Origin of the sequence: Janthinobacterium sp. SUN073, from assembly GCF_030397665.1 — a bacterium.
GTDB lineage: Bacteria > Pseudomonadota > Gammaproteobacteria > Burkholderiales > Burkholderiaceae_D > Janthinobacterium.
Genome location: NZ_JAPUBT010000007.1, coordinates 229,936 through 284,441, shown reverse-complemented (window position 1 = coordinate 284,441; position 54,506 = coordinate 229,936). Strand labels below are relative to the sequence as shown.

Here is a 54,506-nt window from a genome sequence, read left to right as displayed (position 1 = left end):
AGCACGAGCACAGCGACGCCTGCGCCACCGATTGCGGCCACGCGGACCACCACCATGCGCAGCACAGCGACGATATCGCCGCCTTTGTTTTCAAGAGCACACAACCGTTCGACAGCGCCAAACTCGACGAGTTCCTCGGCGGCCTGGTGCAAGTGTATGGCCCGCGCATGTTGCGCTACAAGGGCGTGCTGCTGATGCAGGGCGCCGAACGCAAGGTGGTCTTCCAGGGCGTGCACCAGCTGATGGGCAGCGACCTGGGCGCCAAATGGGGCGAAAACGAAGTGCGCGGCAGCAAAATGGTGTTTATTGGCAAGAATCTACCAAAAGACATTTTTATTCGCGGACTCGAACAATGTTTGGTATAAACTAGCCGGGTTTTGCAAAATACCCGTTGCAAAGCAGAAACAAAAGGGGAAGTTAAGCACGCTTTCCCGCTGTCCGACACCCGTCTTGCTGGTATAAACCAACAAGTGGCCGCCTCTGATCGGCTAGGCAACAAATCGGGATGGCAATATAAGGCAAAGCGTGCCAAAATCAGCGACGAAAACGGCCCATGTCGTTCGCCTGTCATGAAATGCTGGCAAACTGCCGCTGGCCGCATGCCAGGCATGCAAGCGATCCACCCAACACGCCCGTTGTCGCGCGCATAGCGCGACTGGCATAGAGCGGTAAAAAGTTATCAACATGGCACCATAGCCTGCCGGTAGTCCTGGCTTTCGCCGGCAAGCCAAGGTCGCACGCAGTACAGCGGGACAGCAATGCCAAGCGGAACCTGTACAGTTGCTCGGTATCGCCGCATCAACTGATCAATTTGAAAACTCTGTCGTATCGAAGGTAAGCGAAGTTATGACCAAAACTAATAAATCGACCCCGGCCGCCAGCCAAGACATCCCTCTCATCAGCGAAGATCAAATTCGCGCCATGAGTGAAGATGACTACATGAATCCGGCACAACTGGCATTCTTCAAGGCACGCCTGCAGCAGCTCGAAAAAGACTTGCTGAAAAACGCCGGCGAAACCACGGAACACTTGCGTGAAACCGTGCTCGTACCGGACCCTGCCGACCGCGCCACCATCGAGGAAGAGCATGCGCTGGAACTGCGCACGCGCGACCGCGAGCGCAAATTGCTGAAGAAAGTGCAGCAATCGATCGCCAGCATCGACGCCGGCGACTATGGCTGGTGCGAAGAAACGGGCGAGCCTATCGGCATCCCGCGCCTGATCGCCCGTCCGACCGCCACCCTGTCGCTGGAAGCCCAGCAACGGCGCGAATTGAAGCAAAAACTCTACGGCGACTGATCGCCCTTCTCCTTGCGTCGCCGCCCCGGCGGCTGCGTGGCGGCAGCAAAAAAAGCACACAACCTGCGTTGCGTGCTTTTTTTTCGTCCAGCGCCGACTACACTGAAGCAAGCACTGCTGCTTGCAATTGCCTTTTCCATCCCCACTTTTGAGCCATGGGCGCGCAACCGCATGACCTTGCACGCATCGGCACGAATCTTTTGAGGTCACTATGGAACAATTTCACGGCACCACCATCCTCTGCGTACGGCGCGGCAAGCAAGTCGCCCTGGGCGGCGACGGCCAGGTCACGCTCGGCAACATCGTCATGAAGGGCACGGCCCGCAAAGTGCGTAAGTTGTATCAGGGCAAAGTCCTGGTCGGCTTTGCCGGCGGCACCGCCGACGCCTTCACCCTGCTCGACCGTTTTGAGGGCAAGCTGGAAAAGCACCAGGGCAATTTGCTGCGCGCCTCCGTCGAACTGGCCAAGGACTGGCGCACCGACCGCGTGCTGCGCCGCCTGGAAGCGATGCTGCTGGTGGCCGACAGCGAGTCGACCCTGGTCATCACGGGCAATGGCGACGTGCTGGAACCGGAAGACGGCATCGGCGCCATCGGCTCGGGTGGCACCTATGCCCAGTCCGCCGCCAAGGCGCTGCAGGAAAACACGGACTTGTCGCCGGCCGAAGTGGTCAAGAAATCGCTGACCATCGCCGCCGAGCTGTGCATTTATACCAATATGTCGCACATCATCGAGACCTTGGACTGAGTCCAAGCCCCCGAGCAAAGAATAGAAAGCCAACTATGATCATGAACATGACCCCGGCGGAAATCGTCACCGAACTCGACAAGCACGTGGTGGGCCAGGCCAAGGCCAAGCGCGCCGTCGCCATCGCCCTGCGCAACCGCTGGCGCCGCCAGCAGGTGGCCGAGCCCCTGCGCCATGAAATCACGCCCAAGAACATCCTCATGATCGGCCCCACGGGCGTCGGCAAGACGGAAATCGCGCGCCGCCTGGCCAAGCTGGCCGAGGCGCCGTTTATTAAAATCGAAGCGACCAAGTTCACCGAAGTGGGTTATGTAGGCCGCGACGTCGACACCATTATCCGCGACCTGATCGACATCGGCATCAAGCAGACGCGCGCGCTGGAAATGAAGAAAGTGCGCGCACGCGCCGAAGATGCGGCCGAAGACCGCGTCATCGACATCCTCGTGCCGCCCGCACGCGACTTCGGCTTCACGCCGAATACGGCCGCGGCCGTGGACAGCGGCAGCGGCGACACCACGCGCCAGACATTCCGCAAGCGCTTGCGCCAGGGCGAGCTCGATGACAAGGAAATCGAGATCGAGCTGGCCGAGGCAGGCCCGCAGATGGAAATCATGGCGCCACCCGGCATGGAAGAAATGACGGAGCAGATCAAATCCATGTTCTCGGGCGTGGGCGGGCAGCGCAAGAAGGCGCGCAAGGTCAAGATCCGCGAAGCATTGAAACTGCTGGTCGAGGAAGAAGCGGCCAAGCTGGTCAACGAGGATGAACTGAAACAGAAGGCCATCCAGAACGTCGAGCAGAACGGCATCGTCTTCCTCGATGAGATCGACAAGATCGCCTCGCGTTCGGAGTCCGGCGGCGCCGACGTCTCGCGCGCGGGCGTGCAGCGCGACCTGCTGCCGCTGGTCGAGGGCACCACCGTCAACACCAAGTACGGCATGATCCGCACGGACCACATCCTGTTCATCGCCTCGGGCGCCTTCCACCTGGCTAAGCCGTCGGACCTGATCCCGGAACTGCAGGGGCGTTTCCCCATCCGCGTGGAACTGGAATCGCTGTCGATCTCCGACTTCGAACGCATTTTGACGAGCACCGACGCCTGCCTGACGATGCAGTACGAAGCCTTGCTGGCGACGGAAAACCTGACCTTGAAATTCGCCCCGGAAGGCATCACGCGCCTGGCGGAAATCGCCTATGCAGTCAACGAGCGCACGGAAAACATCGGCGCGCGCCGTCTGCACACGGTGATGGAAAAACTGCTGGAAGAAGTGTCATTTACGGCCAGCGAAGGCAGCAGCAGCACGGAAAACCTGCTGGTGATCGATGCCGCGTATGTCAACGAACGCCTGGAAGCGCTGTCGGTCAACGAAGACCTGTCGCGCTACGTGCTGTAATCAGGGAGGGGAAAACCGATGGCAAACAAGGCATTGGCGACGCGGCAGAAAATGCAGTTCCGCGTCGAACCCTCGCAAAAACCGCGCAACCCCGTCGCCACCGCCGCCTTGCAGCGCGCCGCTGGCGCGCACGTGAAAACCGTCTCAGGCCAGCGCCAGCAGGAAAAACGCCTGCTGGCGAAATTGCTGCTGAAGGTGGAAACGGATAAATAAGCCGCCTGCGGACACCCCCATCGGGGCGTCCGCCATCAGGCCATCGTCTGCTGAACGTCCCCCTTAGAAGCGGTAGGACGCGCCCAGCGAAAACATGTCGACCTTGCTCGTTTGCTTGTCGTTGTACTTGACCGGCACGCGATCCCAGTCGAGGTGCAGCGACCAGTTCTGGTTCAGCGCATATGCCGTGCCGATGCCGTAGGTCAGGCCGGCCTTGTTCTTCTTGTCCGAACCGCCGCCCAGATAGTCGACCTTGCCCTGCGTGTACGCCACGCCGGCGCGCCCGCTCAGGGTGAAGGCATCGAACTGGTAGCCGAGCACGCCCTGCACGCCGAGGCCGGAGAATTTGCCGCGACCGGCAACCTTGCCGGCGCCCGTGTCGAAGCCGGACTTGACCTCGCCGCCTGTGTACCCCACCAGTTCAACCGAAGGCAGGGCCACGCCGCCCTGAAACGGCAGCGCGTCGAAACTGTAACCCAGGTAGGCCTTGCCATTGCGCTTGCTGCTTTTGTCGCAATCGGCTTGTCCTGGCAGGCAATCGAGGCCGCTATTGGCGCGAAAGCCATAGCTGGCGCCCGCGTAGACGGGACCCGATGCAGGCTCGGCAGCGGCGGCATGCAGGGGGGCGATGGTGGCCAGCGCCAGCAGCGCTGCGGGAAAACGGAAAGATGGGAACATGGATAACCTCTACAAGTGGATGGATTGCCTGGTTGTAGCGCGCTGCGCGAGCCACAAGCGGGAGTGTCATCGCTTTTGCCGAAAAGTACTATCACCTTGTGCAAAGTGTCATTAAGGGCTACATTCGGTACCGTCATCCGCCACCAAACTTGTAAAAAAAGGATATCTCGTGAGTTCACCTGAACTGGTTTTGCGCGTGCTGCGCACCCAATTGCGTGCCGCCGGCATCACGTACAAGGTATTGGCCGAGCGCATCGCCATGAGCGAATCGAGCGTCAAGCGCATGTTTGGCCAGCACGACATGTCGCTGTCGCGCCTGGCCCTGATCTGCAAGGCCTCGGGCATCGCCATGGAAGACGTGCTGCGCGGCGCGGCCGACATCACGCCGCATGCCGACACGCTCACGCTGGTGCAGGAAAAGTCGCTGGTGGCGCATCCGCGCCTGCTGCTGGTGGCGATCTGCTGCCTGGGCCACTGGAGCCTGGAGCAGGTGGTGGAAACGTATGCGCTGACGCAGGCCGAATGCATCGGCTGCCTGGCCGAGCTGGACCGCCTGGGCTTGATCGAACTCAAGCCGCTGAACCGCTACAGCCTGCGCGTCTCGAACGCCTTCCACTGGCTGGCCGACGGCCCGGTGCAGCAGTACTTCCGCGAACACGTGGTGGCCGATTATTTCAGCGGGCATTTTGACGGCGCCGGCGAAACCCTGATGTGCATTCCGGCGCGCCTGTCGCTGTCGAGCGCGCAGGAGCTGGTGCAAAAGATCCGCCAGCTGGCCGAGGAACTGGCGCGGCTGCACCAGAACGACCGCCGCCTCGCGCCCGCCGAGCGCGACGGCTTTACCCTGCTGCTGGGATTTCGCTCATGGGAATTTGCCGCCTTCACGGCCCTGCGCCGCAGCGCGGCCCCCGCCAGCTACCAAACGGGCCCCAGGAACAGATAAAAGGTGCTCTCGCCGCCCTTCGATGCGCCCGAGGCCACGTACACGGGGCCGAAACGCGTATCGACGGAGATGAAGGCGCTGCTGGCCTGCGTGAACTTGCTGGCTTTCCAGCGCTCGTTCTGGTCGAAGCCACCGCCCATTTCCAGCGAAAAGCCGGCCCGCACGGCGCCGCCCAGGGTACTGGGCAGGGAAGCGATGCGGCGCGCCATCACCACGCGCGCCAGGGCGATGCTGCGCCCGCTCACCGATTGAAAATCCGTGCCGGACAGGCGCAGGAAGCCGCCCAGGCTGAGCGGCGCCTCGCCGCGCTGCGCGCGCGCCCATTCGCCATACACGTGGCCGGCCCAGTTGCCGTAACCGAACGCCTTCAATGCCGTCAGCGAAGAGCGGCCCAGCGGCGCTTCGCCCGAACCCGTGGTCGAGGCGCGCGTCCAGGTAGCGTCGAGCAGCGCGCCGCGCGTGGGGAAGCCCGGCGAATCGAGTGTATCGACGCGGAACTGGACAAACTGGGTGGTGCCCAGCCCACGCGACTCGGGCTGCGTGGGATCGGCCGGTATCGCCAGCTTGCTCTTGATCTCCGTGCGCGTGACACCGAACTGCAAATCGCCCCAGGTACCGAACTCGCGTCCCAGCACCAGCGCCGCCGTCTGGCCGCTATACGCCACGCGCGCGCCGCGTCGGCCCTGGTCGAAGACATCCATCGCCGACGAGGTGTACTGCAGTTGCGGTGCGATATACCAAGGGTTGCCTGCGCCCAGCGGCTGCCAGAACTGCACGCCATAGCCGCGCGCATTGCCGATCTGCGCCATGCTGCGCAACTCGCCGCCCCAGCTGTTCAGGTTCGAACGCACGTGCAGCAGCTTCAGGGCGAAGCTGTTGCTGTCTCTGAAATCGCTGGACAGCTCCAGGCCTACGCGCAGGCGGTTGCTGGCCCATGGGGCTTCGACCGCCTTGATGGTGACCGTGCGCTGGTCACCGGCATCGACCACGTCCGTCTCCACGCGCGCCACGTCGCCGCGGCCATACAGCTTGGCCGCCGCCTTGAGCACATCTTCCTGGCTGACGGCCTGCCCTTCCACCAGGCCCGATTGCGCCTGCAAGATGCGCGGATTGATGTCGCCTTCACTCTCCACGGCCAGGCGCGTGAGGGGCAAGGCCACGTCCAGCAAGGCCGGCGCCGCCAGGCGCAGCTGCTCGCGCGCCGCATACTGTTCCGGCGGCAGGGCCAGCGGCGCCAGGCGGGCGGCCAGCGCCTGCGCCGCCTGTTCGCCGGCGCGCATGGCGCGCGCATAGTTTTCGAAGTCGAGGAAACTGACGCCCGTCAGATCCGGCGCCACCAGGATATCCTGCGGACGCAATTCCTTGAGCGAGCGCTGCACGTTCTGCTCCGTGAGAATCTGCAGCATCTGCTGCGCCACGCCGATGGCGCTGCCCAGGTCTTTTTCCGGCGCCAGCGGCGTGCCCACGTTGACGGCGATGATGATGTCGGCACCCATGGCGCGCGCCATGTCGACGGGCAGGTTGCGCACCAGCCCCCCGTCCACGACCAGGCGATTATTCACGCGCACGGGGGCAAACACGCCAGGCACGGCCAGCGAGGCGCGCATCGACAGGAACAGCGGCGTGTCGACCAGCTCCACCAGCTCGCCATTGACCAGGTCGGACGCCACCGAGCGGAAGGGCAGCGGCAGCTGGCTGGCGGGGCGGTCGCGCATGCCGGCCGGCAGCAGCCGGTTCAGCGCCATTTCCAGCGCCGCATTGCTGGCCGCGGCCGGCGGCGTGGAAATGCCGTTGCGGCTGATGCCAAACTCGATGCGCGACGGCAGCAATAAATCTTCCTCACGGCGGCGGAACGCCAGTTCGTCGCGCGGCGGCCGGTCGGCCACCACGCGTGCCCAATTGGTCTCGCGCGCCATCTTTTCCAGGTCCGCCACGGAAGCGCCGGCCGCATACGCACCGCCCACCACGCCACCCATGCTGGTGCCGACCACCATGTCGATCGGCACATGCAGCTCCTGCAGCACTTTCAATACACCGATATGCGCGAGACCGCGCGCACCGCCGCCCGACAGCACCAGCGCGATGCGCGGGCGCGCCGCCACGGGCGCAGGAGCGGCCAGGGCGGGAGCGGAGGCAACGGTGGCGGCGGGAACGTCAGCGGCGGCACCGGCTTGCGGCAAGGCGCACAGCGCCGCCACGCAGCCTGCTGCCAGGACGGCACGGATCGAAAACATGAGGACTCCTGTCGCGATGGCGGCACGGCGCCATCAGCATGGTGGTAATGGGGTGATTCCGAAAATCAGCTCAATTCGACGGCGGCGTGCTGGTGGGGCTCACCTGCGGCGGCGCCGGCATCATGGTTGCCGGACGCTGCTGCTCCATCGGCAACGGCGGCGGCACCAGATTCGTTGCCGACGCCGGTGCCGGGCTGGCAGACACCTGCGCCGGCAAGGCCAGCGCCTTGTCGTCGGCCACCAGGTCGATGCGCTTGCTCACGCCGCCATCGCGCAGCAGCACATGGCGCGCATGCACTTCCAGCACCGTCACGCCGGGCACCACCTCGGCGCCCTCGGGCAGGGCCACGGACGGCTTGCCGTCGGTGGCGATGATGGCCACGCTGCCACGGCCATTGCCGGCCGCGACCACGCCCTTGAGCTGGTAGTTGCTGGCCGTGGCCACGCTGACCTGGCCGCCGAACAGCGAAGCGCCCGCCTCCACGCTGGCATCCTGCACCACCGGCACGGCGGGTGGATTGATGGGGCGCTGCGGCGCCTTGAACAGCTGCATGGCCCAGTAGGCCAGCGACACGGACAGCGCCACGACGGCGAGCAAACTTGTAAATTGAGGCAAACGCTTCATGGCTTCCTTGAGTTTCTTATCTGACGAGCTGATTGATTTCGATAATCGGCATCAGCACGGCCAGCACGATCAGCAGCACCACCACGCCCATGGCCAGGATCAGGGCCGGTTCCAGCAGGCCCGCGATGGTCAGGGTGCGGCGTTCCAGGTCCTGCTCCTGCGCGCTGGCGGCGCGTTCCAGCATGGCCGGCAGCTCGCCCGTGATTTCGCCCGCGCGTATCATGTGGATCAGCATGGGCGGAAAATGCTTTTGCGCCGACAGCGCGCGCGCCAGGCTGACGCCCTCGCGCACGGCGCCGCTGGCCTCGGCCACCAATTCCTGCATCGCCACATTGGTCAAGGTATCGCGGCTGGTGTCGAGCGCACGCAGGATCGGCACGCCGGAGCCCGTGGTGATGGCCAGGGTGCTGGCGAAACGCGCCGTATTCAGGCTGCGCTCGAACTTGCCGTACAAGGGCGCCGTCAGCAGCCAGGTATGCCAGCGCCGCTTCAAGGCCGGCTGCTGCAGCGCGCGGCGCCAGGCGAACCAGGCGCCAATCAGGACGATGCCCACCACGATGCCATAGTGGCGCACGAAGTCCGACAGCGCCAGCATGATCACCGTCAGCATGGGCAGCTTCTGCTTGGTATTGGCAAACACGGAAACGATCTGCGGCACCACGTAGGTAAGCAGGAAGATCACGATGGAGAACGCCACCACCGTGACGATGGCCGGATAGGTAAAGGCCAGCTTGACCTTCTGCACCAGCGCATTGCGCCGCTCGATGTAGTCGGCCAGGCGCGACAGCACGCGCGACAAATGGCCAATCTGCTCGCCGGACGCCACCAGCGCCCGGTAGATTTCCGCGAAATCGCGCGGATGGCGCGCCAGCACGTCGGAAAACGCGGCGCCGCCGATCACTTCCGAGCGGATCGAGGCGATCAGGTCGCGCAGATACGGCCGCTCGGCCTGTTCCAGCAGCGCGGAAAACGCCTGCTCCAGCGGCAGGCCCGCTTCCAGCAGACTGGCCAGCTGGCGCGTAAACAGGGCCAGCTCGGTGCTCGACAGGCGCTCGCCGAAGCCGCGCCGCTTGGTGACACCGGCGGCGTCGACTTGTGCCGCGATCGGTTCGACGGCCAGCGGCACCAGGCCTTGCACGCGCAGTTCGGCGCGCGCGGAACGGGGACTGTCGGCATTGAGCACGCCCTTGCGGGTGGCGCCCTGGGCGTCGACGGCTTCATAACGGAATGCGGGCATGGTGGCGGGCCTAGTCTTTGGTCACGCGCAGCAATTCAGCCTGCGTGGTGGTGCCGTCGCGCAGCCAGCGTTCGCCGTCGTCGCGCATGCTCGTCATACCGTCTTGCAGGGCGACCGTGCGCACGTCCGCTTCCGAAGCGCGGTTGTGGATCTGCGCGCGGATCTGTTCCGTCGTACGCAGCAGCTCGTATACGCCCACGCGGCCCTGATAGCCCGTCTGGCCGCACTGCTCACAGCCGACTGCCTGCCAGTATTGTCCATCGAAGGTTTTACACGCGCCGCACAATTTGCGCACCAGCCGCTGCGCCAGCACGCCCAGCAAGGACGACGACAGCAGGAACGGTTCGATGCCCATGTCCAGCAAGCGCGTGACGGCCGCCGACGCGTCATTCGTGTGCAGGGTCGCCAGCACCAGATGGCCCGTCAAGGATGCCTGTACGGCGATCTGCGCCGTTTCCAGGTCGCGGATCTCGCCGATCATGATCACGTCGGGGTCTTGCCGCAAAATCGCCCGCAGCGCCTTGGCAAAGGTCATGTCGATGCGCGGATTGACCTGCGTCTGGCCCACGCCGGCCAGGTCGTACTCGATCGGATCTTCCACCGTCAGGATGTTCGTGGTGGTGGCGTTGAGCATCGACAGCGCCGCGTACAGGGTCGTCGTCTTGCCCGAACCGGTGGGACCGGTGACGAGCACGATGCCGTGCGGCTGCGTGATCAGGCCATCGAACTGTTTCAGCATGGGCGCGCTCATGCCCAGGTGCTGCAGGTCGAGGCGGCCCGCTTCCTTGTCCAGCAAGCGCAACACGGCCCGTTCGCCATGCCCGGTGGGCAGGGTCGAGACGCGCACGTCGACGGGCTTGCCTCCCACGCGCAGGGTGATGCGGCCGTCCTGCGGCAAGCGCTTTTCGGCGATGTCGAGCTGCGCCATGATCTTGATGCGCGAAATGAGCGAACCGTGGATGGCCTTGCGTGGGCGCACCACGTCGCGCAGGCTGCCATCGATGCGAAAGCGCACGACGGAGGTCTGCTCGAACGGCTCGATGTGGATATCGGACGCGCCTTCGCGCAGCGCCTGCGTGAGCAGCGCGTTGATCATGCGGATGACGGGCGCGTCGTCGGACGATTCGAGCAAATCCTCGATGGCCGGCACGTCCTGCAGCAGCTTGGTGAGATCGAGGTCGGCGTCGAATTCATCGGCCATCTGCGAGGCGTCGCCGCCACCGCCCGCGTAGGCGCCGGCGATGGCCGCATCGAGTTCGCCGCGCGGCAGCACCGTCAACTGGATCTGGCCGAAACGGCGCGACACTTCGGCAATGGCCGCCGGCGCCGTGGATGCCGCCACCAGCACTTCGACCGGGGCGCCATCGACGGCGCCGGGCCGGGCCAGCAAGCCGAAATCGCGCGCGTAGGCGTAGGGAAGCAGATTGCTCATGGCTGTCCCATCACTTCTGTGGCTGTTGCTGCTGATACTGCTGCAGCAGCGGCTGCGGCGGCGTGGCCGCGTTGGCCGGCGCGCCTGGCGGCGGCGTCGGTGCCGGCGGCACGGGACGCGTCACCATGCTGCCACCCACCGGCTGGCCATCCTGCAAGGCCGGCAAGACGGGCGTGCCCAGGTCTTTCAGCATCAGGTTGCCCGTGGCCGGCACGGCGGCCGTCTCGGCCGAGCGCATGTAGTCGTAGCGGTCGGCCGCCAGGCTGCCGCTCTGCTCCTTGTTGCGCACGATGACAGGGCGCAGGAAGATCATCAGGTTGGTTTTCTTGCGCTCGCGCGTCTGGTACTTGAACAGGTTGCCGATCAGGGGAATGTCGCCCAGGCCGCGCACTTTTTCCGCGTTGTCGCCCGTGCTGTCCTCGATCAGGCCACCGAGCACGATGATCTGGCCATCGTCGGCCAGCACATTGTTTTCGATCACGCGGTTGTTGATGGTGATGCCGCTGACGGCCGTCGACGTGGATTTGTCCACGCTCGACGTCTCGTGATAGATGCCCAGCTTGATCGTGCCGCCCTCGGAAATCTGCGGGCGCACCTTCAGGGTCAGGCCCACTTCCTTGCGGTCGATGGTCTGGAACGGGTTCGTATTGGTGCCGGCCGTGCTGGTGTACTGGCCCGTCAGGATAGGCACGTTCTGGCCCACCTTGATGGTCGCCAGTTCATTGTCCAGGGTGATCAGGTTCGGCGTCGACAGGATATTCGCATTGCCGTCCGATTCCAGCGCATGCGCCACGGCGCCCAGGCCCAGCGCGCCGTTGATCTGCTTGAAGATGCCCAGGGTCAGGCCGCCCGTGGGCAGGGTCTTGCCACCACCCGTGGCGATGGCGGCGATGTTGTTGTTGGTGCCGCCGGCGAACGACTGCAGCGCCCCCACGCGGTAGTTGCTGCCGCTGTCGCCCGACAAACCCAGCCACTGCACGCCGAATTCGGACGCCTTGGCCGACGTCACTTCGACGATCAGCGCCTCGATGTAGACCTGGGCGCGGCGCACGTCGAGCTGGTCGATCACGGCGCGCAGGTTGCGGTAGACGGCTTCGTTGCACGTCAAAATCAGGGTATTCGTCGACGCGTCGGCCTGGATGAAACCGGCCGCGCCGCCGGACGACAGCTGCTGCGGCCCGTTGTTCAGCGAAGCGCCACCCGTGCCGCCGCTTTGCGTATTGCCGCCCAGGCCAGTGCTGTTCATGCCGCTGTTGTTCTGGCTGATCTGGTTGTTCGTGTTCTGGTTGCCGACGCCCTGCTGCGCCGTGGCGGCCGTGCCGTCCGACGTCACCACCGAGCGCAGGGTCTGCGCCAGCTTGGTGGCGTCCGCATTTTTGAGGTACACCACGTGCACATTGCCCAGCTGCGTGGTGGGCTGGTCCAGCTTCGAGATCAGCGACTTGGCCAGGTTGGCGCGCGCCGCCGACGGTGCGCGCAGCACCAGCGAATTGGTGCGCGGGTCGGCCAGCACCGAGACCTTGCCAGCGTCGGCCCCTGCGGCACCGGCCGCATTCCCGCCTTCCATCAGTTTATTCACCATCGAAGCCAGGTCGGACGCGATGGCATAGCGCACGGGGATCACGTCCAGGTCCGTCGAGGCGGGCACGTCGAGCGCGGCGATGATCTTCGCCAGGCGCTTGAGGTTATCCGCGTAATCGGTGATCACCAGCGAGTTGTTGCCCGGATTGGCGTTGATCGTGTTGTTCGGCGAGATCAGGGGCCGCAGCACGGCCAGCAGGTTGGCCGACGATTCGTAGTTCAGGTAAAACACCTGGGTGGCGATCTGGTCGCCCTTCACCTGGCTGGCGCCGTTGCCCACCTGGGTCGGCACGGATTGCAGCTTGGCGTCCGCTTCCGGCACCACTTTCGCGTAGCCGTCGCCGGAGACCACCGCATAGCCCTGCAGGCGCAGCGCGGAGGCCAGCAGCCCGAAGGCCTGTGTCTTGCTGATCGATTTTTCCGACACCAGGGTGATCGTGCCCTTGACGCGCGGGTCGATGACGAAATTGATGTTGGTGTAATGGCCCACGGCCTTGATCACCGATTCGATGTCGGCGCCGACGAAATTGAGCGCCGCTTCATCGCCGGGCGCGGCCCAGGCGGGTGCCGGCATGCCGGCCACGGAACAGCACAGCAAGGCGGCGGCCGACAGGCGGCGCAGCGAAAAGGAGAAAGTATGGGGGCTCACGGATGGTTTTTTCATTGTCTGAACTCTAAGGCGATGATGTTTTTTTCGCTATTGCTACGGCGCTGTCCCAGCAAATTCAACAAACTCGCCAAGGTCTCTTCATATCCTGCTGCGGCCTGGGCCTGGCCGGAAAACTGCATGCGCCCCTGTTGCAGGCTGCCGCTGCCGTCGAGCAGCAGCGGTCCCTTGATGGAGCGCAAGGTCAACGTCGCCTGCTGCCCCTGCCAATCGAAATCGAGCTCGTAGCTGCCCAGCGGACGCAAGGACGACAGGCGCGAGGCCATGTCCGTCATCTGCAAGGTGGTGCGGCCGACGGCGGAAAACTGCCGCTGCTCCAGGGCCAGCTGCAGGGTGCTCCACGACAGGCGCATGCTGCCCGTCGGCGCCACGGTATTCAACGGCGCACCGAGGCCACCGAGGCCATCGGCCGGCAGCAGCAGGGCCGCCGGGCTGACCTGCCAGTGCGACCACGAACCGCGCAGGTTCACCGGCTGCGACAGCGCCTGCGGGTTTTGCAATTCCACGTCCGCCGATCCCCACAGCACCGAGGGCGAAATGCGCCAGCTGAAGCGCCCCGGCAGCAGCGGCGTCACGGCGCCGTTCGCGCTGGCCGCCCCGCCGATAAAGGCCGAGCCGCGCCACAGGGTACCTTGCGCGTCGCCCAAGGTCAAACGTCCGCCCGTCTGCTTTTCCACGATGGTCGCGACCCAGCCGGCCGGGAAAAATACCAGCAGGGTGACGCAGACGCTGACGATGATGGCCAGCAGCCAGCCAAGCAAGCGCCTCATCGTGCCGCGCCCGGACTCTGGTGCAGGGTCAGGCTGGCATCGACCAGCCCCGCCTTGCCCTGCGCCGTGATCTTCGCTTCCTGCACCGCCACGCGGCCTTCGCGGCGCAAGCCGTCCAGCCACAGCATGACGCTGGCGAACGGCACGCCGTTCAACTGCACGCGCGCGTACTCACCCGTCAGCGACAGCGATTGCGGCACCAGGCCGCGCGCCTTCAGCGACGCGTCTATGCTGTCACGGCTCATGGGAGCGACCTGCACGGGCGCCTGGCGCGCCAGTTCGCCCGCCTCGCGTGCCAGCGCCTGCAACTGGGCCGCGTTCTGGCGCAGCTCGGGCAAGCTCTTTTGCAAGGCGATGCGGCCCGTCCAGGCCGGCTCGAAAAACACCGCGTAGACGAGGGCCAGCCCCGCCACCACGCCACCGATGGTCAAGAGCTTGCGCTCCTGCGGCGTGCGCTCGGCCCAGAAGGCCTGCACGGCCTGCTGCTGCCGCATCAACGCGGCGCGCGCCTGGTTTACTGCTGCACTCATGCTTTTGCTCCCGTGGCCGGCGTGATCTTCCACACGCCCGGCGCCGTTTCATTCAAGGCCAGCTTGCGCGCGGCCAGGCCGTCGCGTACCTGCGCCTGGGCGCTGGCATCGACCATATCCGGTTTCAGCGTGACGATCAGGCTGCGCTCGCGGTATTCCAGCGAGGCCACCACGCCGCGCCCGGCCAGCCCGCCCAGCGCCTCGCCCAGCGCCGCGCTCATGCTGGTGAAATCATCCATGCTCGCTTGCCCGCTTTGCAGGCGGGCGGCAGCGATATTGCGCCGCATCTGCTCCGCTTCCAGTCCATACACGGGCGCTTCATTCGGATACGCGGCCTTGAAGGTTTGCTGCATCGAGGTGCGCACGGTGGCGGCCTCGCGCTTCAGGCGCATCCATTCGATATTCATGCCGGCCAGGTTGACGATCACGGCCAGCAGCGCCAGGCGCAGCGGCCAGCGCCAGCGGCGCCACTCGGTGGCCGATCCCGTGGCAGTACCCAGCGCGGGGGCCAGGTCCAGCCCAGCGCCCTTGGCGCCGGCGATCCAGTGCGCCCAATGGTCGCTCTCCAGCGTCACGCCCTGCAGGCCGGCAGCGAGCTGTTGATATTGCGCCAGCTCGGCCTGCGCCACGTAGAGCGTCAGAGGCACGTCGCCGGCAAACGCGCGCGTCGTCAGCAGCGCCTGCTGCGGCTGGGCCGGCAAGACCAGGCCCAGCCCCTCTTGCGGCGCCTGGCGCAAGGCCAGCTCCAGGCCGTCGCCGGCCGCGTGCAACGACGCCGTCACGCTGCCAGGCTGCAAGGGCAGGCATAGCTGCGACGGCAGCAGCGCCACCTTGCGCGCGCCCTGCGCCAGCAACGCTTGCACCAGTACCCCGGCCCAGGCGCGCTGCGCCACGGCGACCGTGCGCATGCCGGCAGCGTCGGGCGCACCGGCGGCCAGCAGACAATCCTGAGTGTCACCGAGGATATGTTCTTCCACCAGACCCGGCAAGGCCGCGCGCAGGCGGGCGCCAGCCAGCGGCGGGGTTTTCAGGCGCAGCAGAGTCACGTCGGCCGCCGCCAGCAGCAAGACCACCTGCTTCGCGCCGGCAATCAGCTGCCCCAGGCTGCCCAGCGGCGCGCTGCCCTGCTGCAGCAGGGCGCCGCCGTCGCCGGCCAGCACGAAGGAGCAGGCCGGCGCGCTGTCGATGGACGCCCTGGCCGGGTGACGGATATACAATATTGTCAAAGTGACTCGCTTTCAGGGGTTAATTTTCCCGCAACCAGACCAGGCTGGTGGTGCGCTGCGGATCCGTTTTTCGATTGACGAGCGCCACGGCATCGAGGGCGGCGCGATCCAGCCGCACGCGGATGACCGTCAGGAAGTAGCGGCTCTTCACGTCGAGTTCCACGGTAGCAATCAGTTCGGCATTAATATTATTCTTGAAGTTTGCCAAATCAACAAACTTTTTGCGCGGATTGCTCAGGGTCAGGGCGCTGGCCTCGGACAAGGACATCATCGTCACGGCCGCCAGCACCTCGGCCGGCGCCGTATTCACATTGACCGGCGTGAGTTCCGGCAAGATGATGACGAAATCGCGCAACTGCTCGATCATCTGCGGCGTATAGCCGGGCACGGCCAGCAAATCCTCGACCTGCGTGAACGCCACCGGCTCGCTGCTGCCGCCCGATGGGGGCGCGGCGGCGGGCGTCTTGCCATCGCTGCCGCTGTCCATGGCGCGCAGTTTCGGTTTCGCGCGCAGCACGGCATCGGCCGTGGCCTGCGCCAGGCCGCTGTCGAGCCGCAGGTTCGACAGCAAACGCTGGTAAGCCAGCACCTGCTTCGGATTGATGCCGCCCGTGGCGGCGACCAGGTTGCTAATATTAAACCGCGCCTGCGCATCGAGCGCGCGGCCCGAGACGGTGGCGTCAAATTTTTCCGTGTCAACCTTTTCGCGGTCGACGTAATCGTCGAGCCGCGCTTCCTCGATGGGCGTGGCCCACACGCCGTCCAGCGCCGTCTGCGTGGGATTATCCTGCCGCAGCCAGAAGCGGGCGAAGTCGACCATGCCGCGCATGGCCCACTGCGTCTGCAGGCGCAGGCGCTGGTTTTCCATCGAGCGCACCTGCACTTGCTGCTGCCAGAACAGGCTGGCGACGACGGTAATGGCCAGCGCCGTCAGCAGCAGGGCCGTGATGACGGCCACGCCGCGCTGGCGGCCGGGGCGGATAAACGGCTTCATCCCGGCCCCAATAAAAAGACTTTGGACAGGCCCGCATCCTGGCCCGGCATTTGCAGGGTCACTTCCAGGCCCGGCACTTGCGTGGAGATGGTGGCGCCGGCCGTCAGCACGTTCCAGGCGCCATTGCTCCAGCCGCGCATGACCATGCTGCCGACGCCATGCATCAAGGCCACGTCGGCGTTGGAGGTATCGGTATCGTCGCGCGCCGCCTGCCACAGGGTGTCGAGCACGGCCAGGTCGCGCGTGCCGTTCGACTCGCGCCGCGTCAGCACGCCGCCGCGCAGACGGTAAGTGACCACTTGCAACTGTTGCGGCTCCTGTTCCGATGCGGCCAGGCGCACCAGGGTCAGGCGGTCATTTTCCGCCGACAGGTTCAGGCGGCCATTCAGCAGGGTATTGCTCTGGCCGGCACCAGCCAGATGGTCGCAATCGCTTTGCATCTGGGCAAACGCCAGTTGCATGCCGCGCGCCTGTTCCAGCTGGCTGGTCAGCACTTCACGCGAACGCATGATGCTGTCCAGGCCGCGCCAGCCCAGCACGGCGACCATGGCCAGGATGCCGATCGCCACGAGCAGCTCGATCAGAGTGAAACCCGCGACGGAAACAGTGCGGCGCGCCATCAGTCGTTGAACGCCAATAACACCAGGCGCACGATGCGCCGGGCCGGGTATTGCACGTCGTACACATTCACGCGCACTTGCCGGATGCGGGGATTCGGCGTGGCCACCACTTCCTCCTCGCAGATCAGTTTTAAATCGCCCTGCGGGCAGTCGACCGTGCGCTTGCCCGTCTGCGGAAAAGTTTTTGCCAGGCGCAGCCGCACCAGGTGGTTTTCCGCCGACCAGGTGGCCATCATGGCACTGCGCAAGCCGTCGCTGTTCTGCGTCAGGCTGCCGACGGCGCGCAGCGAGGCGCCCAGGGCCGTGCCGACGATGACGAGGGCCACCAATACTTCCAGCAAAGTGAAGCCGCGCGGGTGGCGGCGAAATGAGCGCCGCATCATTGCTCGACCGTGAAGTGGCCGATGCCGTCGGCGCGGATGGCCACGCTGCGCTCGCCGCTGGCCAGGGTCAGCACGAAAGGCTTGTCGACCGGTTCGCGGCCGAAGATGATGCGCAGCGGCTGGGCCACGCTGTTCGACGGCTGCACGCTGAGCAGCATGGGCGTATTGCTGAAGCTGCGCTCGCGCAGCAAATCGTCCTGCGTCACGGGTTGCCACAGCTTTTCATTGAGGACCAGGAAACGGTATTGATTTTCGTCCGCCTCGAACGCCACTTGCCGGCTGCGCACGATGGCTTCATCGCGCGCCAGCTGCAGCAGCAGGGCGATGCGCTCGGCTTCCTTTTGCAGCGCTTGCTGGCCATTCGGCATGGCGTTCAGCGACACCAGGCCCAGGGTCACGCCGATGATGACCATCACCACCAGCAATTCGATCAGCGTGAAGCCGCGCTGGCGCAGCTGGCGACCGGTGGTCATGGCAGGCATGCAATGGAAAACTTACAGTTCCCAGGAGCCGATATCGGCATCGTCGCCGCTACCGCCAGGCTGTCCGTCGGCACCCAGCGAAATGATGTCGACTTCGCCCTTCACGCCCGGCGACAGAAACTGGTATGGGTTACCCCATGGATCCTTCGGCATCTTTTCCAGGTAGCCGCCCGCTTTCCAGCCATTCGCGGCCGGTCCCGTGGTCGGTTTTTCGATCAGCGCCTGCAGGCCCTGTTCGGTGGTCGGGTAGCGCTGGTTATCCAGGCGATACAGTTTCAAGGCTTGCATCACGGTGGCGATGTCGACTTTCGCCGCCGCCACTTTCGACTCGCCCGTGCGGGCGATCAGCTTGGGCACCACCAGCGATGCGAGGATGCCCATGATCACCACCACGACCATGATTTCGATCAAAGTGAAGCCGCGCGCGCGGCGCTGGCGTATCGGATGGTTTGCTGCGTTTTGCATATGAAAGAGAGAAGAAGGTGAGTAATGAGAGCAGAGTATAAAGCGGAAATATGACAAAGCCTGTCATATGGGGAAAAATTTGTGCGGGGCTACTCAGAGCGGCAAGACCACTACACCGCAAACGGCGCAGCCGGGGTCGCGCGCGACGCGCATGCTGCTCCATTCCATGTGCAAACCGTCGAGCAGCAGCAGGCGCCCGGCCAGCGATTCACCCACGCCCATGATGAGTTTCAGCGCTTCGGCCGCCTGCATGGCGCCCACCACGCCCACCAGCGGCGCGAACACGCCCATGCTCGAGCACGCCTCGTCCGTGAACTGCTGTTCTTGAGGAAACAGGCAGGAATAACAGGGCTGGGTGCCCGTGCGCGGGTCGAACACGCTCACTTGCCCGTCGAAACGGATCACGGCGCCCGACACCAGCGGCACCCGGGCCGCCACGCAGGCGCGGTTGACGGCGTGGCGCGTGGCGAAGTTGTCGGTGCAGTCGAGCACCACCGTGGCGGACAAGACCAGTTCAGCCAGGCGCGCGCCGTCGAGGCGCTCCTGCAAGGCGACGATGGCTATCTCGGGATTGATGCCAATCAAGGTTTCGCGCGCCGACAGCACTTTCGGCTGGCCCACGCGCTGCGTGGTGTGGGCGATCTGGCGCTGCAGGTTGGTCAGATCGACCGTATCGTCATCGACCAGGGTCAGCTTGCCGACGCCGCTGGCGGCCAGATACATGGCGGCCGGCGAGCCCAGCCCGCCCGCGCCGATCACCAGCACATGCGCATCGAGCAAGGCTTGCTGGCCTTCGATGCCGATCTCGTCTAACAGGATATGGCGCGAATAGCGCAGCAGTTGGTCGTCGTTCATGGTTTTACGTCTACTGCAAACCCAGATCAAACCCTGGGGTCGGACCCTCAGGGTCCGACCCCGGCACTTGCATTGGGTTAAGCATCACGGCTTCTGCACTGGAATCTTTTTATCGTCCGCCTTGATGTCGGAAGCGATTTCCGGCTTGGCGCCGATCTTCTCCGCCTTCGGGTCCACCTTGGCCAGCTGCACCGGCAAGCCCTGGAAGTGGTTCAAGGCTTGTTGCAGCTGGAAATCATCCTTGGCGCCGTATTCGAGCGGCTTGCGCTTTTTCGCCGTGGCGATCAGGCGCTGCTCTTCTTCCAATTGATCCTGCATGCCTTCCATCGTCGGCTTGGCCGCTTCCGGCTTGCCGTCGTTGCTGCTCAAGTGTTTTTCCAGGTCCGCCTCGCGCACACGCAGGCTGTTCCAGCCGTCGCCTTCGGCCGTTTCATCGACCAGCAAGTCGGGCACGATGCCACGCGCCTGGATGGCCCGGCCTTTTGGCGTGTAGTAGCGGGCCGTCGTCAGCTTGACGGCCGTGTCGGCTGTGATCTGGCGCAAGGTTTGCACGGAACCCTTGCCGAACGTTTGCGTGCCGATGACGGTGGCGCGCTGGTAATCCTGCAAGGCACCGGCGACGATTTCCGACGCGGACGCGGAACCGGCATTGACCAACACCACCAGCGGCACGGTTTTCAGCGCGGCCGGCAGCTTGGCCAGCGGGTCGGCCTTGGCGCCCGGCGGCGCATAGAATTCGCGGCGGCCATAAAACACTTGCTTCGACTCCGGCAACTGGCCCTTGGTGGAAACGATCACGGAATTACCCGGAAGAAATGCTGTTGCCACGCCGATAGCGCCCGGCACGACGCCACCGGGATCGTTGCGCAAGTCCAGCACCAAGCCCTTGAGCTTGGGGTCTTGCGCATACAGCGCATTGATCTTTTTGACCATGTCATCGACGGTCGGTTCCTGGAACTGGGCGATGCGCAGCCAGGCATAGCCGGGCGCGACCATCTTGGCCTTCACGCTTTGCACGCGGATTTCCTCGCGCACGATGGGGAACACCAGCGGCTTGCTTTCGCCCTTGCGCGACATGGTCAGCACCAGCTTGCTGCCGGGCTGGCCGCGCATCTTCTTGATGACGTCCTCCAGCTGCAAGCCCTTCAGGGGGATATTGTCGAGGCGGGTGATCAGGTCGCCAGCCAGGATACCGGCCTTGGCGGCGGGGCTGTCCTCGATGGGCGAGACGACTTTCACGTAGCCGTCTTCCATGCTCACTTCGATGCCGATGCCGACAAACTTGCCCTGCACGCTTTCGCGCATTTCCTTGAAGGCATTCTTGTCGAGGTAGACGGAATGCGGGTCCAGCGACGAGACCATGCCGGAAATGGCTTCCGTCAAGAGTTTCTTGTCTTCCACCTTCTCGACATAATCGGACTTGATCAGGCCGAAGACGTCGGACAGCTGGCGCAGCTCGTCGAGCGGCAGCGGGGCATTCGTGATTTTCTGCGCCACGGCCGGGAACTGCAGCGACATGCCGATGCCGGCCAGGACGCCCAGACCGATCAGGCCGATACTTTTGACTTTGATACCCATGTATTCTTCGCAATCTACAAATTCGCTGGGGAACTTAAAACTTCACCCAGGTGGCGGGGTCGAAGGCGCGGCCCTGATGGCGCAATTCAAAGTATAGCCCTGATTCCTCGTTGCCGCCGCTATTGCCCGCGCTGGCAATGGCGTCGCCACCCTTGACGGCATCGCCCACGCGTTTCAGCAAGGATTGGTTATTGCCATAAATACTCATGTACTGGCCGCCATGGTCGACGATGATCAAATTGCCGAAACCGCGCAGCCAGTCGGAAAACACGACGCGGCCGCCAGCGATGGCGTGGATTTCGCTGCCTTCGCCCGTGCGGATGAACACGCCCTTCCAGCTGGGGCCGTCACCGCGCTTGCTACCGAAGCGGGCGGCGATCTTGCCTGCCACGGGCGCGCGCAGCTGCCCTTTCATGCTGGCAAAGGCACCGGCCGGCGCGGCTGGGCCCAGGCTCGGACGTTCCGGCTCCGGTTCCGGCTTGGGTTCGGGCTTGGGCGCGACCTTGGCCACCTGCGGCGGTTCGTCATCGTCGATCGGTTCCAGTTTCACGGGCGCTGGCGGCGTCTGCGGCTTGATCTTGCCCGATTTGTTTTGTTGCTCTTTCGCCAGGCGTTCGCGTTCGGCCTGCGCCTGGGCGGCCTTGGCGCGCGCGGCCAGCAGGCGTTCGCGTTTTTCCGCCGCGATCCTGGCATCAGCGGCGGCCTTGGCGGCGGCGCGCTGCTCAGCCAGCAATTGCTGGCGTTTCTTTTCAGCGGCGGCGGCGGCGGCCTGCTCTTCGATCAGTTTCGCCAGCTTGTCGACCAAGTTGCCCATGCGCTGTTCGTCGCGCTCGACATTGCCCACTTCCTTGCGTTGCGCCACCAGGCGCTGCGACAAGCTCGTCAGCAAGGCGGCGCGGCGCGCCTTCTCTTGCACCAGCAGGGCCTTCTGGTCGCGCTCTTCCTGCGCGATTTCCTCCAGTTCATCCTTGGCGTTCTGCACGTCCGCCTGGTTTTTCTCCACCGCCAGCAAGTTGGCGCGCAAGGCGTCGAGCAGGCGCGCCTGCGCCTGCGACACATACGCCATCAATTGCAAGTCGCGGTTGATGCGATTCGGATTGTCGCCCGACAAGAGCAGCTTGATGCGGTCTTCGTTGCCGGCAACATATTGTTCACGCAGCAATTTGGACAGCTGTGCTTTTTGTTTTTCGACGGTGGCCGTCAATTGCCGGTGCTCTTGCCCCAGCGCATTGAGTTTCACGCCCGTCTCGCTTTGCTCCTGCGCCAGGTCGCGCAAGGCGCGGTTGGCGTTGGAAATGGCCTCTTCCGACTCGGCCAGGGTATCGGCCGCGTCATCCTTGGCGCTTTCCGTGCGGCTGATGTCGCGCTTGAGCGCCGTCAGCTTTTGTTGCAATCCAGCACGTTGTGCTTCCGCGGCCGCTTTCTGCTTGCTGCGTTCGGTGGGCTTGGCACCCTGTGCCACGCCGCTGGAGAACAGCAGCGCTGCGCACAGCATGGCGCCGGCGCGCCACGCCGGCAGGGGTCGTTCAGCAGAGGGGGCGATCGCTGTGCCGCGGAAGAAAGACAACAAGTTACTTGGCCTTCCCTTGGTTCGCCACGGCCGCTTGCGCTGCCGCAATCGCTGCCGGGTCGCCCAGGTAGTAGTGACGGATCGGTTTCAGGTCGGCGTCCAGTTCATACACGAGCGGCTGGCCGTTCGGGATGTTCAGGCCGACGATATCGCTGTCGCTGATGCCATCGAGCATCTTGATCAGCGCGCGCAGGCTGTTGCCGTGGGCCGAAATGATGATCTTCTTGCCGGCGCGGATGGCCGGAGCGATTTCCTCGTCCCAGGACGGCATCACGCGCGCCACGGTGTCTTTCAGGCATTCGGTCAGCGGAATCGACGCTTTCGGCAAGCCGGCGTAGCGCGGATCGTTGAACGAGGCGCGGTCATCGTTCGCTTCCAGCGGCGGCGGCGGCGTGTCGTAGCTGCGGCGCCACACCAATACTTGCTCGTCGCCATACTTGGCGGCTGTCTCGCCCTTGTCCAGGCCTTGCAGGGCGCCGTAGTGGCGTTCGTTCAAGCGCCAGTCGTTCTTGATTGGCAAATACATCATGTCCATCTCGTCGAGCGCCAGCCACAGAGTGCGAATGGCGCGCTTCAGGACGGAAGTGTAGGCCACGTCGAACGTAAAACCTTCCTGCTTGAGGATCTGGCCGGCGGCCTTGGCTTCGTTGACGCCCTTTTCCGTCAGATCGACGTCGGTCCAGCCGGTGAAGCGGTTATCGAGATTCCAGGTGGACTCGCCGTGACGCATGAAAACGATTTTGTACATAGTTCTATCTTCTCAAGGGGTTCAAATCAAAAAAGCAAAACGTAAAAAGACCTCGTCCAGCTTCTATTTTATAATGCGCGGATTGACTTAAACCATTGGACCCTACGTGAAATTCATTATCGACCACATTTTTCTGTTTGCCATCGTCATTATTTCCGGCGGCGCCCTCCTCTGGCCACTGCTGTCGATGCGCGGCAAGCGCGCGACCGTGCTGGAAGTCACGCAACTGATTAACCGTGGCAAGACCATCATTGTTGACGTGCGCAGCGCGGAAGAGTTCGCCACGGGCCACTTGCCTGACGCAAAAAATATGCCGCTGCCGGAACTGGCAAAACGCCTGGGCGAGCTGGAAAAATTCAAAACGCGCCCCATTGTAGTGGTTTGCCAGAAAGGTTCGCGTTCGGCAACGGCCGTCGGCCTGCTGGGCAAAGCCGGTTTCGCTGAGGCAACGAGCCTGGAAGGCGGCATCGACGAGTGGAAAAAGCAGGGTTTGCCATTGAAAACCTTGTCGCTGGCCAAGTAAGCCGGCCTTAACTGAAGGAAGCATCATGACCGTACCAGTAATTGTTTACAGCACCGCCGTGTGCCCGTATTGCGTGCGCGCCGAGCGCCTGTTGGAATCCAAGGGCGTGGCCGTGCAAAAGATCCGCGTCGACCTCGACCCGGAAGAGCGCATCAAGATGATGGAACGCACGGGCCGCCGCACGGTGCCGCAGATCTATGTGGGCGATACCCACGTGGGCGGATTCGACGATTTGTATGCGCTCGATCAAGCTGGCAAGCTGGACCCCTTGTTAAATGGCACGGCAGCCTGATATAAAGCGGGTTCGAGAAATTGCTTGGTTTTTTGTCGTATTGTTTTGATACAATTGCCCTCGCACCTGATCTGGCCGCGCCTACCCGGCGCGGTTTACATACCGCAAGCACCATATTTGAACGGTGTGCCGTTCTTGTCCCTTACAACGAAAGCGTTCCATGTCTGACGAAAATCTGCAACCAGTCTTCCAAATCCAACGCGTCTACCTGAAAGACATGTCGCTGGAACAACCAAATTCCCCAGCTATTTTCCTGGAACAAGAAGCGCCAGCCATCGAAGTAGCTCTGGACGTGGGCGCTGCGCCTCTGGCCGACGGTATCTTCGAAGCCACCGTGACCATCACCGTGACGGCCAAAGTTGGCGAAAAAGTCGCTTTCCTGGTCGAAGGCAAGCAAGCCGGTATCTTCGAAGCACGCAACATTCCTGCCGATCAACTCGATCCGCTGCTGGGGATCGGCTGCCCGAACATCATCTACCCTTACCTGCGCGCCAACATCGCCGACGTGATCACCCGTGCCGGCTTCCCGCCAGTGCACCTGGCCGAGATCAACTTCGAAGTGTTCTACCAACAACGTCTGCAAGCTATTGCTGACGCCGCTGCAGCAGCACCAGCAGCCAGCGAAACGCACTAAGCTCTTGCAAGACCCCGCCGGCCGTCATGGCTGGCCTGACACGGCGGCCTGGCCGCCGTGTTTCGTTAAGGTTCAAAATATCATGTTGAAAAGTGCGCTCTTGAGCAAGTTCCGCTGGATCGCCGGCGCCGTGCTGCTGCTGGCCACCGCCGCCAGTCACGCCGTCGATTTCAAAACGGTGGGAGCAAACCCCGTGATCCTGTACGACGCGCCGTCCGCCAAGGGCGGCAAGCTGTACGTGGCGCCACGCGGCATGCCGCTGGAAGTCGTGCTCAGCTACGGCGAATGGGTCAAGGTACGCGACGCCAGCGGCGAAATGGCCTGGACCGAAGCCAAGGGCCTGTCGGCCAAGCGCAACGTCGTGGCGCGCGCCGCGAACCTCAAGGTTCGCGCCAGCCCCGATGACACCGCCTCCGCCATCATCCTCGTCGACAAGGGCGTGCTGCTGGAAATGAGCGAGCAACCGAGCTCCGGCTGGGTCAAGGTGCGCCACAAGGATGGCCAGAGCGGCTACGTCAAGACCAGCGAAGTGTGGGGCTTGTAAGCACCGCGCCCGTTCCCCCTGCCCCGTTGAGGTTGCATGCAAGTTTCTCCTGAAGTCACTCCCGATATGATTCCCGCCGCCCGCAAGATCACCATCCTGGGCGCCGGCGCCTGGGGCACGGCCGTGGCCATGGCCCTGGCCGGCCGCCACGACGTGCTGCTGTGGGGCCGCAACGGCGAGGCCATGACCGCCATGGCCGCCAACGGCGAAAACAGTTATTTGCCCGGTTTCCCTTTGCCGCCGCAACTGCGCATCAGCGCCGATTTCGACGCCGCCGTCGCGCATGCCGGCGGTGAGCACGGCCTCTTGATCGCCGCCTGCCCCGTGGCGGGCCTGCGGCCGATGCTGCATCAATTGAAAGACAAGGCCATCGGCAACCTGGTATGGCTCTGTAAAGGCTTTGAAGGCGGCACGGGCCTGCTGCCGCACCAGATCGTGCAGGAAGTGCTGGGCGACAAGATCCCCGGCGGCGCCCTGTCCGGCCCCTCGTTCGCACAGGAAGTGGCGCGCGGCCTGCCGTGCGCGCTAACCATCGCCTCGCACAGTGCCGCCTTGCGCGGCGCCGTCGTCTCGGCCTTGCATGGCGGCACCATCCGCGTGTATGCGAGCGACGACCTGGTGGGCGTGGAAGTGGGCGGCGCCGTGAAAAACGTGCTGGCGATCGCCACCGGCGTGGCCGACGGCCTGGGCTTGGGCTTGAATGCGCGCGCCGCGCTGATCACGCGTGGCCTGGCGGAAATCACGCGCCTGGGCACGGCCCTGGGTGGCCAGACGGAAACGTTCATGGGCTTGACGGGCATGGGTGATTTGATTCTGACCTGCACGGGCGACCTGTCGCGCAACCGCCGGGTCGGCCTGGGCCTGGCGCAAGGCAAGGCGCTGGCCACCATCGTGGCCGAACTCGGTCACGTGGCCGAAGGTGTGCCGTGCGCCAAGGCCGTGCGCGAACTGGCGCGCCGCATGGGCGTCGACATGCCGATCACCAACGCGGTGGCCGGCGTGCTGTTCGATGGCGATTTGCCGCACATCATGGTGCAGCAACTGCTGTCGCGCGATCCGCGCGCCGAGGCGGCCTGAGGTGGCCTGAATCGCCAGGGAAAACCTAGCGCCCCGCCTTGGCCATCAATATCGTCAACAGCAATAAACTGTCTTCGCGCGCTTCCAGCGCATGCGCCTGGCCGCCGTGCAGATACAGCATCTGCCCCGGCCCCAGTATTTGCACGCCGCCATGCGCTTCCACCGCCACCTGCCCTTGCAGGCACAGCAAGGTGATTTCACCGAGGACATGATGCTCAGGCATGGTCTTGCCCTTGGGCATGCACATGCGGATCAATTCCAGCTCATCCGTCTTGGCCAGCGCGATGGCGGAAAACTGCGACAGGTCGTCGCCGTCCCTGCGCAGTACCTCGATCACCTGTCCTGAACTTGCGTGCTCCAGCGCCATCATGTGCTCCTTCAGCAATTACTCGGGGACTTCCTCCGGCTCTTTCGCGCCGCGCATCCATTCGACCAGCGGCCACGCATCCTTCAAGCCTTCCGCCAGGGTCGGCAGCAGTTTTTCCGGTTCGTTCACGGGCAGCGGCACTTCGGTCCAGACAAAAAAGCTTTTGAGCTTGATGAATTCGATATGTTCGGCGTCCGCCTCGAAACCCTTGGGCGGGCGCTGCAACTTGCCCTCGTTCTGGATGGTGCCGAAACGGGCTTTCAAGCGCTTATTTTTCAGCACTTTGGAAAAACCTGGCGCGTCGTTGACCATGTGTTCGCGCAGCGCCTTCAGGCGGCCTGCTGGCGGCATGTATTCGCCGGCGCCGAACAGTAAATGTCCCTGGCCATCGATCTGCAGATAATACGTGGGACCGCCCGCCTTGCTGGGGCGGCGCATGTCGTTCGGCGCGATGGCGGCCGAAAAACGCGTTTTATACGGGCTCTTGTCGTGCGCGAAACGCACGTCGCGGTTGATGCGGAACAAGGCCTTCTTCGGATTGCAGTATTTCACGGCCGGATCAAACTTGCCGAGTTCAGCAATGAGTGACGTCACCAGCGCCAGGAATTCTTCGCGCAGGATATCGTAGCGGGGCTTGTTCATGACAAACCAGGGACGGTTGTTGTTGTCGCTCAGTTCACGTAAAAATTGGGTCAAATCACGCACATGCATGTGTCAAATTCCGATCAGCAACTATTTGGAAAGCTCTTTCGGGATGGGGCGCTTGCCCACCATCACATCGAGCGCCGCTTCGCGATTCTTGCGCAGCACCGTCATTTTAGCTTTTTCGCCGGGCGGCAGTTGGGCGATCAGGTTCAGCATTTCCGTCGTGTCGCCCACGGGCTTGCCTTGCACCGTCAGCAGGATATCGCCGGGCACGATGCCCGCCTTGTCGGCCGGGCCGTTGCGCACCACGCCGGCGATGATGGCGCCGCTGGTGCGCTGCAAGTTGAAGCTTTGCGCCAGCTCAGGCGTGATGTCCTGCGTTTCCACGCCGATCCAGCCCCGCACCACGTGACCATCCTTGATGATGGCTTCCATCACCGTCTTGGCCGTCGAGACGGGAATGGCGAAGCCGATGCCGACGGAACCGCCGCTTTGCGAGTAAATCGCCGTATTGATGCCGATCAAGTTGCCGCGCGTATCGACCAGCGCGCCGCCCGAGTTGCCGAAGTTGATGGCCGCATCCGTCTGGATGAAGTTTTCAAAGCTGTTGATGTGCAGGTTGTTGCGGCCCAGCGCGGAGATGATGCCCATGGTCACCGTCTGGCCCACGCCGAACGGGTTGCCGATGGCCAGCACCACGTCGCCCACGCGCGCCAGTTCCGACTGGCCCAGCACGATGACGGGCAACTTGTCGAGGTTGATCTTGATGACGGCCAGGTCCGTTTCCGGATCCAGGCCCACCACCTTGGCGGGCGCCTTGCGGCCATCGGTGAGCACCACTTCGATTTCGTCGGCGCCTTCGACCACATGATTGTTGGTCAGCACATAGCCTTCATGGCTGACGATGACGCCGGAACCGAGGCTGTTTTTCAAGTCCTCGCCATCCTCAGCGTCCGGGTCGCGCTCGCCGAAGAAACGTTTGAAAAAGGGATCGCGCGCCAGCGGATGGGCGCCGCGCTTGGGCACTTGCAGGGTGAGGATGTTGACGACGGCGGGCATGGCGCGCGCCGCCGCGTCGCGGTAGGAACCGGGCGCCAGGCTGCTCGACGCCGTTTCCACCACGGGCACCGGCTTGGCGGGAGAGCCCAGCTGCTGTACCCGGCTGGCCGGGCGCAGCGCGCCATACACAAAGTACAGCGCCAACGCGATCGTCACGGTTTGCGCAAACAATAACCAGAATCGTCGCATAGTTCTCAGCCCAGGTCAGCCGGCCGGTGCCGGAACGGCTTATTTTGCCAGATTGTTGCTGTTGCGTGCGTTCTGCTGCAGGGAATCGCGGATTTCACGCAGCAGCACGATGTCTTCCGGCGTGGCCGGTGCCGGTGCCGGCGCGACCGGTTCGCTGCGGCGGGCCTTGTTCATCAGGCGCACCATCTGGAAGATGATGAAGGCAAGAATGATAAAGTTGAGCAAAATGGTCAGAAAGTTACCGTAGGCCAGCACGGCACCCGCCTTTTTCGCTTCCACCAGGGTCATCGTCGTGGCTTGGCCGTTCAGGGGCAGGTAGTAATTGGCGAAATCGAGGCCGCCGAAAATGCGACCGATGGGCGGCATGATCACGTCTTGCACCAGGGAATCGACAATCTTGCCGAAGGCGCCGCCGATGATGACACCGACCGCCAGATCGACGACGTTGCCTTTCATTGCAAATTCTTTAAATTCCTTCATCATTGCCATGAATTTCTCCTTCGGATATGTATAAAAAACATGCCGATCATACTATTGATTCCCAGTGCCACCAACTTATGGTTGTCGGCGAGACCAATTCGTGCACAGCCGGCGCATCTAGTTCGAAAGAACTAGCCACCTCCTGCAAAAGTATATAAATTATGGTACAAGCAACGTTTTTGTTCTATTCGTTGTTTGCTTCACTTATAATTTGCGGTTGCCAGAAGTGGATTTTTCACTTCCGGATAATCAACAAGAAACTGGCATGGGCTGCGCCATAGTCCGAAGTTCCGCAGGGATGTTGCCACTTTACCGCGCAAAGACGCGGGTTGCGGCAATCAGTGGGAAAGAGCTTCGGCGACGGGTTTTTCGCGGCTGCCACTCATAATAAAGATTCGCATTTTGACTGATTGGGGTTTGCATGAGTAACGAAAAGCAGGTCGATTCAGGCCGTCGCGGCTTGCTCGTCGCCACGTGCGCGGCGGGCAGTGTAGTTGGATTGGCAACCGCGGGAGCCTTGGTAAGCACCTTCCAGCCGTCGGAGCGCGCGAAAGCGGCTGGCGCGCCGGTCGAAGTAGACATCACCACCTTGCAACCCGGCGAAATGCGCACCGTCGAATGGCGCGGCAAGCCGGTCTGGATCCTGAAGCGCACGCCGGAAATGATCGCGTCCCTGAAAAAGACCGATGGCAAAGTCGCCGATGCCAATTCGCAACGCAATCCCGCCGAATTCACGCCCGAATACTGCATGAACGAAGCGCGCTCGATCAAGCCTGAAATTCTCGTCGCCGTCGGCATCTGCACCCACCTGGGCTGCTCCCCTTCCTCGAAATTTGCCCCCGGCCCGCAACCGTCGCTGCCCGATGACTGGGAAGGCGGCTTCCTGTGCCCTTGCCACGGCTCCACCTTCGACATGGCAGGCCGCGTGTTCAAGAACAAGCCGGCGCCGGACAACCTGCAAGTGCCGCGCCATATGTACCTGAGCGACACCAAATTGCTGATAGGTAAAGACGAGAAAGGCGAGGCTTGATCATGGCAGCTTTTAAAGAAACGAAATTCCCGGCAGACGCTCCCGTCGCCGAAAAAGCGCTGGGCTGGGTCGATGACCGCTTTCCCCTGACCAAGCTGTGGAACGACCAATGGGGCAAGTACTACGCCCCGAAAAACTTCAATTTCTGGTACATCTTCGGCTCGCTGGCCATGCTGGTGCTGGTCTTGCAGATCGTCACCGGCATCTTCCTGACCATGCACTACAAACCGGATGCGGCCCTGGCCTTCAATTCCGTCGAGTACATCATGCGCGAAGTACCGTGGGGCTGGCTGGTGCGCTACATGCACTCGACGGGCGCCTCGGCCTTCTTCATCATTGTCTACCTGCACATGACGCGCGCCCTGCTGTACGGCTCCTACCGCAAGCCACGTGAGTTGATCTGGCTGTTCGGTTTCGCCATCTTCCTGTGCCTGATGGCCGAAGCGTTCTTCGGCTACCTGCTGCCATGGGGCCAGATGTCGTACTGGGGCGCCCAAGTGATCGTCAACCTGTTTGGCGCCATCCCGTTCATCGGCCCTGACCTGTCGTTGTGGATCCGCGGCGACTATGTCGTCTCCGACGCGACCCTGAACCGCTTCTTCGCCTTCCACGTGATCGCTATCCCGCTCGTACTGCTGGGTTTGGTTGCAGCGCACTTGATCGCCCTGCACGAAGTGGGCTCCAGCAATCCGGACGGCATCGAAGTGAAGGAAAACCTGGGCGCCGATGGCCACCCGCTCGATTCGATTCCTTCGCATCCGTACTACACCGTGCATGACCTGTTCGGCGTCTCGATCTTCCTCGTCATTTTCAGCGCCGTCGTGTTCTTCGCGCCGGAAATGGGCGGCTACTTCCTGGAATACAACAATTTCCTGCCCGGCGATTCGCTGAAAACCCCGCTGCACATCGCGCCAACCTGGTACTTCACGCCGTTCTACTCGGTGCTCCGTGCCACCACGGCCGACTTCATGTACGTGCTGATGGGTGCCGTGGCGGCCTATGTGGTGTTCATCTGGCTCAAGTCGCGCCTGTCGACGACCGTCAAGTCGGCCATCGCCGGCATCGCCATCGTCGCCATCATCGGCATGCTGCCGCAAGTGCTCGATGCGAAATTCTGGGGCGTGGTGTTCTTTGGCGGTTCCGTCGTGATCCTGGCCTTCCTGCCATGGCTCGACCATTCGCCCGTGAAATCGATCCGCTACCGTCCGAGCTGGCACAAATATGTGTACGCCATCTTCGGCCTGTCGTTCCTGATCCTCGGCTACCTCGGTACCCAGGCGCCAACGGATACGAAAACCATCGTGTCGCAAGTGTGCACACTGATTTACTTCAGCTTTTTCCTGCTGATGCCATGGTGGAGTGCAATGGGCAAGTTCAAGACCGTGCCGTCGCGTGTGACGTTTCACCCGCACTAAGCCGCTCTCACGCCACGCTCAAAGGACATACATCATATGAAGATTGCAAAAAAACTGCTCGCCATCCTGGCCTTCGTGCCAGCCATGGCTCTCGCCAGCGAAGGCGGCTTTCCGCTGGACAAGGCGCCTGACCGCCAGACCAACATGGCAGCGCTGCAACATGGCGCCAAATTGTTCGTCAACTATTGCTTGAATTGCCACGCCGCCGTGTCGATGCGCTACAACCGCCTGCGCGACCTGGGCTTGACGGAAGACCAGATCAAACAGAATCTGTTGTTCTCAGGCGATAAAGTCGGCGACTTGATGACGACTAGCCTGGCACCGCAGGACGCCAAGGCCTTCTTTGGCGTCGTACCGCCGGATTTGTCGGTAATTTCGCGCGCGAAATCATCTTCCGCTGGCACTGGCGGCGACTACCTGTATACTTACCTGCGTACGTTCTATAAAGACGACACTCGTCCGACCGGCTGGAACAACATGGTCGTGCCGAATGTTGCCATGCCGCATGTATTATGGGAATTGCAAGGTGTCCAGACTGCCAAGTTCGTGGAAGAGACGGATCCCCACGAGCCAAGCAAGAAGATCCACAAATTTGCCGGTTTCGAGCAGGTCAAGCCCGGCACGTTGAACAAGATCGAGTATGACAATGCGGTAGCCGACCTGGTCGGCTACATGGAGTGGATGGCCGAACCGGCACAGCAAACACGCAAGCGCCTGGGCGTGTGGGTGTTGCTGTTCCTGTCGGTATTTGCTCTGCTGGCATGGCGCCTTAACGCGTCGTTCTGGAAGGAAGTCAAATAAGTGAGGCGCCGGCCATAGGCCGGTTTATGCCTGTTTCTGCATTGTCCGCATGAGTGGACAAGCGACCTGGGGTGAGCCGTTCGCGGCTTCACCCCCTTTGTTTCTAAGGAACTATAAAAAATGATGGTTCTCTATTCGGGTACAACCTGCCCATTTTCGCAACGCTGCCGCCTGGTCCTGTTTGAAAAAGGCATGGACTTCGAAGTGCGCGACGTCGACCTGTTCAACAAGCCGGAAGATATTTCGACCATGAACCCGTATGGCCAGGTGCCTATCCTGGTCGAGCGCGAACTGATCCTGTATGAATCGAACATCATCAACGAGTACATCGATGAGCGCTTCCCGCATCCGCAACTGATGCCGGCCGATCCGCTGATGCGTGCCCGCGCGCGCCTGATGCTGTTCAATTTCGAAAAAGAACTGTTCGTGCACGTGCACGTGCTGGAAAGCGAACGCGCCAAGAGCAACGACAAGGCCCACGACAAGGCACGCGCGGAAATCCGCGACCGCCTGACGACCCTGGCGCCGCTGTTCCTGAAAAACAAGTACATGCTGGGCGACGAATTCTCGATGCTCGACGTGGCTGTCGCACCGTTGCTGTGGCGCCTGGACCACTACGGCATCGAACTGTCGAAGACGGCCGCACCGCTGATGAAATACGCCGAACGCATCTTCTCGCGTCCGGCCTATATCGAGGCATTGACCCCTTCCGAAAAGGTCATGCGCCGCTAAAGATAATCCCGGCAGGCCGCGCCTGCCGGGATATCTGCGTCTTTTGAATTACCGGTGCGCCCGCCTCATGCTTGATGGGGGCGCTCCCGCCTCACAGTGCCTACCATGTCTGAAATCTCAACCAAACCTTATATGCTGCGCGCCATCTATGAGTGGTGCACCGACAGCGGCTACACGCCTTATCTCGCGGTCAAAGTCGATTCGCGCACCACGGTACCGATGGAATACGTGAAAAAGGGCGAAATCGTGCTCAACATCAGCTTCGGCGCCACCAGCGGCCTGAAGATGGACAACGACGCCGTCCGCTTCCACGCCCGCTTTGGTGGCGTCTCGCGCGAAATCTACGTACCAGTCGACAACGTGATGGCCATCTACGCCAACGAAAACGGCCAGGGCATGGCCTTCGAGCCCGTGCTGGGCAACGATGACCCCGACGCGCAACCGACCGACAGCCCCGCCTCCGCCGACGTGCCGCCGCCAGCGCTGGCTCCGGTCTCCAGCGCCCCGACCCTGTCGTCCGTGCCAACCAGTTCCCCCGAACAACGCGACAACGCCACGCCCGGTGACGACGAGCCACCAAAAAAAGGCGGCCGCCCGACCCTGACACGCATTAAATAGCGTATAATTCGCAACGCGCAGTTTTTGCCGACTTAGCTCATTTGGTAGAGCAGTTGATTTGTAATCATCAGGTGGCCAGTTCGAAACCGGCAGTCGGCACCAGAATATCAAGGGCTTACAGAAATGTAAGCCCTTTTCTTTTGGGCCAGTACCAACCAAGTGCCAACGCCAACTTATTTATAGTTGCGCCTCGCTTGATTACAAGCAATCACACCTCACGTACTACTTTCCATCTTGGATTCTTGTCAACGTCCCTGGCAAAGATGGGCGTAAATCATCGTGGTTTCCAGACTGGCGCACAGTGGCCCCCTTTTTGCCGCATGGCGACATGCAGAAGAACGTTGGCCGACGTCCCCGTCCAGCGACAAAGCCATCCAGCCGATACGCTGGCGCTTATCGATTTCGTTTGACAATGATCAAAAATACTGTACATTTATACAGTTAAACTGATTTAATCTACTTTCCGCACATATTGCATAGGCCAGAGCATCATGCACGGCAATATGTTGACAGCGATGTACTTTGTGCGTAGATTGATCTCAAATAGCTATCCAAATTGCTCAAAATTGATGCGATGGAGGCTCAAAATTATGCAAAACTTATACTCCGAAAAGAAGGCCGCGCAGGTTGCCGCCTACTTCCTATTTCAAGCCCAAGGCCGCCTTCCTGTACTTAAGCTGATGAAGTTGCTTTATCTAGCAGAACGGCGCTCATATGAAATGTACGGCGATCCGATCATTGGCGACAAGCTTGTTTCTATGGATCACGGACCAGTTCTGTCTCAAACATTGAATCGCATTAACGGAATGTCCTCATCTGAAGATAATGGGTGGGATGCGTGGATCGCGGATCGTGAGGACCATGCTGTGGCTTTGCGTGACGGAAGTCGGATTCGCTCGCCGGAGCAAGACCTTCTGGAATTATCTGAAGCCGAGTTTGTAGTTCTCGCAGAAACTTGGAAAGATTTTGGTCACTTGAGCAAATATCAGATTCGCGACCTCACCCACAAAATTTGTCCGGAGTGGGAAGATCCTGAAGGCTCATCAGTACCCATCACGCTAGAAAAATTGTTCGAAGTACTTAAATTCAATAATGAACAGACACGGTTGCTGAAAAAACAATTACGCGAGCAGCAGGCGATCAACGCCGCTTTTACATCGGCGGCATGATGCCCGGGTGGTTACCGCGAGCCAAGGAAACACTCCTCATACCATCTGGCCCTGGTGGTTTGTTTCATTTATTTGTAGTACTAAATGACCCAGCGCCCATCGATGGCTATCCTGATAACATGTGCGCGCTGGTATGCGTTTGTTCGACCTATCCGAACGTCCCGTTCGATGCAACTTGTGAGCTTCAGGTCGGAAGCCATCCTTTCGTAGAACATCAAAGTCACATCGCCTACAAGCATACTCGGCTGGAGCCTGCGGCAACATTGTCGCAATTGGTGAAGAGCGGGGTGTTTCGTGTGCATCGTCCTTGCGGAGACCCGCCTTTTTCAGAGATCAAAGCCGGGCTGAATGCATCGAAGTTCACGAAGGGTGCCTTCAAACGACTATCAATTTAGTGGCGATCGAGGTGTCAACCCTGTATCAATGGCATAGTTAGAGGATGTGATGATTTTGGTCCAGTTCGAAACCCGTACCCGACACTAGAATTAAGTAGAAAATCATGGGTTACGTGCTTCGGCAGCTAACCTCTTTTCTTCTCAGGCGCCGGCAGGATGCTCCTGGAGCCATTGATGCTCATCGCGCCCCGAAGTGAGCACATAGCGTGGGACGCAACGCGGACTATCTCCACCCACACGCCAACAAAACCAACTGAAGTCCCGGCTTTAACCGAAAGCAATGTTGACAGCATGATGGCGGCCTTTGCCAGATTCGCAATCGCATTGCTGCATCGCGCAATGACGCCCAGCGCATTTAGGCGCACTATGGGCACTTGCTGGCGAAGAACAACTTTCCGATACTTGGTTTGCCTACCTGGGGAAACATCATGTCCGCACACACTTACAAGCTCATCGAACTGGTGGGAACATCGACCGAGAGCAGCGATCAGGCGATACGCGATGCCATTGCCAAGGCGGCGCTGACGGTCAAGCATATGGACTGGTATGAAGTGACCGAGTCGCGCGGCCATATCGTCGATGGCAAGGTGGCGCACTTCCAGGTCACGCTGAAGGTCGGCTTCCGGCTCGAATAGGGTAAGGCGGCAACTCACCGCCGCCCAACCGCTCCCCGGCTCTCCAGCCAATCCCGGCCGCCGTTGTCCAGCGCGGCTTCGATCACCTTTTCCGGCAAGCTGTAGACAGTCGCCCAGCTGGCGCGGCCATCCTGCGTGTTGGCGGGAAAGCTGTGCGTCTCGATGGGCCAGTGGTATTTGCGTTTCAGCGCTTTGACGATGGCGGCCAGGGAGACGCGGCCTTGCAGCGGTTCGGCGCCGGACTGGTCGCGGTTCGACAGCAGCACGGCCAGGACCTGGCCGCGGCCCGTGCGTGCGCCGGGGAAGGTGGGAATTTTGTTTGCCATGGCCTATTTTACCGGGCGAGATGCGATATGCCGCACCTTTGATCTGGCGCAAGCGCCGCACCGGCTTTGCGGCCACGATGGGTATTTCGCCAGGCCTGCCGGCGCCCCTCCGGCAGCCTGGGCCACTCATCACGGGGCACAGGAGCCTATCATGCACAGCCTGAACATCCACGCCATGCAATGGCAACCCGTTGCCGATATTTCCGCCGTCGACCCGCTGCTGCCCGCGGATCTGGCCTGCTTCCGCGAATTGCGCGACGTGCTGCAGCGCTATGGCGCACTCGACCGCTTCGGTATTTCCCTGATCCACCGCCATTTCGACATCGCCGACGACGAGGAGCTGATGGAATACACGGATGTGGAAGAACGCACGCTGACGGTCAAACCTGTCAAGAAAAGCGACATCGACTGGCCGCACACGACCATTACCAACTGGAAATTGACGGAAGGCGAGGAAGTGGCGCGCATCGGTTGCGGTTGCGCAAGCAATTCGGGTGGCCACCTGGGCTATCACCGCGGTACCTGAGGCGGGCCGACGCCGCCCGCCAAGCGGCGTCGGCCTTTCTTACACTTCGCCCTATCCAGCTCAGTCCGCTTTGCGCAAGTAGTTGATTCAATTTACTTTTTTTGTGTGGCATGCAAGCTGCTTATCCCTGTCTACGAGATGAATCCAGGCAAGTCATTCTGGATTCTTTGTCCCCCGGATTTTCCGAGACTGACCACGATAAGAGGCTGCGATGAACGTCGATCACACACGAAGCAAGACCCTGGGCTGGCTGGGCGCACTGGCGGCGGCAAGTCTGCTGGCCAGCGGCCAGGCGCAGGCCGGCGCGTACGGCCTGGCCGTCAATGAGTTGAACAATTTCCGCATCACCACCAGCGCTGGCGCGTTGTCGCTGGCCGGCGCCAACCGCAATGCCAGCGACAGCGCCTTCTTCGAAGGTGGCGTGGCCGTCAATCCGCGCGCCGTCAATACAGGGCCGGCCGCCAACGCCGACGTGCTGCAAGTGTGTTCGGGGGGCGGCTGCAGCGGCTTGCCGCAAAATCACTACGCACCCAGTCCCAGTTCCACCCTGGAATTCGCGCGCGGCGATGCGCACGCCTTCGGCAATATGCTCAATGGCGGCGCCAGCGTGCAAGCCGTGGCGGAAGCACAGCGCAACACGGTCGGCGCCGCCACGGCCACGGCTGGCGACACGCTCACCGGTTCCGTCAACCTGACCCTGTCGAGCGCCGGCTTCATCACCTTCAGCTTCATGGGACGGCGCGACCTGCGCACCAGCGTGACGACCATGGGTGACAAGTCGAACGTGTCGATCATGGATATCTTCAATATCTCGTGCAATGCCGCCAGCCCTGCCGGCTGCCTGTCGAACGCGAACGCCGATGGCGTGATCTTCCAGTTCGCCCCCGATGGCAACCCGAACAATGGCAGCGATATCAACGGCAACCATGGCGCCGGCAGCCTCGATCCCTTCAGCCTGAACTTGACGGCCGGCACGAATGATCCCGCTACCGGGCGCGCCTTCACGAATGGCTTTTCGATGTTTTCCCTGACCTCGAACTTCGCCCTGCCCGCCGGCAGCTATACCTTGAACTTTGCCAAGTCCACGCGCACCGACATCGTCGTCATCGATCCCCAGGTCGTGCCGGAACCAGGCAGCCTGTTCCTGCTGGGCATGGGACTGGCGGCCCTGGCGTTTACGCGCCGCCGCCAACCGACATAATCAGCAGTATGAAAAATACGCGGCGCCCGCAAAGGCGCCGCGTGTTTTTCGTGCAGGCAGAAATGTTTTAACCGAGCCGCGCCAATGCCTGGCGCGCCAGTTGCAACTGCTGCAGATAATAGCGGTGCAACATGGCGGGGTCGCTCAGGTCGCGCCCCAGTACCAGGCGCAGCTCGCTGGCCGGGCAGTCGGCGGCCTGGGTCTGCACCTGAGTTTGCACCTGCAGCCCCAACTGCCGGGCCAGCTGGCGCGCCGCCTGCTCTTGCGCGGGCCGGTATTCGACGCGCGTGCGCGCCACCTGGAAGCTGGTTTCATTGGCCAGGCGCACCACTTGCACGGGAGCGCCGGCCAGGCTGCGCGCCAGCGCGGCGGCCATGCCCGGCACGCCGTTGCCATTCACAATTTCCAGGCGCGGGTGCGGCGTGGCCGCCGCCGGCATGGGCCGCTCAGGCACTGCGGCGGGTACGCTGCGCGCCGTCGCCGGCACGCGCTGCAGCTGGGCCATGCCATCGCTCTGCGTGATCTCCACGCGTGCCATGGCGGGCACCTCCGGCAGCGACGCGGGCACGGGCACAACCTTCGGCGCCGCCTCGCCGCGCAAGACCGCCAGGTCGCGCCGCAAGTCATGTTCCCGCAAGCTGGCCGCCTGGCGCCGCATGAGGGCGGCGCGCTCGTATTGCCCCAGCCGTTCGAGCACCTGCGCCAGATGCTGCCAGGCTAGCGCATTGAGCGGATCGAGCAAACACGCCTGTTCCAGCGCAGTCAACGCTTGCGCGTCGCGCCCGCTCAGAGAATAGGCATGGCCTAGATTGCTGAACAGATAGGCCTGCTGCGGCCGCGCCATGCCCGTTTCCTGCGTCAGCGCCTGCCACTGGGCGATGGCGGCGGCGTGCTCGCCCCGCTGCGCATGCAGCACGGCCAGGCCGTTGCGCGCATTCACGTGGCGCGGCGCATGGCGCAGCGCCTGCTCATAGGCCGCCTGCGCGGCGGGCAGGTCGCCCCGCTCGAAATGCTGGCGCCCCGCGACATAGGCGGCATCCGCGTCAGGCCACGCCGGCACCGGTGCGTGGGCCAGTTGCGTGGTACAGGCGGCCAGGCCAAGGCAGGCACAGGCGGCGGCCAGGCGGGAGAGCATCAAGCGCATGGTGACTCCTTTCAGCGGCTGGCCATGGCCGGTACGAGCACGCGATAGACTTCGATCACGGCCGGCCCCATGAGCACCAGCATCAGGGTGGGAAAGACGCAAAATATCAGCGGGAACAGCAGTTTCAGGGCGATCTTCGCCGCCGCCTCCTCGGCCAGCAGACTGCGTTTGCCGCGCAGGTTTTCGGAATGCACGCGCAGTGAATCGCCCATGCTGGTGCCGAAGCGTTCCGATTGGATCAGCATGGCGACCAGGGTGTCGACATCCTCCACGCCGCTGCGCAGGGCCAGGTTGCGCAGCGCCTTTTCCTTGGAAAAGCCGGCGCGCATTTCCATCAGTACCAGTTGCAATTCCTGCGCCAGCACCATGCTTTTGATGTGGATCTCGCCCGATACCTTGACCAGTGCGCGCTCCAGGCTCAGGCCCGCTTCCACGCACACGGTCAGCAAGTCGAGCGCATCGGGGATATTTTCAAAGATGTCGCGCTGGCGCCGCTTGGCCGTGCTGGCCAGCACCAGGTTCGGCAGGTAATAGCCGATGGTGGCGCTGACGCACAGCAGCAACAGCAGCACGCTGCGCATCTGCGCCGCCATGGCGCTGGCCGCGTACAGCCCCAGCACGGTGGGAAACAGCAGGGCCAGCACGGTTTTCGCCGCAAAGTACAAGGCGGGCGCGCTCGCTTGCCGCCAGCCCGCGTTCATGAAGCGCGTGCGCAGCGGCGAGCGCTCCCAGCCCTCTTCCGGCAGCGACAGCTTGCTGAACGGCTGCGCCACGCGCGCCACGCGCTCCACCCAGCCAGAGTCGGCCACCGCATCGCTGGCCGCCGGCGCCGTGGCGCCGAACAGGCGCTGGCGCAAGGCGCCGGGAAAGAAGATCAGCCACGCCAGCAGGGCCAGCGCCACCACCACGACGAAGACAATCACGAGAAACAGCAGTTGCGAAGCGCTCATGCCACCCCCTGTTGTTATATCCTGATACGTATCACATTGCGCATCCAGACGACACCCAAGGCCACCATGCCGGCCGCGTACCACAGCAATTTGATGCCGCTGGGATCGGTCCACAGCAGGCGGATGTATTGCGGGTTGACCAGCGCCATGACGCCAATCATCACCACCGGCATCAGTCCCAGCACCCAGGCCGACATGCGCCCCTCGGCCGACAGCACGCGCACCTGACCCAGCAGTTTCAAACGGGCGCGGATGATACGCGCGATGCTGACCAGCACTTCGGCCAAGTTCCCCCCCGATTCGCGCTGCACCAGCACGGCGATGACGAGGTAGCGCAAGTCCGTCAGCGGAATGCGCGCGGCCAGGTTTTGCAACGCCTCGTTCATCGGCACGCCGTAATTGATTTCTTCATGCGCCATCTTGAATTCGCCGCTGATCGGCTCATTGAGTTCATCGCCCACCATTTGCAGCACATTCGAAAACGAGTGCCCGGCGCGCAGCGCGCGGGCCAGGAAATCGGCCGCTTCCGGCAGTTGCGCCTCGATCTTTTTCAGCCGCGCCGCACGCGCGCGCAGCACGAACAGGCACGGTCCGCTCACGGCGCTGGCCAGCAGCAGCAAGGCGCCGGGAAAAGGCATGGACCAGGCCGCCAGCAGCAGCAAGGCCGCCAGCAACAAGGTACCCGTGACGCCGATGAATTGCGCCACCGACCAGGACAAGCCCGATTGCAGCAGCAGGTGGTCGAGCTTTGCCGCCTGCGGCGCGCGGCGCAGCAAACGCTCCAGTCCGGGCGCACGCGCATAGCGGCGCTGCTTGAGGATGGAGACCCGCTCCCCACCCGCCTCGCCGCGCGCCGCCATCAGCCGCAAGCGCCGGTTGATGCGCCGCGCCGCGCTGCCATGCGTGCCCGACCACCACAGCCAGGCGCCTTCCACCATCAGGATGCAGGCGGCAAACAGCAGCACGGCAAAGCCGTAGAAGACCAGGTCCATGATGCGCCCTCCCTTATTCGTAGATGCGATCCGGGTCGAAGACGCTGTCGGACACGGGCGCGCCGAACATGCGCAAGCGCTCCGTGAAACGGGGCCGCACGCCCGTGGCGCAGAAGTGGCCCTGCACCTTGCCCTCGGCATCCACGCCCGTCTGCTCAAAGCGGAAGATTTCATGCATGGCGATGATGTCGCCTTCCATGCCCGTCACCTCCTGCAGGCTGACCAGCTTGCGCGCGCCGTCCGTCAGGCGCGACACCTGCATCACCACCGTCACGGCCGAGCAGATCTGCTGGCGCGTGGCGCGCGGCGTCAGGTTCACGTTGGCCATGCCGACCATGTTCTCCAGCCGCGCCAGCGCATCGCGCGCCGTGTTCGAGTGGATGGTCGCCAGCGAACCCTCATGGCCCGTGTTCATCGCCTGCAGCATGTCGAGCGCCTCGGCGCCGCGCACCTCGCCCAGGATGATGCGGTCGGGGCGCATGCGCAGCGCATTGCGCACCAGCGCGCGCTGGCTCACTTCGCCCTTGCCTTCGATATTCGGCGGGCGCGTTTCCAGGCGCACCACGTGCGGCTGGCGCAGCGCCAGTTCGGCCGCATCCTCGATGGTGACGATGCGCTCGCTGCCGGGAATGAAGCCGGACAGCACGTTGAGCAGGGTCGTCTTGCCGCTGCCCGTGCCACCCGAGATCAGGATGTTAACCTTGGCCTGGCCCAGCGCCTGCAGCACCTGCACCATGGGCGGCGTCAGGCTCTTGTAGTCGAGCAGGTTGGCGATGCTCAAAGGCTGCACGGCAAAGCGCCGGATCGACAATATCGGGCCATCGACGGCCAGCGGCGGAATGATGGCATTCACGCGCGAACCGTCGGGCAGGCGCGCATCGACCATCGGGCTCGATTCATCGACGCGCCGTCCCACGCGCGAAACGATTTTTTCGATGATCTTCATCAGGTGCGCATTGTCGTGGAAGGTCACATCCGTCAGCTGCAGCCGCCCGCCCCGCTCCACGTACACCTTGTCGCAGGTATTGACCAGGATGTCGGACACGCTGGCGTCGGCCAGCAGGGGTTCGAGCGGGCCAAAACCCAGCATCTCGTGCTGGATGTCGAGCACCAGGCTATGCCGCTCATGCTGGTTCAGCACGATGCGCTCTTCCTCGATGACGCGCTGTACCAGCAGCGCCAGCTCGTGCTTGAACTGCTCCGCCGTCAGGCGTTTCAGGCGCTCCAGGTCGATACGGTCGAGTATCGTCTGGTGCATGGTTTTTTTGAGTTCCTGGTAGGCGTGCAGCGCCAGCGCGCCTTGTCCATTGCTGGCGGGGCGCACCGTTTCATTTGCCGCCAGGCGTTCGCGTAAAGTCATCTCGGCTCCCATGATGGCCCCCGGCGGGAGCCTTGACATCGATTGCTGTCCTAAGCCTCGCTGCGGCTGAACAACCGGTCGAACAGGCCGCGGCTTTCCGTCACGCGGCGCGCCGTCACCAGTTCCACCAGTTCGGCCAGGCTACGCGCCACGGCGCTGGTGCGCGACAGCTGCAGCAGGGGGATACCCTGGTTGACGGAGTCCGTGGCGGCGATGTAATCGTTGGGCACCGTGTGCACCACTTCCGCGCCCAGCGCCTGCTCCAGGTCCGCCAGACGCAGACGCCCGCCCTTTTCATAGCGGTTGACGATCAGGCGCAGGCGCTCGCCCGGATAGCCGAGCGAGCGGAAAATGTCGAGCAGACGGCGCCCGTCGCGGATGTCGGGCAGGGCCAGCTGCAGCACCGGATAGATGGCGTCGGCGTTGTCGAGCGCGCGCAGCGACAGCGCATCGATCTGGCGCCCCACGTCGAGCACGATGTAGTCGTAGTGCTGGCGCGCCACGGCCAGGATGCGGTCCATGTGCTCGGGCTGCATGTCGACCTTGTGCGCAGGGTCGTCGGCCGCCGCCAGCACGCCGAAGTTCGGCGTCACATGCACCAGGCACGAGGCGAGAAAGGCGCCATCCATGCGCGCGATCTGGGCGCAGATATCGGACAGCGTCATGGCAGGCTTCTGGTCCGACACGTACAAAGTGGCGTCGCCGAACTGGCCGTGCAGATCGATCAGCAGCACCTTGCAACCGGCCAGGCTGGCCAGCGCGTAGGAAAAGTTCGTCGACAGAAAGGTGGCGCCGCTGCCGCCCTTGCACGAAATAAAGGCCAGCACCTTGCCGTCGCGCATCTGCGTCACGCCGGCCTGGATGTCGACCCGGTCCATCGCCTCGTGAAAGGCCTTGTGCACCAGCGGCAGCTGCAGCACCTCGCGCATGCCGGCGCGCATGGCGCGGATCAGCACATCCTGCTGCTGGCCGCGCGTGAGCAGCATCAGCACGGCCAGCGGATACTGGCGCGCCAGGCGTTCGAGCAGGTCCGCTTCGTCGGCGTCAAGGCCGCTGGCGTCGACGATCACCAGCTCGGGCGCTTCGGGCAGCATGCGCTCGACGGCGTCGCGCAGGCCGCTGCGCCGCTCCAGCAGACGCAGCACGGGCATGCGGGCCGCGCCTTGCGCGGCGATTTCTTCGTGCAAGCTGGCGTCGCGGCTAATCATCAAGGCTTTCATCGCACTTCCTCGCTTCTTTCTGGTCTACACAGTCGGCTGCCACCGTCTGGTGGCGTTCAGGGACAGAAATTCGGGTTGTCCGGATAGCCCAGCGACTCGGCCACCGCCATGGTGCTCCCGCCAGGCAAACGCACGGCCCCTGCGCCGGAGGGAAACATCATCCCCAGCAGGGGCAGGACGGGCTGGTATGGCACGCGCTCGCAGCGCGCGCCATCGCCCGGCACGCACAGGCGCGCGCGCACGAAGCGGATGCAGCTGGCGCCATGCGGATCGTCCAGGCAATTGATGCGGTTGCGTTGCGGACAGCCTGGCATCACCATCACCGGCACCGCCGCCAGCGCGGCGCCACCGCCGCTTTCCGACAAATAATCGATGCGCACATGCGCGTCGCTGATGCCGCCGCCCAGCGGCAGCGTTCCCGGCGTGGCGCGCAGCACCGCTTGCGTGCGCACGGCCTGCATGGCGCCGGCATTGCTGAAATCGGTGACGGCGGCGGCGCGCGCCGCGCGCCGGGTAATTTCATGCACCATGTTCCACACGTACACGGCGCGCGCCAGTTCCAGCATGGCGAACAGGAACAGAAAGAACAGCAGCGCCAGCATGGCGAACTCGACAGCAAAGACGCCGTCCTGGCGACGCCGTATCGGATGCGGTTTAATGAACATAGCGCAAGGTCGCATTCGCGCTCAGGGGGATAGGCGCCAGCTGCGGCAGCCACTTGCGCGTCATCTCGGGCAGGAAGGTGACGGGCATGTCCACGGTCACCTTGATGCGCACCTGCTGCGGCGCCGTCGTGTAGCTGCCGCAGCTGTAGGAATCGGTGGGATAGATGCAGTCGACGCTGACCCGGTATGGCTGCATGCCCGGCCAGCTTTCGGCCATCGCATCGACCACCATCTGCCGGGCAAACACGGCGCCCTGGTTCGCCGCATCCCCACTGGCCATCTGCAGCAGCGGCATGGTGGCCATGTAGCGTGCCGCATCGTGCACGCTCTTTTGCAGGGCCGTGTACACCAGCAGCGCGCGGCCGAACAGCAGCACGAAGGGCAGCAATGCCATGAAAAACAGCATGATCAGCGCCAGCTCGATGGCGGCGACACCGCCCTGGGGCCGCGCCGCGCGGCATGGCGGCCTCATTGCAGCAACTCCGCGGGACCGGCCAGCGTGCCTTCGGCCACCAGGCCCGCAAATTCGGCGCTCAGCACACCATTGCTGGCGGGCGCCGTCATGTAGAAGCGGCCGACGCCCAGCACCTGGGCCAGCACGTCGCTGCCGGCCGGCAGCGGACAGGCCAGCAGCGGGATGTGCAGCAAACGCCGCAAGGCCAAGGCCGTGTTTCCCGTCGGCGCCGTCTGGTAGGCCGTGGTCAGGTACGGCGATTTATCGGTTGGATACAGGGACTTGGCGACCGGCGCGGCCGGGGATGCCGGATACAGCTTGGGCCAGTCGCTGGTGGAAAACGGCAGATAATCGCCGGCCGGTTTCGGGTTGCTGTACCTGGCCGCCCTGCCAAACGACCACAGCGGCCCGTAACTGCCCACCGTGGGCGGCGTCGCATTCGACTCCGGATCGGCCACGGACAACAGCGGATTGCCGGTGCTCAGGGCGCTGGGCGCATCGGGCATGTTCGTCATCCACCAGTTCGCGGCCGTATTCGGAAATGCGCGGATATTCGTATCGGGCGGCGCCGTGACGGGATGGCAGCCGCTGCCCGCAAGCTGGTTGAAGCGCGCATTGAAGGCGGGCAACAAGGTGGCGGGAAACGGCCGGTGCACATGCACCGAGCCACTGCCGATGCGCGGGTACAGCACCGTGCCGCTGCACACGAACGGCAACACGCTCGACTCGCTGACCTGCAAGGACGGCCCCACGACGCCCGGCTGGCCCACCGGATTGAGCACGAAATGTTCGGCCGTGGCGCCATGCGGATTGAGCTTGAGCAAGTTGTACGCCACGCCACGGCGAAAGCCATATTCCAGCAGTTCGACGGCTGGCAGCAGTGCCGCATTCATGCGCGCGCTGGCAGCACTGCCCGACAGCGCGCAGACGGCCAACGGCGTCAGGTGCAAGCTGGTGCGCCCGGCCACGGCGCGCGCGCTCGTGTCGAGGGTGCGCAGCGCCGGCGACCAGGCGCCGAGGAAGGCCGTCGCCACCCTGCCCAGCGACGGATCGTTAGCCTGCGTATCGACGCGCACGAACAGCGCCGTGGCGGGATTGGGCACGGCGCCCGCCGCATGCCACTCGGTGGCAGACGCGTCGGGTGCGCTGGCGAAGCGGATGCTGGCGTCCGACAGGATGGCGCCCTGCATGCGGCGCCGCCATGCGCTCTTGTCGGCCGCGCTGCTCTTGGCTTTCGTCACGGCGTTGGCCAGCCCTTCGGCCGTGCCCACCAGTTCCGCGGCGGCCGCCAGCGCCGCGTTGTCAGCCAGGTTCTGCAATTCCGTCTTGCGGCCGATGACTTGCCCCACGTCGAGCGCCAGGCCGATAAAGCCCAGCACCACGATGAGCAGGATGGAAAAGGCGATCAACATCGCCCCGCGCTGGCGCTGGCGTCTATTTGCCATTGCCGCCTCCCAGCATGAATTGCACGGGCTGCGGCACCTGGCCGTTCGGTTCGGCAAACGAGGCGCGGTAGCGCTGCATGACGGCGTGCGCGCTGGGGCCATCGAGGCCATCGGCCGGCGTGCGATTGCCGGCGCTGGCCGGATCGCGCACCTGTTGCGCCATGGCCAAGCGCACGGCATCGCCAAAGCGCCGGTCCAGCTGCGGCGTGCTGCCGTGCGCGCAGGCGGCCAGTTGCAGCGCCAGCAGCAGCGCCGCCAGGCGCCGCAGCGACATCAAAAGCGAGTTCGGCATGGCATCTCTCCCCGTCTCATTTCAACTCGAAACCGTTGGCCGCGCGCAGTGGAGGCACGGACGGCGGCGCCAGCGTCCCTTCCATCTTGCCGCCCAACATCAAGTCCGTGCGCGAAGGGGGCGCCAGCTGCGCCGTCGGCAGCACGGCCTCCGCCGGCAAGGGTTTGACCAGGTGTGCGGTAATGACGAACAGCAATTCCGTGCGGTCATGCTGGAAATCCGTGCTGCGAAACAGCGCGCCCAGGATGGGCACTTCGCTGAGCCAGGGCACGCCCGTGATGTTGCTCACCTGGTTGTTCTTGATCAAGCCGCCGATGGCGTAGCTCTGGCCGTCGTACAGCTGCACCGTGGTCGAGGCGCGCCGCGTGGTGATGACGGGCAGGATCGAGCGCCCGCTGACACCGGCGGCGGAAATGCCGACGCCTTCGCGCGACAGTTCCGACACTTCCGGCGCCACCTTCAAATTGATGCGCCCACCCGACAGCACGGTCGGCGTAAAACGCAGGCCGACGCCATACTCGCGCTCTTCCAGCGTGATCTTGTTGTTGTCCTGGCCGACGGGAATGAAGATCTTGCCGCCAGCCAAAAAACTGCCTTCCTGCCCGCTGATCGCCATCACCGTCGGCTCGGCCAGGATGCGCACCAGGCCATCCTGTTTCTGCGCCTCGATGGTCAACTGCTGGCCATTCGATTTGCGCACGTCGAGCAAGCCATTGGCCGTGCCGCTGAGGAAATTCGACAGCAAGGTGGTGGCCCAGCTGCCGGACGCAAAACGCAGGGTGGCGCCCACTTCCAGGCGTTCCAGCAGCGACTTCGACACTTCGGCAATCTGCACGGCCAGCATCACTTGCTGCGGCGCACTGACGTCGAGCATATTGATGACGCGGCTGTTCGCGCCGCCCGTGCCGCCACCGGGCGCCGCTGCGGCGACAGGCAAGGCGGCACCATCGGCGGGCTTGGGCAACGCCAGCGGATGCGTAGCGCGGCGCACATACGCGTGCGCCAGCTCGACGGCGCGCAGCACGGCGCCCGCATCCTGCACCGTGCCCGACAGCACCAGGGTATCGGCCACGGCTGTCACGCGGATGGCTTTTTCTTCCGGCATCAGGGCCGCCAGGGTCGCTTGCAAGCCGGCCGGGTCCATGCTGACGCTGACGTTCACCACGCTGCACACGCCGCTCTTGCCCTGGATGATCATATTCGTGCTGCCCACATCGACGCCGACCACATATAAAGTGTCGGGCGCCACCAGCATGGCTTGCAGCACGGCCGGATTGCCGACACTGCGGGCCAGCACCGCCTCGGGCAGGCGCAGCATGCTCGACTTGCCCACCTGCAGCTGCAAGTTGCCGGGTGTCGCCGCTTCGCCGCCGCAGCGCGGGCCAGGATCGGCCGCCGCGCCGGCAAGCGGCAACAGCAGGCAGCACAGTGTCAGCAGGGCGCGGTTCATGAGCGTGTCCATGGTTGGCTAAAAACATTCGCGCGACTGGCGCGTCCCGTCGATGACGCCGCTGCACTGGCGCGCCGGCTCCGGCGGCGCCTTCGCCACGCGCACCGGGCGCGGTGCCACGGCAAGCACGGGGGCAGCGGCAGGAGCGGGATCGGCTTCGTGCGGTCCACCCAGCAGGGTCAGCTTGGTGGCGCCCGCCGTCACACCCGGCTGCGGGTCGACCTGGTTGCGCAGCACCAGCGACAGGCTGCCCACGCTGCGCGCCAGGTCCAGGTTTTCAGCCTGTTCCGGCGTCACTTCCAGCGTCACCGCATTGACCACGCGCGGCTTGGTCTCGTCGCGCCCCACCTCCTGCGCCACGGCCAGCACCAGGATGCGTTCGAGCACGATCTTGGAAATGTTGCGGCTTTGCGGAAACGCGCGGTCGCCGGCATCTTGCTGGGTACTGACGATGATGTCGACATAGTTGCCCGGCAAGGCGAAGCCGGCCACGCCGATCACGTCGTTGACGCGCACGGTGATGGCACGTCGCCCTTCCGTGATCAGGGCCGACAGGCCGCCCAGGGTGCCCACCGGCGCCAGCTTGGCTTCGCTCAGCGGCTCGCCGCGCAGCACGCTGGTTTTCAGCACCCGTCCCGCCAGTGGCGCCGGGTCTTGCAGCGCGCCTTGCGGCAAGCTTTCCGCCGGCCACTCGGCCAGGCGCAGCATCTCGGGCGTCAGGCGCTGGCCCAGGTTGACATCGCTGGCGGCGACGACGATCTTGCCCTTGCCGGCCGGCGTCTGGCGCAGCAGCCAGTGCGAGGCCAGCAACACGGCCAGCAGGCCCAGCACCACAGCCAAACCCATCATCAGGAGGGCGCGCCGGTTTTTCATGCGATACGCTCGCACAGGCTGGCGGCCGGCATGTCGCAACTGGCAAACAGGCTGCTCCAGGCCTGTTCCAGGGCGGCCACCGTCAGGCGCGCTTCACAGCCGGCAAAGCCGGCAAAGTCGCCTATGCGCGCCAGCAATTCACCAGGATAGCTGGCCAGCAAGGGCCGTCCCTGCGCGCCATGCAGCTGCAGCAGGTGATTCAGGGCCAGCTCGTCGATGGCCATGCCGGCCAGACGGCATTGCTGGCGGAACAGGGCGCGATAGGCGCTCTCGGCCAGCGGCCCCACCTGCACCTTGTAGCCGATGCGGCGCAGCAAGGCAGGATCGAACAGTTCGCCCGGCGGCACGTTCGTGGCCAGCACCAGGGCATTGTCGAACGGCACGCTGATCTGCACGCCGCCGGGCAGGCCCAGCTGGTCGCTGCCCCGCGCCAGCGGCTGCATCAGCCGCGTCAGCAATTCTTGCGCGCCCAGGCGCTGGCAGCCCAGGTCGTCAATGATCAGCATGCCGTTATTCGCCCGCACGTGGGGCGGCGCCTGGTAGCAGCCGCCGCTGGCGTCATGGCGCAGCTCCAGCATGCCCGCGTCGAGCTCGGCGCCCACGTGAATCACGGGACGCTGGCACAACACCCAGCGAATATCCGTGCTGCGCCGCTCCAGCGCCTGGCGCGCATGGCTGACATGCTGCGGCGCGGGCGGCAGGTGCTGCGCCGGATCGTACAACTGAATGATGTCCTGGCCGACGACGATGGCGTAGGGCACGGCCACCAGCCCGTGCAGCAATTGGCCCAGTTGCAGCGCCAGGGTCGACTTGCCGCTGCCGGGCGGACCGTACAGCAGCAGCGAGCGCCCCGAATGCAGGGCAGCACCCACCACGTCGAGCATGCCCGGCCCCGCATGGGCACTGCCCAGCACGGCGGCCAGGTCATCGCTGCCGACGCGCTGTTCCTGTACCAGCCACGACTGGCGCGCCACCATGGCGCGGTACGCTTCCAGAGTGACGGGGGCGGCGCCGATATACGCGCAGCGCTCAAGGAAGGCGCTGGCGCGCTGCTTGCCGGCGCCCGTCAGCTGATACTGCACGTCGATCTCGGATTCGCCGCGCCAGGCCACTTCGGCCATCTGCTCGGCCACCATGAAATCGAGCACTTCGCGCAAGACATTGATCGACAGGCGCAAGCGCGTCGTCATTGCGGACAGGTGCGTCTTGCCGCTCACAAACATCAGCTTGGCGATCAGTTCAACCACCAGCGGCCGCTCCAGGCCCGTTTCGCGCAAGCTTTTCGGCTGCGGCGGCAAGGGCGGCATCAGGTTCGCGTCGGCGGGGCGCGGCGTACTCTCGGTGCTCATGGAATAGTCGACCTCGGTCATCCTGTGTCTCCAAGCCGGTTAAGACTGCATTGAACAGAATTCATTCTAGCCAGCGGGAACTGGCGCCCATTGATTCAGAGCAATGAATAACAATCAGAAATAATGTCGCCCTTGCACCACCAGACAACCCAGGGCAATGGCCAGTCCGTACGGCATGTTGCCCACGCTGGCACCGCTCCCCAACGCAGCAGGCGCCAGAGGAATGCCGGCCATGCGCGCGATCATCGGCCACAGCAACTGGCGCAGATTGCCCAGGCAGGCGCGCCACTTGCCCTGGTACGTGATCATCAGCACGGCCATCAGGCCGCCCAGCACAAAGGTGGCGAAACAGATCTGCAGCACGGGCCACGGGCCGGCAAAGGCGCCCACCATGGCGATCAACTTGACGTCGCCAGCGGCCATGCCGCGCAGCACATATAAAGGAAGAAACAGAAAGAAACCCGTCGCCATGCCGCCCAGCCACAACGACGGCACGCTTTGCGGCCACAGCCACAGGTGCAAGGCCAGCGCGGCGAGGATGCCGGACAGCACCAAACCATTCGGTATCTTGCGGCGGATCAAATCACTGACGGCGGCCCCCGTCACAAAACACAACAACAGCAGGTCGCACAAGGCAGTTGCAGACATGGCATACCTCCTGAAAAAAACCCGCCACCGGCCGGCCGATGGCGGGCACCCGCTTAGGGCGTCAACACCAGGTTCGACGAAATGTCGGTGAGGACGGCCAGCAAGTTGGTCTTGATCAGCAAGAAACCGGCCGTGATGGCGGTAGCCATCAAGGCCGCAATCAAGCCGTATTCGATTGCCGTAATGCCATCCTCATCCTTGACAAACTGCTGTACTGCCGACAGGAAGGTATGCATGACAAGCTCCCAAAAGTGAATCACAAGTCCCTGGCGCAATCGGGTGTGAAACATTGCCCATTCCTGCTAATATGTTTCCTGCCGTAAATTTCTGCGCCATTGGATTGACTATAAAGCGTCCACGGTTTGGCAAATTGACGCGCCACAAGTTTCCATATGGAAATTATCAAACCTTGTTGAAATGACGGCTGACGCAAACAAATGTTGCGATCAGGATTGAAAGTCTTCGTCAAGGCAAGTTTTTTGCAACGCGGTGCATGAATCTCATGTATTTACATGAAATATTGCATACGTTAATTGCCTATTAGGCAAAAAGACATTATCCTGCTTAGCTCTTCTTTGGAAAGGCCTCTCGCCCTGCGGTAAAGAGCGTCATGCCACCAAATAAATCTTGGCTTCTTGTAGACGGACGCGAACATGCTCTTGCTTGATGCAATGCTGCTATGACGACACTTGTGTGACTACTTTCCCGAGAACGACAATGGATTCCCTACTGAAACACATGGTGGACATGACCGGGCACCGTGACCACACGATGCTCGACATCTCCGTGATATCGGCGGTTCAGGAGCTCGCTGCCGCGTCGCAGACCCGTGTGCTGGCACTGACCAGCGTGCGTGGCCAGGTGTTCGTGCGGTCGCGGGCCATCATCGTGGCAGGCAGCGTGGCCCGCATGGAAGAGCATAACGACCCTACCCTGCCAGGCGAACCACTGTCGGACTATCCGGCGCTGGCCGCCTGCATCGCGCGCCATGAAGCGAGCGCCGATACCCTGTGCGCCGACGGCCGCCACCTGCTGTGGCTGCCCATCTGGATCGGCGACCAGGTCACCACCTGCCTGGAAATCACCAACCCCACGCCCTATACGGGCGCCACCATCCAGGTGATTGGCGGCATCGTCAGCGTGTACCGCAATTTCCAGAACCTGCTCGACTACAGCGAACGCGATTCGCTCACCGGCTTATTGAATCGCAAGACCTTCGACGACCAGCTGGCGAAAATCCTGCAAAGCCGCGGCGAACCGGAAGCGGAGAAGCCGCTTCCCGTCGATGAAGAACGGCGCCACCATACGGACACGGAGCGGCAATGGCTGGCCGTGATCGACGTCGATCATTTCAAACTGGTCAACGATAAGTTCGGCCACCTGTATGGCGATGAAGTGCTGATCCTGATCGCCAACCAGCTGCAATCGTCGTTCCGCTCGCAAGACCGCATCTTCCGCTTCGGCGGCGAGGAATTCGTCGTGCTGCTGCGCTCAATCACCCTGGAAAATGCGCAGAAAATCATCGACCGCTTCCGCACCAATGTCGAAGCGCATGACTTCCCGCAAGTGGGCAGAGTCACCGTCAGCGTGGGCTTCGTCAGCATCAACGCCTATGAGGCGCCCGTCATCATTCTCGGCCGCGCCGACCAGGCCCTGTACTACGCGAAAAGCCATGGCCGCAACCTGGCTTGCCATTACGACGAGTTGGTAGCGAAAGGTTTATTGACGACCATCGCCTCGAACGATACGGCGGAATTCTTCTAGGCATCCGCGAGGGAGAGAAAGCGCATCGGATCGACCTGCCACTTGGCAGCCGACTCATGGCCGACGATCTTGTCGCCGCCGCCGAAGCCGAAGCCGCGCGACAGGTCGACTGTCTCGGGCTTGATGTAGGCATTGCTCTTCGTACTGAAAAACACATTCACCTTCGGCGCCAGCAGGTTGCTCTCGTGCGCCTCGATGACGACGGCCAGGCGGCCCGATTCCAGCATCACCATGGTACCCACCGGATAGATGCCCACGCAGCGCATGAAGTCCTGCGCAAACACGGGGTTGAAATGGAATTTGCTCCACTCATAAATCTTGCGCAAGGCTTCGGCGGCGGCGATGCCCTTGTGGTAGCTGCGGTCGGACGTCAACGCGTCATACACGTCGACGATGGCGGCCATCTGCGCCAGCTCGCTGATGGCGTCGCCAGCCAGCTGGTCCGGGTAGCCGCTGCCGTCGCGCCGCTCATGGTGGTGCAAGGCGATGTCGAGGGGAATGGCGCCCAGCTCGGGCGAGCGGCACAGGATATCGTAGCCATCGCGCGGATGGCGCTTGATCAGGGCAAATTCTTCCGGCGTCAGGGGGCCAGGTTTGTTCAGTACGCTATCGGGCACCAGCGCCTTGCCTGTGTCGTGCAGCAAGCCGCCCAGGCCGGCCTGGTGCGTGGTGGCGCCATCGACGCCCCGCGAGCGGCAAAACGCCACCAGCAGCGCGCACACGCTGACGGAGTGCAGGAAGGTGTAGTCGTCCTTGTTCTTGATACGCAACAAGCCGACGAGGGCGCCGGGATTGCGCAGAATCGACTCGGTAATATCTTGCACCGTGTGCTGCACGCGGTCGATTTCGACGGCCTTGCCCAGGCGTACATCGGCCATCACCGTGCGCACCAGGCTCGATGCCTGCCGCCGCACCTGCGTGGCACGCGCCAGTTCCATGCTCAGCGACACGCGCGTGACCACCTGCGGCGCCGCCGCGGCGATCTGCACCAGTTCGCGTTCCGTCTCGGCCCGCGCCTGCGCCACAGTGGGCGCATCCTGCACATCGAGGCCCTTGCCGCTGTCGATCACCACGTCGTGGATGCCGGCTTGCACGATCTTGCGGATTTCATCGTCGCTGCGCAACAGGAAACGGTTGCGCACGAACGGATGGGTCATCCAGTCGCAGCTGAGGTCATGGACGTACATGCCCACTTTTAATTGAGACGAATCAACTTTCTTGAGCATGCTGTCATCCCACAAGTACGCGTCTGGAGCACCGAAGGCGCTAGAATGAGTATAACAAAATTGTTATTCTGCTGGCCGCATTCGGCGCTGCGGCGCAACACCCTGTTTTTTCCGATCACCGCACCCTCAACGCACCGCTCTTGGGACCCATGGAACTGCGCCAATTACGTTACTTTGTTGCCATCGTTGACCACGGCTCGCTGTCGCGCGCGGCCCTGATCCTGCATGTGGCGCAGCCGGCCCTGACGCAGCAGCTGCGCCAGCTGGAAGAAGAACTGGGGGTACAGCTGCTGCACCGCTCGGCCCAGGGCGTGCTCAGCACGGACGCGGGCAAGGTATTTTACGAACACGCGCAAGCGATCCTGAAACAGGTGGCCGACGCCCGCTCGGCCGTCACGCAAAGCGCCACGCGGCCGTCCGGCAATGTCACCCTGGGCTTGCCGCACAGTATCTCCGGCGCGCTGGCCCTGCCCCTGCTGCTGGCCGCGCGCGAACGCTACCCCGAAATCACGCTGCAACTGACGGAAGAAATCACGGGCAACCTCAATGAACAGCTCAGATCGGGCCGCATCAACCTGGCCGTGCTGTTCGACGATGGCCAACTGACGCCGTTTGCCTGCAGCCCCCTGGTGGAAGAAGAGATGCGTTTCATTTGCCGCAGCGCTTCGCCGTTCGCGCCCGCCGGCCATGCCGTGTCGTTCCAGCAAGCCTTGAGCGCCACCCTGATCCTGCCGGGTCTGCAGC

Annotated in this window: 60 protein-coding genes and 1 tRNA gene (2 of these 61 only partly in view); 23 read left to right on the top strand and 38 right to left on the bottom strand. The window is 63.2% G+C overall.

The features are described 5' to 3' along the window. The 5 genes from O0882_RS19940 to O0882_RS19920 all read left to right on the top strand — a co-directional run. Positions 1-365, top strand: partial view of a GTP-binding protein gene (locus O0882_RS19940; RefSeq protein WP_289950792.1) — the end only. Its footprint begins 748 nt before the window's first position; the window shows 365 of its 1,113 coding nt (coding positions 749-1,113); its start codon lies beyond the left edge, outside the window; the stop codon is at positions 363-365. Between the two features lie 481 nt (positions 366-846). Continuing rightward, complete coding sequence (dksA, locus tag O0882_RS19935; RefSeq protein WP_071079830.1) at positions 847-1,299, top strand: RNA polymerase-binding protein DksA; 453 nt, start codon at positions 847-849, stop codon at positions 1,297-1,299. Between the two features lie 211 nt (positions 1,300-1,510). Continuing rightward, entirely contained in the window at positions 1,511-2,047 is a 537-nt protein-coding gene (gene hslV, locus O0882_RS19930; protein ID WP_010394217.1) for an ATP-dependent protease subunit HslV, read from the top strand. Positions 2,048-2,088: 41 nt separating this feature from the next. Then, a complete protein-coding gene (hslU, locus tag O0882_RS19925; RefSeq protein WP_289950787.1) occupies positions 2,089-3,441 on the top strand; it encodes an ATP-dependent protease ATPase subunit HslU in 1,353 nt (450 codons plus the stop codon). 18 nt (positions 3,442-3,459) lie between these two features. Then, positions 3,460-3,654 (top strand): hypothetical protein, encoded by a 195-nt coding sequence (locus O0882_RS19920; protein WP_034753063.1) that lies wholly within the window; start codon positions 3,460-3,462, stop codon positions 3,652-3,654. A 63-nt stretch (positions 3,655-3,717) separates the two neighbouring features. Here O0882_RS19920 and O0882_RS19915 read toward each other — a convergent pair whose 3' ends face one another. Further along, positions 3,718-4,332: an outer membrane beta-barrel protein gene (locus O0882_RS19915; protein WP_289950786.1), complete on the bottom strand. Its 615-nt coding sequence runs from the start codon at positions 4,330-4,332 to the stop codon at positions 3,718-3,720. A 169-nt stretch (positions 4,333-4,501) separates the two neighbouring features. Here O0882_RS19915 and O0882_RS19910 point away from each other — a divergent pair, with 169 nt between their 5' ends. Continuing rightward, positions 4,502-5,275: a helix-turn-helix transcriptional regulator gene (locus O0882_RS19910; RefSeq protein WP_289950785.1), complete on the top strand. Its 774-nt coding sequence runs from the start codon at positions 4,502-4,504 to the stop codon at positions 5,273-5,275. Here the strand turns inward: O0882_RS19910 and O0882_RS19905 are convergent. The 17 genes from O0882_RS19905 to gpmA form a co-directional block, all read right to left on the bottom strand. Next, positions 5,248-7,509: a patatin-like phospholipase family protein gene (locus O0882_RS19905; RefSeq protein WP_289950784.1), complete on the bottom strand. Its 2,262-nt coding sequence runs from the start codon at positions 7,507-7,509 to the stop codon at positions 5,248-5,250. The two genes, O0882_RS19910 and O0882_RS19905, sit on opposite strands and share 28 nt — an antisense overlap. Positions 7,510-7,579: 70 nt before the next feature. Beyond that, complete coding sequence (locus O0882_RS19900) at positions 7,580-8,134, bottom strand: type II secretion system protein N (RefSeq protein WP_289950782.1); 555 nt, start codon at positions 8,132-8,134, stop codon at positions 7,580-7,582. A gap of 16 nt (positions 8,135-8,150) precedes the next feature. Further along, positions 8,151-9,371, bottom strand: a complete 1,221-nt coding sequence (gene gspF / locus O0882_RS19895) for a type II secretion system inner membrane protein GspF (protein ID WP_289950781.1) — start codon at positions 9,369-9,371, stop codon at positions 8,151-8,153. 10 nt (positions 9,372-9,381) lie between these two features. After that, positions 9,382-10,803 (bottom strand): type II secretion system ATPase GspE, encoded by a 1,422-nt coding sequence (gene gspE, locus O0882_RS19890; RefSeq protein WP_289950778.1) that lies wholly within the window; start codon positions 10,801-10,803, stop codon positions 9,382-9,384. A gap of 10 nt (positions 10,804-10,813) precedes the next feature. Further along, positions 10,814-13,048 (bottom strand): type II secretion system secretin GspD, encoded by a 2,235-nt coding sequence (gspD, locus tag O0882_RS19885; RefSeq protein ID WP_289950776.1) that lies wholly within the window; start codon positions 13,046-13,048, stop codon positions 10,814-10,816. Further along, positions 13,045-13,821: a type II secretion system protein N gene (locus tag O0882_RS19880; RefSeq protein ID WP_289950774.1), complete on the bottom strand. Its 777-nt coding sequence runs from the start codon at positions 13,819-13,821 to the stop codon at positions 13,045-13,047. The genes gspD and O0882_RS19880 overlap by 4 nt, the downstream gene beginning before the upstream one ends. Continuing rightward, a complete protein-coding gene (locus tag O0882_RS19875) occupies positions 13,818-14,351 on the bottom strand; it encodes a type II secretion system protein M (protein WP_289950772.1) in 534 nt (177 codons plus the stop codon). Before O0882_RS19875 ends, O0882_RS19880 begins: the two co-directional genes overlap by 4 nt. After that, positions 14,348-15,577, bottom strand: coding sequence for a type II secretion system protein GspL (gspL, locus tag O0882_RS19870; RefSeq protein WP_289950771.1), 1,230 nt, complete (start codon positions 15,575-15,577; stop codon positions 14,348-14,350). The genes O0882_RS19875 and gspL overlap by 4 nt, the downstream gene beginning before the upstream one ends. A 19-nt stretch (positions 15,578-15,596) precedes the next feature. After that, a complete protein-coding gene (gene gspK / locus O0882_RS19865; protein ID WP_289950770.1) occupies positions 15,597-16,571 on the bottom strand; it encodes a type II secretion system minor pseudopilin GspK in 975 nt (324 codons plus the stop codon). Next, a complete protein-coding gene (locus tag O0882_RS19860; protein WP_289950768.1) occupies positions 16,568-17,191 on the bottom strand; it encodes a prepilin-type N-terminal cleavage/methylation domain-containing protein in 624 nt (207 codons plus the stop codon). Before O0882_RS19860 ends, gspK begins: the two co-directional genes overlap by 4 nt. Then, complete coding sequence (gene gspI, locus O0882_RS19855; protein WP_289950767.1) at positions 17,191-17,571, bottom strand: type II secretion system minor pseudopilin GspI; 381 nt, start codon at positions 17,569-17,571, stop codon at positions 17,191-17,193. The genes O0882_RS19860 and gspI overlap by 1 nt, the downstream gene beginning before the upstream one ends. Next, positions 17,571-18,056: a type II secretion system minor pseudopilin GspH gene (gene gspH / locus O0882_RS19850; protein WP_289950765.1), complete on the bottom strand. Its 486-nt coding sequence runs from the start codon at positions 18,054-18,056 to the stop codon at positions 17,571-17,573. Before gspH ends, gspI begins: the two co-directional genes overlap by 1 nt. Before the next feature lie 12 nt (positions 18,057-18,068). Further along, positions 18,069-18,521 carry a type II secretion system major pseudopilin GspG gene (gene gspG / locus O0882_RS19845; protein WP_035823835.1) on the bottom strand — a complete coding sequence of 151 codons (453 nt, stop codon included), beginning with the start codon at positions 18,519-18,521 and terminating at the stop codon, positions 18,069-18,071. 93 nt (positions 18,522-18,614) lie between these two features. Further along, positions 18,615-19,376 carry a molybdopterin-synthase adenylyltransferase MoeB gene (moeB, locus tag O0882_RS19840; RefSeq protein WP_289950763.1) on the bottom strand — a complete coding sequence of 254 codons (762 nt, stop codon included), beginning with the start codon at positions 19,374-19,376 and terminating at the stop codon, positions 18,615-18,617. An 84-nt stretch (positions 19,377-19,460) separates the two neighbouring features. Further along, positions 19,461-20,954 carry a S41 family peptidase gene (locus O0882_RS19835; RefSeq protein ID WP_096233269.1) on the bottom strand — a complete coding sequence of 498 codons (1,494 nt, stop codon included), beginning with the start codon at positions 20,952-20,954 and terminating at the stop codon, positions 19,461-19,463. A 34-nt stretch (positions 20,955-20,988) separates the two neighbouring features. After that, positions 20,989-22,449 (bottom strand): peptidoglycan DD-metalloendopeptidase family protein, encoded by a 1,461-nt coding sequence (locus O0882_RS19830; protein WP_289950844.1) that lies wholly within the window; start codon positions 22,447-22,449, stop codon positions 20,989-20,991. 76 nt (positions 22,450-22,525) lie between these two features. Continuing rightward, positions 22,526-23,272 carry a 2,3-diphosphoglycerate-dependent phosphoglycerate mutase gene (gene gpmA, locus O0882_RS19825; protein WP_096233264.1) on the bottom strand — a complete coding sequence of 249 codons (747 nt, stop codon included), beginning with the start codon at positions 23,270-23,272 and terminating at the stop codon, positions 22,526-22,528. Between the two features lie 106 nt (positions 23,273-23,378). Here gpmA and O0882_RS19820 point away from each other — a divergent pair, with 106 nt between their 5' ends. The 5 genes from O0882_RS19820 (at position 23,379) to O0882_RS19800 (ending at position 26,342) form a co-directional block, all read left to right on the top strand. Next, positions 23,379-23,795: a rhodanese-like domain-containing protein gene (locus O0882_RS19820; RefSeq protein WP_071079850.1), complete on the top strand. Its 417-nt coding sequence runs from the start codon at positions 23,379-23,381 to the stop codon at positions 23,793-23,795. A 25-nt stretch (positions 23,796-23,820) separates the two neighbouring features. Then, positions 23,821-24,087: a glutaredoxin 3 gene (grxC, locus tag O0882_RS19815; protein ID WP_034753025.1), complete on the top strand. Its 267-nt coding sequence runs from the start codon at positions 23,821-23,823 to the stop codon at positions 24,085-24,087. A 160-nt stretch (positions 24,088-24,247) separates the two neighbouring features. Continuing rightward, positions 24,248-24,721, top strand: a complete 474-nt coding sequence (gene secB, locus O0882_RS19810) for a protein-export chaperone SecB (RefSeq protein WP_034783580.1) — start codon at positions 24,248-24,250, stop codon at positions 24,719-24,721. An 82-nt stretch (positions 24,722-24,803) separates the two neighbouring features. Next, positions 24,804-25,265, top strand: a complete 462-nt coding sequence (locus tag O0882_RS19805; RefSeq protein ID WP_289950757.1) for an SH3 domain-containing protein — start codon at positions 24,804-24,806, stop codon at positions 25,263-25,265. A 36-nt stretch (positions 25,266-25,301) separates the two neighbouring features. After that, entirely contained in the window at positions 25,302-26,342 is a 1,041-nt protein-coding gene (locus O0882_RS19800; protein WP_289950753.1) for an NAD(P)H-dependent glycerol-3-phosphate dehydrogenase, read from the top strand. A gap of 25 nt (positions 26,343-26,367) precedes the next feature. Here O0882_RS19800 and O0882_RS19795 read toward each other — a convergent pair whose 3' ends face one another. From O0882_RS19795 to mscL, 4 genes are read right to left on the bottom strand one after another with little or no spacing between them, the layout of a single operon-like run. Then, positions 26,368-26,712, bottom strand: a complete 345-nt coding sequence (locus tag O0882_RS19795; protein WP_289950740.1) for a cupin domain-containing protein — start codon at positions 26,710-26,712, stop codon at positions 26,368-26,370. A 15-nt stretch (positions 26,713-26,727) separates the two neighbouring features. Then, positions 26,728-27,420 carry a DUF2461 domain-containing protein gene (locus O0882_RS19790; RefSeq protein WP_289950737.1) on the bottom strand — a complete coding sequence of 231 codons (693 nt, stop codon included), beginning with the start codon at positions 27,418-27,420 and terminating at the stop codon, positions 26,728-26,730. Positions 27,421-27,441: 21 nt separating this feature from the next. Continuing rightward, complete coding sequence (locus O0882_RS19785) at positions 27,442-28,602, bottom strand: Do family serine endopeptidase (protein WP_282408823.1); 1,161 nt, start codon at positions 28,600-28,602, stop codon at positions 27,442-27,444. A gap of 39 nt (positions 28,603-28,641) precedes the next feature. After that, entirely contained in the window at positions 28,642-29,091 is a 450-nt protein-coding gene (mscL, locus tag O0882_RS19780; protein ID WP_070223752.1) for a large conductance mechanosensitive channel protein MscL, read from the bottom strand. Positions 29,092-29,503: 412 nt separating this feature from the next. On the opposite strand from mscL, the gene petA reads away from it, so the two are divergent. From petA to O0882_RS19740, 8 genes are all read left to right on the top strand, one after another. Next, positions 29,504-30,112 carry a ubiquinol-cytochrome c reductase iron-sulfur subunit gene (petA, locus tag O0882_RS19775; protein WP_034753009.1) on the top strand — a complete coding sequence of 203 codons (609 nt, stop codon included), beginning with the start codon at positions 29,504-29,506 and terminating at the stop codon, positions 30,110-30,112. Positions 30,113-30,114: 2 nt separating this feature from the next. Further along, entirely contained in the window at positions 30,115-31,527 is a 1,413-nt protein-coding gene (locus O0882_RS19770; protein ID WP_289950724.1) for a cytochrome bc complex cytochrome b subunit, read from the top strand. Between the two features lie 36 nt (positions 31,528-31,563). Further along, positions 31,564-32,328 carry a cytochrome c1 gene (locus O0882_RS19765; RefSeq protein WP_289950723.1) on the top strand — a complete coding sequence of 255 codons (765 nt, stop codon included), beginning with the start codon at positions 31,564-31,566 and terminating at the stop codon, positions 32,326-32,328. 120 nt (positions 32,329-32,448) lie between these two features. After that, positions 32,449-33,060 (top strand): glutathione S-transferase N-terminal domain-containing protein, encoded by a 612-nt coding sequence (locus tag O0882_RS19760; RefSeq protein WP_010394154.1) that lies wholly within the window; start codon positions 32,449-32,451, stop codon positions 33,058-33,060. Positions 33,061-33,165: 105 nt separating this feature from the next. Continuing rightward, on the top strand, positions 33,166-33,678 hold the full coding sequence (locus O0882_RS19755) for a ClpXP protease specificity-enhancing factor (RefSeq protein ID WP_289950721.1): 513 nt from the start codon (positions 33,166-33,168) through the stop codon (positions 33,676-33,678). 26 nt (positions 33,679-33,704) lie between these two features. Further along, positions 33,705-33,780: transfer RNA gene (locus O0882_RS19750), tRNA-Thr, on the top strand. A 389-nt stretch (positions 33,781-34,169) separates the two neighbouring features. Then, positions 34,170-34,847, top strand: a complete 678-nt coding sequence (locus O0882_RS19745) for a Panacea domain-containing protein (protein ID WP_289950720.1) — start codon at positions 34,170-34,172, stop codon at positions 34,845-34,847. Between the two features lie 823 nt (positions 34,848-35,670). Continuing rightward, complete coding sequence (locus O0882_RS19740; protein ID WP_034753599.1) at positions 35,671-35,877, top strand: dodecin; 207 nt, start codon at positions 35,671-35,673, stop codon at positions 35,875-35,877. A gap of 14 nt (positions 35,878-35,891) precedes the next feature. Here the strand turns inward: O0882_RS19740 and O0882_RS19735 are convergent, their stop codons facing one another. Then, complete coding sequence (locus O0882_RS19735; RefSeq protein ID WP_289950717.1) at positions 35,892-36,203, bottom strand: hypothetical protein; 312 nt, start codon at positions 36,201-36,203, stop codon at positions 35,892-35,894. Between the two features lie 151 nt (positions 36,204-36,354). Between O0882_RS19735 and O0882_RS19730 the strand changes: the two genes are divergently transcribed. Then, entirely contained in the window at positions 36,355-36,729 is a 375-nt protein-coding gene (locus O0882_RS19730) for a hypothetical protein (RefSeq protein ID WP_289950715.1), read from the top strand. A 211-nt stretch (positions 36,730-36,940) separates the two neighbouring features. Continuing rightward, positions 36,941-37,930: an EDSAP-1 family PEP-CTERM protein gene (locus O0882_RS19725; RefSeq protein ID WP_289950713.1), complete on the top strand. Its 990-nt coding sequence runs from the start codon at positions 36,941-36,943 to the stop codon at positions 37,928-37,930. Positions 37,931-37,997: 67 nt separating this feature from the next. On the opposite strand, the gene O0882_RS19720 is transcribed toward O0882_RS19725, so the two are convergent. From O0882_RS19720 to O0882_RS19655, 14 genes are all read right to left on the bottom strand, one after another. Continuing rightward, the gene (locus O0882_RS19720) at positions 37,998-39,074 is read right to left on the bottom strand and encodes a LytR C-terminal domain-containing protein (RefSeq protein ID WP_289950711.1); all 1,077 of its coding nucleotides are present in this window, start codon (positions 39,072-39,074) and stop codon (positions 37,998-38,000) included. Between the two features lie 11 nt (positions 39,075-39,085). Next, on the bottom strand, positions 39,086-40,024 hold the full coding sequence (locus O0882_RS19715; protein ID WP_289950709.1) for a type II secretion system F family protein: 939 nt from the start codon (positions 40,022-40,024) through the stop codon (positions 39,086-39,088). Positions 40,025-40,038: 14 nt separating this feature from the next. Next, the gene (locus tag O0882_RS19710) at positions 40,039-41,016 is read right to left on the bottom strand and encodes a type II secretion system F family protein (protein WP_289950707.1); all 978 of its coding nucleotides are present in this window, start codon (positions 41,014-41,016) and stop codon (positions 40,039-40,041) included. A 13-nt stretch (positions 41,017-41,029) separates the two neighbouring features. Further along, a complete protein-coding gene (locus O0882_RS19705) occupies positions 41,030-42,376 on the bottom strand; it encodes a CpaF family protein (protein WP_289950706.1) in 1,347 nt (448 codons plus the stop codon). Positions 42,377-42,426: 50 nt separating this feature from the next. Continuing rightward, the gene (locus O0882_RS19700; protein ID WP_289950705.1) at positions 42,427-43,596 is read right to left on the bottom strand and encodes an AAA family ATPase; all 1,170 of its coding nucleotides are present in this window, start codon (positions 43,594-43,596) and stop codon (positions 42,427-42,429) included. Positions 43,597-43,652: 56 nt separating this feature from the next. Next, complete coding sequence (locus O0882_RS19695) at positions 43,653-44,261, bottom strand: TadE/TadG family type IV pilus assembly protein (RefSeq protein ID WP_289950702.1); 609 nt, start codon at positions 44,259-44,261, stop codon at positions 43,653-43,655. Continuing rightward, positions 44,251-44,733 (bottom strand): TadE family protein, encoded by a 483-nt coding sequence (locus O0882_RS19690; RefSeq protein WP_289950700.1) that lies wholly within the window; start codon positions 44,731-44,733, stop codon positions 44,251-44,253. Before O0882_RS19690 ends, O0882_RS19695 begins: the two co-directional genes overlap by 11 nt. After that, complete coding sequence (locus tag O0882_RS19685) at positions 44,730-46,160, bottom strand: pilus assembly protein TadG-related protein (RefSeq protein ID WP_289950698.1); 1,431 nt, start codon at positions 46,158-46,160, stop codon at positions 44,730-44,732. The genes O0882_RS19690 and O0882_RS19685 overlap by 4 nt, the downstream gene beginning before the upstream one ends. Continuing rightward, positions 46,150-46,452 (bottom strand): hypothetical protein, encoded by a 303-nt coding sequence (locus O0882_RS19680; protein WP_289950696.1) that lies wholly within the window; start codon positions 46,450-46,452, stop codon positions 46,150-46,152. Before O0882_RS19680 ends, O0882_RS19685 begins: the two co-directional genes overlap by 11 nt. A gap of 16 nt (positions 46,453-46,468) precedes the next feature. Then, positions 46,469-47,902, bottom strand: coding sequence for a type II and III secretion system protein family protein (locus O0882_RS19675; protein WP_289950695.1), 1,434 nt, complete (start codon positions 47,900-47,902; stop codon positions 46,469-46,471). 18 nt (positions 47,903-47,920) lie between these two features. After that, the gene (gene cpaB / locus O0882_RS19670) at positions 47,921-48,775 is read right to left on the bottom strand and encodes a Flp pilus assembly protein CpaB (RefSeq protein ID WP_289950693.1); all 855 of its coding nucleotides are present in this window, start codon (positions 48,773-48,775) and stop codon (positions 47,921-47,923) included. Next, on the bottom strand, positions 48,772-50,145 hold the full coding sequence (locus O0882_RS19665; RefSeq protein WP_289950691.1) for an ATP-binding protein: 1,374 nt from the start codon (positions 50,143-50,145) through the stop codon (positions 48,772-48,774). Before O0882_RS19665 ends, cpaB begins: the two co-directional genes overlap by 4 nt. Positions 50,146-50,238: 93 nt before the next feature. Next, positions 50,239-50,772: an A24 family peptidase gene (locus O0882_RS19660; RefSeq protein WP_289950688.1), complete on the bottom strand. Its 534-nt coding sequence runs from the start codon at positions 50,770-50,772 to the stop codon at positions 50,239-50,241. 53 nt (positions 50,773-50,825) lie between these two features. After that, the gene (locus O0882_RS19655; RefSeq protein WP_034752975.1) at positions 50,826-51,008 is read right to left on the bottom strand and encodes a Flp family type IVb pilin; all 183 of its coding nucleotides are present in this window, start codon (positions 51,006-51,008) and stop codon (positions 50,826-50,828) included. Between the two features lie 481 nt (positions 51,009-51,489). Between O0882_RS19655 and O0882_RS19650 the strand changes: the two genes are divergently transcribed. After that, on the top strand, positions 51,490-52,536 hold the full coding sequence (locus tag O0882_RS19650; protein ID WP_289950686.1) for a GGDEF domain-containing protein: 1,047 nt from the start codon (positions 51,490-51,492) through the stop codon (positions 52,534-52,536). On the opposite strand, the gene O0882_RS19645 is transcribed toward O0882_RS19650, so the two are convergent. Then, a complete protein-coding gene (locus tag O0882_RS19645; RefSeq protein ID WP_289950683.1) occupies positions 52,533-53,762 on the bottom strand; it encodes an HD-GYP domain-containing protein in 1,230 nt (409 codons plus the stop codon). The genes O0882_RS19650 and O0882_RS19645 overlap by 4 nt on opposite strands. Before the next feature lie 149 nt (positions 53,763-53,911). Here O0882_RS19645 and O0882_RS19640 point away from each other — a divergent pair, with 149 nt between their 5' ends. Continuing rightward, on the top strand, positions 53,912-54,506 hold the 5' portion of the coding sequence (locus O0882_RS19640; RefSeq protein ID WP_289950681.1) for a LysR substrate-binding domain-containing protein. 335 nt of this gene lie beyond the right edge of the window; the window shows 595 of its 930 coding nt (coding positions 1-595); its start codon is at positions 53,912-53,914; its stop codon lies beyond the right edge, outside the window.

What these genes read in the sequence shown, in the direction of transcription:
- O0882_RS19690 (WP_289950700.1), bottom strand. Translation starts at nt 44,733, where the DNA reads ATGAGGCCGCCATGCCGCGCGGCGCGGCCCCAGGGCGGTGTCGCCGCC.
- O0882_RS19765 (WP_289950723.1), top strand. Translation starts at nt 31,564, where the DNA reads ATGAAGATTGCAAAAAAACTGCTCGCCATCCTGGCCTTCGTGCCAGCC.
- O0882_RS19655 (WP_034752975.1), bottom strand. Translation starts at nt 51,008, where the DNA reads ATGCATACCTTCCTGTCGGCAGTACAGCAGTTTGTCAAGGATGAGGAT.
- O0882_RS19710 (WP_289950707.1), bottom strand. Translation starts at nt 41,016, where the DNA reads ATGGACCTGGTCTTCTACGGCTTTGCCGTGCTGCTGTTTGCCGCCTGC.
- O0882_RS19860 (WP_289950768.1), bottom strand. Translation starts at nt 17,191, where the DNA reads ATGGCGCGCCGCACTGTTTCCGTCGCGGGTTTCACTCTGATCGAGCTG.
- O0882_RS19680 (WP_289950696.1), bottom strand. Translation starts at nt 46,452, where the DNA reads ATGCCGAACTCGCTTTTGATGTCGCTGCGGCGCCTGGCGGCGCTGCTG.
- O0882_RS19705 (WP_289950706.1), bottom strand. Translation starts at nt 42,376, where the DNA reads ATGACTTTACGCGAACGCCTGGCGGCAAATGAAACGGTGCGCCCCGCC.
- mscL (WP_070223752.1), bottom strand. Translation starts at nt 29,091, where the DNA reads ATGGCAATGATGAAGGAATTTAAAGAATTTGCAATGAAAGGCAACGTC.
- O0882_RS19735 (WP_289950717.1), bottom strand. Translation starts at nt 36,203, where the DNA reads ATGGCAAACAAAATTCCCACCTTCCCCGGCGCACGCACGGGCCGCGGC.
- O0882_RS19760 (WP_010394154.1), top strand. Translation starts at nt 32,449, where the DNA reads ATGATGGTTCTCTATTCGGGTACAACCTGCCCATTTTCGCAACGCTGC.
- gspD (WP_289950776.1), bottom strand. Translation starts at nt 13,048, where the DNA reads ATGAAAAAACCATCCGTGAGCCCCCATACTTTCTCCTTTTCGCTGCGC.
- gspI (WP_289950767.1), bottom strand. Translation starts at nt 17,571, where the DNA reads ATGCGGCGCTCATTTCGCCGCCACCCGCGCGGCTTCACTTTGCTGGAA.
- O0882_RS19755 (WP_289950721.1), top strand. Translation starts at nt 33,166, where the DNA reads ATGTCTGAAATCTCAACCAAACCTTATATGCTGCGCGCCATCTATGAG.
- O0882_RS19785 (WP_282408823.1), bottom strand. Translation starts at nt 28,602, where the DNA reads ATGCGACGATTCTGGTTATTGTTTGCGCAAACCGTGACGATCGCGTTG.
- O0882_RS19875 (WP_289950772.1), bottom strand. Translation starts at nt 14,351, where the DNA reads ATGAGTGCAGCAGTAAACCAGGCGCGCGCCGCGTTGATGCGGCAGCAG.
- O0882_RS19880 (WP_289950774.1), bottom strand. Translation starts at nt 13,821, where the DNA reads ATGAGGCGCTTGCTTGGCTGGCTGCTGGCCATCATCGTCAGCGTCTGC.
- gspK (WP_289950770.1), bottom strand. Translation starts at nt 16,571, where the DNA reads ATGAAGCCGTTTATCCGCCCCGGCCGCCAGCGCGGCGTGGCCGTCATC.
- gspE (WP_289950778.1), bottom strand. Translation starts at nt 10,803, where the DNA reads ATGAGCAATCTGCTTCCCTACGCCTACGCGCGCGATTTCGGCTTGCTG.
- O0882_RS19675 (WP_289950695.1), bottom strand. Translation starts at nt 47,902, where the DNA reads ATGAACCGCGCCCTGCTGACACTGTGCTGCCTGCTGTTGCCGCTTGCC.
- O0882_RS19830 (WP_289950844.1), bottom strand. Translation starts at nt 22,449, where the DNA reads ATGCTGTGCGCAGCGCTGCTGTTCTCCAGCGGCGTGGCACAGGGTGCC.
- O0882_RS19730 (WP_289950715.1), top strand. Translation starts at nt 36,355, where the DNA reads ATGCACAGCCTGAACATCCACGCCATGCAATGGCAACCCGTTGCCGAT.
- gspG (WP_035823835.1), bottom strand. Translation starts at nt 18,521, where the DNA reads ATGCAAAACGCAGCAAACCATCCGATACGCCAGCGCCGCGCGCGCGGC.
- O0882_RS19725 (WP_289950713.1), top strand. Translation starts at nt 36,941, where the DNA reads ATGAACGTCGATCACACACGAAGCAAGACCCTGGGCTGGCTGGGCGCA.
- petA (WP_034753009.1), top strand. Translation starts at nt 29,504, where the DNA reads ATGAGTAACGAAAAGCAGGTCGATTCAGGCCGTCGCGGCTTGCTCGTC.
- O0882_RS19665 (WP_289950691.1), bottom strand. Translation starts at nt 50,145, where the DNA reads ATGACCGAGGTCGACTATTCCATGAGCACCGAGAGTACGCCGCGCCCC.
- O0882_RS19905 (WP_289950784.1), bottom strand. Translation starts at nt 7,509, where the DNA reads ATGTTTTCGATCCGTGCCGTCCTGGCAGCAGGCTGCGTGGCGGCGCTG.
- O0882_RS19695 (WP_289950702.1), bottom strand. Translation starts at nt 44,261, where the DNA reads ATGTTCATTAAACCGCATCCGATACGGCGTCGCCAGGACGGCGTCTTT.
- moeB (WP_289950763.1), bottom strand. Translation starts at nt 19,376, where the DNA reads ATGAACGACGACCAACTGCTGCGCTATTCGCGCCATATCCTGTTAGAC.
- O0882_RS19920 (WP_034753063.1), top strand. Translation starts at nt 3,460, where the DNA reads ATGGCAAACAAGGCATTGGCGACGCGGCAGAAAATGCAGTTCCGCGTC.
- cpaB (WP_289950693.1), bottom strand. Translation starts at nt 48,775, where the DNA reads ATGAAAAACCGGCGCGCCCTCCTGATGATGGGTTTGGCTGTGGTGCTG.
- O0882_RS19720 (WP_289950711.1), bottom strand. Translation starts at nt 39,074, where the DNA reads ATGCGCTTGATGCTCTCCCGCCTGGCCGCCGCCTGTGCCTGCCTTGGC.
- O0882_RS19740 (WP_034753599.1), top strand. Translation starts at nt 35,671, where the DNA reads ATGTCCGCACACACTTACAAGCTCATCGAACTGGTGGGAACATCGACC.
- O0882_RS19645 (WP_289950683.1), bottom strand. Translation starts at nt 53,762, where the DNA reads ATGCTCAAGAAAGTTGATTCGTCTCAATTAAAAGTGGGCATGTACGTC.
- gspF (WP_289950781.1), bottom strand. Translation starts at nt 9,371, where the DNA reads ATGCCCGCATTCCGTTATGAAGCCGTCGACGCCCAGGGCGCCACCCGC.
- O0882_RS19715 (WP_289950709.1), bottom strand. Translation starts at nt 40,024, where the DNA reads ATGAGCGCTTCGCAACTGCTGTTTCTCGTGATTGTCTTCGTCGTGGTG.
- O0882_RS19770 (WP_289950724.1), top strand. Translation starts at nt 30,115, where the DNA reads ATGGCAGCTTTTAAAGAAACGAAATTCCCGGCAGACGCTCCCGTCGCC.
- O0882_RS19650 (WP_289950686.1), top strand. Translation starts at nt 51,490, where the DNA reads ATGGATTCCCTACTGAAACACATGGTGGACATGACCGGGCACCGTGAC.
- hslU (WP_289950787.1), top strand. Translation starts at nt 2,089, where the DNA reads ATGAACATGACCCCGGCGGAAATCGTCACCGAACTCGACAAGCACGTG.
- grxC (WP_034753025.1), top strand. Translation starts at nt 23,821, where the DNA reads ATGACCGTACCAGTAATTGTTTACAGCACCGCCGTGTGCCCGTATTGC.
- O0882_RS19795 (WP_289950740.1), bottom strand. Translation starts at nt 26,712, where the DNA reads ATGATGGCGCTGGAGCACGCAAGTTCAGGACAGGTGATCGAGGTACTG.
- O0882_RS19835 (WP_096233269.1), bottom strand. Translation starts at nt 20,954, where the DNA reads ATGGGTATCAAAGTCAAAAGTATCGGCCTGATCGGTCTGGGCGTCCTG.
- hslV (WP_010394217.1), top strand. Translation starts at nt 1,511, where the DNA reads ATGGAACAATTTCACGGCACCACCATCCTCTGCGTACGGCGCGGCAAG.
- O0882_RS19900 (WP_289950782.1), bottom strand. Translation starts at nt 8,134, where the DNA reads ATGAAGCGTTTGCCTCAATTTACAAGTTTGCTCGCCGTCGTGGCGCTG.
- O0882_RS19800 (WP_289950753.1), top strand. Translation starts at nt 25,302, where the DNA reads ATGCAAGTTTCTCCTGAAGTCACTCCCGATATGATTCCCGCCGCCCGC.
- gpmA (WP_096233264.1), bottom strand. Translation starts at nt 23,272, where the DNA reads ATGTACAAAATCGTTTTCATGCGTCACGGCGAGTCCACCTGGAATCTC.
- O0882_RS19915 (WP_289950786.1), bottom strand. Translation starts at nt 4,332, where the DNA reads ATGTTCCCATCTTTCCGTTTTCCCGCAGCGCTGCTGGCGCTGGCCACC.
- O0882_RS19805 (WP_289950757.1), top strand. Translation starts at nt 24,804, where the DNA reads ATGTTGAAAAGTGCGCTCTTGAGCAAGTTCCGCTGGATCGCCGGCGCC.
- O0882_RS19685 (WP_289950698.1), bottom strand. Translation starts at nt 46,160, where the DNA reads ATGGCAAATAGACGCCAGCGCCAGCGCGGGGCGATGTTGATCGCCTTT.
- O0882_RS19700 (WP_289950705.1), bottom strand. Translation starts at nt 43,596, where the DNA reads ATGAAAGCCTTGATGATTAGCCGCGACGCCAGCTTGCACGAAGAAATC.
- O0882_RS19745 (WP_289950720.1), top strand. Translation starts at nt 34,170, where the DNA reads ATGCACGGCAATATGTTGACAGCGATGTACTTTGTGCGTAGATTGATC.
- O0882_RS19790 (WP_289950737.1), bottom strand. Translation starts at nt 27,420, where the DNA reads ATGCATGTGCGTGATTTGACCCAATTTTTACGTGAACTGAGCGACAAC.
- secB (WP_034783580.1), top strand. Translation starts at nt 24,248, where the DNA reads ATGTCTGACGAAAATCTGCAACCAGTCTTCCAAATCCAACGCGTCTAC.
- O0882_RS19660 (WP_289950688.1), bottom strand. Translation starts at nt 50,772, where the DNA reads ATGTCTGCAACTGCCTTGTGCGACCTGCTGTTGTTGTGTTTTGTGACG.
- dksA (WP_071079830.1), top strand. Translation starts at nt 847, where the DNA reads ATGACCAAAACTAATAAATCGACCCCGGCCGCCAGCCAAGACATCCCT.
- gspH (WP_289950765.1), bottom strand. Translation starts at nt 18,056, where the DNA reads ATGCCTGCCATGACCACCGGTCGCCAGCTGCGCCAGCGCGGCTTCACG.